The sequence below is a fragment of the Halomonas sp. AOP30-A1-24 genome (assembly GCF_052378165.1).
GTDB classification, from domain to species: Bacteria; Pseudomonadota; Gammaproteobacteria; order Pseudomonadales; family Halomonadaceae; genus Vreelandella; species Vreelandella citrativorans.
On record NZ_JBQSXL010000022.1, the window covers coordinates 1 to 55606 of the forward strand.

Genomic DNA, 55606 nt, shown 5'->3' on the forward strand with positions numbered 1-55606 from the left:
TCAGGATGAGTTGTAGGCGCAAGTGGCTAGACACATCATTGCGATAAATTGTCTGCTGAACTTAAAAGGATAACATATACCTGGTTATCCATGATGCGTCGTTTTCGTCGCCTCCAGCGCCTCAATCATTTTTATCGCGGCGTTGGAAAGTGTCCGATTGGTATGCACCAAATAGCCGAGCGGCCTATAGATGGGCGGTGTATCTATTTTCAGCTCGACCAGCTCACTATTAATCATCCCCTCAGGCAGCAGGCTCCACCCAAGCCCAACACTGCACATCATCTTTAATGTTTCCAAATAGTTGGTAGCCATACTGACCTGTAGAGACAGGCCCGCCTTGGCAAAACGTTGCTCAATCAATGTACGGGTAAATGTTTTGGCGCTAGGTAGAACACATTTATAGTGACAAAGTGCTTCAAGGCTAAGGATAGCGGCTTGAGCTAGCGGGTGGTCGGGCGCGCAAACAAAACATAGCCGGTCATGCCAAAGGTTCACCACGTTTAATTGCTCAACAGGGTGGGGAGCGAGCGTCACCACGGCCATTTCCAGGGTGCCATCTTGCACGCCCTGGTAGGCAAACTCTGAATCCAGAAAATGCAGGTCCAATTCTACTTCTGGATGGCGCTGGGTGTAGTTTTTCAACACAGGTGGCAGGCGGTGTAAGCCAATGTGATGGCTGGTAGCCAGCGTTAATTGGCCACCCACCTGGCCAGAAAGATTCGCGAGTGCTCGGCGGCTATCTTCTACCGCTAACAGAATTCGCTTGGCTTGTGGCAGTAATAAATGGCCTGCCTCGGTAAGCGAAATACGCCTGCCAATACGGTCAAACAGCCGCGTGCCCACCAGCGACTCCAGCGTGGCAATGCGTTTGCTAACCGCTGGCTGAGTGAGATAAAGCTGCTCGGCGGCGCGCGAGAAGCTTTGTGTTTCAGCAACGGCTAAAAACGCTTGTAGGCTCTGGGTATCCAAGTGGTGCTCACTATTGTGTGGTTAGTATTGGTGTATTCCAGTATGGAATCATACCTATAAATAACATGAATTGCTTTTATGGTCGCTACGCGTAACACTGGCTGCATCGTCACATTAAGCAGCACGTAGAGGCTGCGATACCGAACTAGCAGGGCGCTTGCCCAGGAGAGCCATATGTCAGGTCAAACCCTTTACGACAAACTCTGGAACCAGCACTTGGTGAAGCAGCGCGATGACGGCACGGCGCTGATCTACATTGACCGCCAGCTGCTTCACGAAGTGACCTCTCCGCAAGCGTTTGAAGGGTTGCGCTTGGCCAAACGTATGCCGTGGCGCCTGGATGCTAACCTGGCAACACCGGATCACAACGTCCCAACGACGACGAAAGAGCGCGCCGAAGGTAATAGCGGCATTAAAGACCCGGTGTCGTTGATTCAGGTTCAGACGCTTGACGACAACTGCGTTGAGTACGGAATTGAAGAGTTTAAAATTAACGACCCCCGCCAGGGAATCGTGCACGTGGTTGGGCCAGAGCAGGGCGCCACGTTGCCCGGCATGACCGTCGTTTGCGGTGACTCCCATACGGCCACTCACGGTGCTTTTGGCGCGCTGGCGCACGGTATCGGTACGTCTGAAGTTGAGCACGTATTGGCGACGCAATGCCTGTTGGCACAAAAAATGAAGAACATGCAGGTGCGTGTTGAGGGGGAGCTTGGCCTCGGCGTGACCGCCAAAGATGTGGTACTGGCCATTATCGGCAAGATCGGTACGGCAGGTGGTACGGGCTACGCTATCGAATTTGCGGGCAGTGCTATCGGGTCGCTCTCCATGGAAGGCCGTATGACCGTGTGTAATATGGCGATTGAAGCGGGTGCCCGGGTCGGGTTGATTGCTGTGGACGACACGACGATTGATTACTTGGCCAAGCGCCCCTTTGCGCCGACCGCCGAGCAGTGGGAAGCCGCGGTGGCTGACTGGCGTCAACTGGTATCAGATGACGATGCCGCGTTCGACAAAGTGGTGACTCTGAAGGCCGAAGATATCGAGCCGCAGGTCAGTTGGGGAACCAGCCCCGAGATGGTGACAGGTATTTCCGGGCGCGTGCCAGACCCGCAAGCCTCGCAGGATGAAACCGTGCAGCGCAGCCATGCTCGCGCGCTTGAATATATGGGCTTGCACGCTAACCAAAAAATTACCGATATCAAGCTCGATAAAGTGTTTATTGGTTCGTGTACTAACTCACGTATCGAGGATTTGCGTGAGGCTGCCAAAGTGGCTCAAGGCAATAAAGTGGCAGGTTCCATTAAACTTGCCATGGTGGTGCCGGGTTCTGGCCTTGTGAAACGCCAGGCAGAAGAGGAAGGGCTGGATAAAATCTTCATCGACGCTGGTTTCGAGTGGCGCGAGCCGGGCTGCTCCATGTGTCTGGCCATGAATGCTGATAAATTGGGCGCAGGCGAGCACTGCGCATCGACCTCCAACCGCAACTTCGAAGGACGCCAAGGGTACGGTGGTCGTACGCACCTGGTGAGCCCTGCCATGGCGGCAGCGGCTGCGATTGCTGGCCACTTTGTTGATGTACGCAGTTTATCCGCCAACGATGCTACCCACGCCCAGGAGGCTTAACCCATGAAAAAGTTCACTCGTTTTGAAGGCGTGGTTGCCCCGCTTGATCGCGCTAACGTCGATACCGATTTAATTATTCCCAAGCAGTTCTTGAAATCGATCAAGCGGACCGGCTTCGGTGTGAATCTGTTTGATGAGCTGCGTTATTTAGATGAAGGCCAGCCTGGGCAGGATTGCTCCAGTCGCCCGCTGAACCCTGATTTCGTGCTCAACCAGCCGCGTTTTAAGGGGGCTGAGGTGTTGCTGGCTCGGCGCAACTTTGGCTGTGGAAGCTCGCGGGAACACGCGCCGTGGGCACTGGAAGATTTTGGTTTTAAAGTAGTGATTGCGCCAAGCTTTGCAGATATTTTTTACAATAACGCGTTTAAAAACGGCATCTTGCTGATCACGTTAAGCGAAGAAGAAGTGGATCGCTTGTTTACAGGCGTTGATGCTAATGAAGGCTATCAGCTGGATATCGACTTGGAGAACCAGCGGGTCATCACGCCGAGCGGCGAAATTCTTGAGTTTGAAGTGGACGCGTTCCGCAAGCACTGCCTGCTCAATGGACTGGACGATATCGGCATCACGCTACAGGACGAAGATGCGATCCGTGCCTTTGAGCAAAAACACAAAGATGCTCGACCCTGGTTGTTCCGTCAGCCAGCCTGATACAGCCGCATAAGCGTCATTCAGAATAGTTAAAAAGACACACATAGCGCAGTGCAACCCCATTGCACTGCGCTAAGCGGCGGTAAGCCGTGCTGACTCTCTATTAAGGATTTAACATGACCCATAAGGTGCTTCTATTACCCGGCGACGGTATTGGCCCAGAGATTGCTGCTCAAGCTGCGCGTTTGCTAAAAGCGTGCCAGGAAGCGGGTTTGGATATTGACGTTGAAGAAGCGCTGGTCGGCGGCTCGGCTTACGACGTGCATGGCGACCCACTGCCTGCTGAAACGCTTGAAAAAGCCAAGGCGGCCAGTGCGATTCTGCTCGCTGCGGTGGGTGGCCCCAAATGGGACAAAATCGAAGACCTTTCCAAGCGCCCTGAAAAAGGTTTGTTGGGCCTGCGCAAGAACCTGGGACTGTTTGGTAACCTGCGCCCGGCCATGCTTTACCCGCAGCTGGCCAGCGCCTCCAGCCTGAAACCTGAATTGGTGGCAGGCCTGGATATCATGATTGTGCGTGAATTGACCGGCGGCATTTACTTCGGCCAGCCGCGGGGTATTGAGGAGCGTAACGGGGAGCGTGTGGGCTATAATACCTACATTTATTCCGAAAGTGAGATTGAGCGCATCGGCCGCGTCGCGTTTGAAATGGCCCAAAAGCGTGGCAAAAAACTCTGCTCGGTAGATAAGGCTAACGTGCTGGAAGTTACCATTTTGTGGCGTGAAGTGATGGAGCGTTTGGCACCAGAGTACCCGGACGTCGAGCTTTCGCATATGTACGTGGATAACGCCGCGATGCAGCTGGTACGTGCCCCGAAACAGTTTGATGTCGTTGTGACCGGCAATATGTTTGGCGATATTCTGTCTGACGCCGCCGCCATGCTTACCGGCTCCATCGGTATGCTGCCTTCGGCCTCGCTGAACGAAAGCGGCCAAGGCATGTATGAGCCTTGCCACGGAAGCGCGCCGGATATCGCTGGGCAAAACATTGCCAACCCGCTCGCCATGATGCTGTCGGTTGCCATGATGCTGCGCTACTCGCTCAATGAAACGGCCATGGCCGAGCGCATTGAAACCGCGGTGGGTAGCGTTCTGGATAACGGCCTGCGCACGGCGGATATCGCCGCAGAAGGAACGCGTCGTGTTTCGACGGTCGAAATGGGCGATGCGGTACTGGCGGCCTTTGCAAAAAGTTAAATGCGCTATAAAGCGTGCTAACTATTTGATATGAAAAGTGTGATGCCTCGGCCACTCAAAGAGTGGCCGACGTTATTTATAAGTTTTGTGTATAATATATGTCTCATTCTTTGCTGGAGGACTTCGCATGTTGAAAGTCGGTTTCGTAGGATGGCGTGGCATGGTGGGTTCTGTGCTGATGCAGCGCATGCAGGAAGATGGTGATTTTAACGGCATTGAGCCGGTCTTTTTCACCACCTCCCAAGTAGGCCAGCCTGGTCCCGACATCGGCGTAGACGTACCTGCGTTAAAAGACGCGTTTGCTCTTGAAGAATTGAAAGCGTTGGATGTTGTTATTACCTGCCAAGGCGGTGACTACACCAAGCAAGTTTATGGTGACCTGCGTAAAAATGGCTGGCAGGGTTACTGGATTGATGCCGCCAGCACGCTGCGCATGGAGGATGAAGCTACCATCGTGCTTGACCCGGTTAACCGTAAGGTCATTGATGCGCAGCTTGCCAAAGGTGCCAAGACCTTTGTCGGCGGTAACTGCACCGTTAGCCTCATGCTGATGGGCTTGGGCGGCCTGTTTGAAGCCGATATGGTTGAGTGGATGACCTCCATGACCTATCAGGCGGCTTCCGGTTCTGGCGCCAAGCACATGCGCGAACTGCTCAATCAAATGGGTCAACTGCGCGACAGCGTTAGTAGCGAACTGGCTGATCCCTCCAGCGCGATTTTGGAAATTGACCGCAAGGTAACGGCGGCCATGCGCGGTGGCGACTTCCTGACCGATAACTTCGGCGCACCGCTTGCCGGTAGCCTACTGCCGTGGATTGATACCAAGCTTGAGAGCGGCCAGAGCCGTGAAGAGTGGAAAGGCTTTGTTGAGACCAATAAAATTCTGGGTCTTGGTGATAATCCTGTGCCGATTGATGGTCTTTGCGTGCGTATTGGTGCCATGCGTTCTCACAGCCAAGCGTTCACCATCAAGCTGAAACATGATGTGCCGCTGGATGAGATTGAAGAGCGGATCGCTCAGCATAATGAGTGGGTCAAGCTGATCCCCAACGAGAAAGAGGCCACCATTGCAGGTTTAACGCCTGCCGCCGCTACTGGCACATTGGATATTCCGGTGGGGCGTTTGCGTAAGCTGAACATGGGCGGTGAATACCTTTCGGCATTTAGCGTTGGCGACCAACTGCTGTGGGGCGCTGCCGAGCCGCTTAAGCGCATGCTCAAAATTTTGCGCGAACAGTAAAACAACGCAGTACGTCAGCCAAAACCGGGGCGCTTTTAGCGCGCCGGTTTTTTTGTAAGTGTTTTAAATTAAATTAAGTAACCCGCCTCCATGCGTTACCTGCTTATTTGTGTTAATTATAATTTGCGTTCTGTGTTGGCATGTACCGCACTTGCTAGCGCGGTTTCCATAAAAAAACGGATTGGGTAACGTGGCGAAAAAATATTCAAATTATTGCGTTTTCTTGAAAACGATCGCACTGCTGTCGATTGCTGGGGTGCCGTCTTTTGCGCAGGCAATTGAAGCCGGACCTGCCGAGGTGGAATCCTGGCTGGAAGCCCCGCTAAATGCTTCGTTACCGTTGCTTGACTCAAACGCCTACGCGCTAGACGAGCTAAGCGTACAGGTTGCTGATGAACCATCATTTATCGCCTCTGGGCTTGAGTGGATGCCTTTGGCTCGTCAGGTGCATGCCGAGATTCAAGAGCAAGCGGGCAGTCGGCGCATTATCCTGCGCGCATCACAGGCGGTAACAACGCCCTGGTTGGATTTGCTACTGGTCATTGATTCGCCGGAAGGGCAGCAACAGCACGCGGTCACGTTGCTTTTTGACCCGGCTGACTACGCTAATTATCCATTGAACCAGGCAGAAGCTGGCGGCGTCGTGTCAAGCTCAGGCTCGGAAATGACAGAGCCTCTTCCACGTGCCGAGGTAAGGGTGCAAGAGGGTGATACGTTGTGGCGTATTGCCTCGCGTAGTAAACCTGAGCGCGCGAGCGTTCAGCAGATGATGTTGGCACTGGTAGCGGCGAATCCTGAGTTCTTTCCTGAGGGCAATATTAATAGTTTGCGGACGGGCCAGGCACTGCGCTTGCCCGCAGAAGGGCAAGTGCAGCTACGTTCAGTCGATGAGGCGGCTCACGCTGTCCAGGTGATGGTGGCAGGCGAGCAGCGCGCCAATACAGCAGTGCCTCAGAGTCTTCCAGTGGACGTTGAGGTTGAGGCGCCACCTGCGCCTGAGCTGGCTACTGCCCAGATAGAAGCCGAGCTGACTCGTGCTATGGCCCGGTTTACAGAGCAGCTGGAGCAAAGCCAGGCAAGCTTACTGGCGGCTAATGAAGAGCGCGAGCAGCTTCGTCTTGAACTCAGCGAACTGCGTCATAATCTCAGTCAATTCATCGAGAATAACGTGTTGGTAGAAGCGTCTCCTCCGATGCCATTAATGGCTGAGGCGAATGCTGCGGCACAGCCAATCTCTGACGTACACGATGCGCCATCAAGTGGTGTTTTGAGTAGTATTGAGCGTTATCAATGGCCACTCATTGCCCTTGGGCTGGTACTGCTGTTGACGGGATTAATATGGCGCAGAAAGCGGCGCGAGGCTGAAGAGCCGGTTGCTCAAACGCATTTGAGGAGCGCGTCGCTTGCTGAGCCTCAGGTGTTCAAACCATCGCCACCCGTTAGTAGTGACCTGCAAGCCTCTACACGTAAACCCGAGAGAGGCGATGCTTTTGGCGCTAGCTATGCTAAAAGTCAGGCAGCAGGTTTGGCAGGCCATGGCAGCCGACGGTATCCGCAAGAAGATGCGCTGTTATTAAAGGGCATGGACTTTAAGCGGGTTGAAGCGCCCGAGCTGACACCGTCTGAAACGCTGAAAAAAGTAAGCACGGCTCGCCCGATAGGCACAGAGTGGGAAATTGAAGAGGTAGCATTCAAGCCGCCGGGTCGGGATAATGGCTAGGCTTTGTACGAAAACTGCTTGCGCTCGACCATACGGCGTTAAAAATCAGCTCAAAATACTCATTTACCCATGTAAACTCCGTTTTTTCGCTGATTTTTGCCTTGTCTGGCCTTCGCTCAGCAACTTTTCGTATAAACCCTATCCTTTCAAACTTTATGACGTGGCTTGATGACCCAGTTTTACCACTTTGATGAAACCCGGCCGCTGAAAGGCCGTTTGGCAATAGGCATTGAATATGATGGCACGCGTTTTTGCGGCTTTCAGCGTTTAAAGCATGCTGCTTCTGTTCAAGGCGCCGTAGAGGATGCCTTGGCAAAAGTGGCCGGTGCCCCCGTTCAGATACATGCCAGCGGACGTACGGACTCAGGCGTTCACGCCACGCGTCAAATAGCGCACTTTGACCCACCGACTGAGCGGACTGAGAAAGCCTGGATTTTTGGTGCCAACACCAACTTGCCACGCGATGTCGCCGTACGCTGGGTGAAGCCAGTCTCGGATGATTTTCATTCCCGATTGGGAGCGCTTGGCAGGCGTTACCGTTATTTACTGCTCAATCAAATCAGTCGCCCTGTGCTTGAACGCACGAACGTAACGTGGTGCCGCGATCCTCTGGATGCAGATGCCATGCATCGCGCTGCGCAGGCTCTGATTGGCGAACATGACTTTTCAAGTTTCCGTGCTGCAGGCTGCCAATCCAAAACACCATGGCGGCAAATGCATTTTGTCGAGGTGAAGCGGTTTGGTCCGCTGGTGGTCATTGATATTCAGGGCAATGCGTTTTTACATCACATGATTCGCAATATCGCTGGGGCCCTTGTAAGCGTAGGTCGTGGGGCGCAGGACGAAGGTTATATTGAACGATTGCTGGCGCTAAGGAATCGTAAGAAAGGTGATGTAACCGCTCCTGCGTGTGGGCTGCATTTTGTTGATTCAATTTACGACGAGCGGTTTGATTTGCCCATGGAGCCGGTAGGACCTAACCTGCTCGCTTTTACCGGGGAGTGGACAGGCGAACGAGAACTGCCAGACACACCCAGAATAGCGGCGCGGCGTAAACTGACATTTACTAAAACAACGTCTGATCCCGCTCAGGAGGCGCTAGATGAAGACGCTTAGCCCCATGCGTACGCGGGTCAAGTTCTGTGGGCTTACCCGCAGTGATGATATTAAAAAAGCCGTAATGCTGGGGGCAGATGCGCTGGGTTTTGTAATGTGGCCGAAAAGCGCGCGCAGCATTACGCTTGAGCAACTTGAAACGCTCTCGGGTGAAGTACCTGCTTTTGTTACCCGGGTAGGGTTGTTTGTTGATCAATCCGTTGACGTGATTCAGCAGTGCTTACCGTACCTGGACATGATTCAGTTCCACGGTGATGAGTCTCCTGCGTTTTGCGCACAGTTTGGGCGCCCCTGGATTAAAGCGCTGCGAATGCGTGACGATATCGATTTATCTCAGGCAGCTGCTGACTATCATCAGGCACAGGCGCTGCTGCTGGACGCCTACCGGCCGGGCACGCCAGGTGGCACAGGAGAGGTCTTTGATTGGTCGAGAATCCCCGCAAAACTGGCAAAACCTGTTATCCTCGCAGGCGGGTTAACGGTTGATAATATCGCCTCTGCCGTTCACCAAGTGGCGCCTTATGCCGTTGATGTGTCGGGTGGGATTGAAGCAGCGCATGGCCGTAAAGACGTTGAAAAAATGACACTGTTTATTCAGCAAGTCGCGTTAGCCGACGCCCGTTAAACACGCCGCGCAGTCTGTTTTTTTATGACGCTGCGCTCTATGTCCGCTTATTCAATTGTTGCCTGTTCTGGCAATCTTGTGAGGTATCCCTGTGACTGTCTCAGCAACTGGTGGCGCTAATACCGTTCCTGGAACCGTTTCTGACACGGCTTCCAAGACCAGATTCAGCGACCTGACCCGAATGCCGGATGCCCGCGGTCATTTTGGCCCTTATGGCGGCCGGTTTGTATCCGAAACATTGAGCTACGCCCTGGAAGATCTGGAGAAAATTTACGTAAGCCTGCGTGATGACACTGCTTTCCAGGCCGAGTTTGATAATGACCTTGCCCACTACGTAGGGCGCCCGTCGCCGCTTTATCATGCCAAGCGATGGTCCGAGATGCTCGGTGGTGCGCAAATATGGTTAAAGCGCGAAGATTTAAATCATACCGGCGCGCATAAGGTAAACAACACCATCGGCCAGGCACTGCTTGCCAAAAAAACCGGCAAACCACGGGTCATCGCTGAAACCGGTGCCGGGCAGCACGGCGTGGCGACGGCAACGGTTGCCGCGCGCCTGGGTCTTGAGTGCGATGTGTATATGGGCGCTGAAGACGTGCAGCGGCAAAAGTTGAATGTCTATCGTATGCGTTTATTGGGCGCACGAGTGATTCCGGTAGAGTCGGGCACACGCACCCTTAAAGATGCCATGAATGAAGCGCTGCGCGACTGGGTAACGAACGTTGATAACACGTTTTACATTATCGGCACGGTAGCAGGGCCACACCCATACCCTGAGCTTGTGCGCGACTTTAATGCGGTAGTGGGGCGTGAAGCACGCCGCCAATCGCTGGAACAAATCGGCCGCTTGCCGGATGCGTTGGTCGCATGTGTCGGTGGTGGGTCCAACGCGATTGGGCTATTTTATCCGTTTGTTGAAGACGATGCCGTCGCGATGTATGGGGTTGAGGCCGGAGGTGATGGTGTTGAGACGGGCCGCCATGCCGCTCCACTTTCATCGAATGCTCCGCGCGGTGTGCTGCACGGAAACCGTACTTACTTGATGTCTGATGAAGCGGGGCAGGTCGCCGATACACACTCCATTTCAGCCGGGCTTGATTATCCGGGCGTTGGCCCTGAGCACGCGCTTTGGAAAGACGTTGGTCGTGTTAGCTACGTCACCGCTAATGACAGCGCTGTGCTGGAAGCGTTTCGAGAACTGACACAGATGGAGGGTATAATGCCTGCCTTGGAGTCAGCCCACGCGCTGGCGCACGCCAAGGTGCTGGCGCCTACCATGCGCCCTGACCAGCATATCGTCGTTAATCTTTCAGGCCGTGGTGATAAAGATATTATGACCGTAGCCAACATTGACGGTATCGAATTTTAAGGCCCGCTTTAAAGGACAAGCATGAACCGTATCGATCAGCGCTTTTCTGAACTCAAGCAGCAGGGCCGCAAGGCTCTGATACCTTATATTACGGCGGGCGACCCGGCGCCACAGTACACCGTTGGCTTTATGCATGCGCTGGTAGAAGCGGGTGCGGATGTCATTGAACTTGGTGTGCCGTTTTCTGATCCAATGGCGGACGGCCCGGTTATTCAAAAAGCCTGTGAGCGCGCCTTAAAGCAGGGCACCCGCTTGGTCGACTTGCTGGATATGGTGGCTGAATTCCGTCAGGCCGATGCCACAACCCCGGTCGTGTTAATGGGGTATCTAAATCCTATTGAGCGTATTGGCTACGAGGCCTTCGCTGAGCAGGCTGAAAAAGTGGGCGTTGATGGTGTGCTAGTGGTCGATATGCCGCCAGAAGAGGCCGATGAATTGGGTCCGCTGTTAAAAGCGCATAATTTAGCAGCAATTTTCCTTGTGGCGCCTACCACTTCACCTACGCGAGCCGCTACAATATGCGCCCAGGGTGAGGGGTACCTTTACTACGTTTCGCTAAAAGGCGTTACTGGTGCGGCAACCTTAAATGCAAGTGACGTCGCTGAACGCCTGGCACCGCTACGTGAAATGACCGACCTGCCGCTATGTGTTGGTTTCGGTATTCGCGATGGCGTAACGGCTGCTGAAGTGGCTAACGTAGCGGATGGAGTGATTGTCGGTAGTGCGTTAGTAAACCGTATTGCCGAAAATGTAGAAACGCCCGAAATTATCGCTGGTCAGCTTAGAAGCGTGCTAGCAGAGATGCGCACCGCAATGGACGTCTAACGCTGCCCCTCATCGTCTATACTTGAAGTTGATTGACGACACTCATCAAGCTTGGCGCTGCCAGGCATGACGTAAAACGGAAGCCTTTTTGATATGAGCTGGTTAGACAAGATAGTGCCCTCCATGGGGCGTATCCAGCGTAAAGACCGTCGTGCCAGTGTGCCCGACGGCCTCTGGCGTAAATGTCCCAAGTGTGAAGCCGTTCTCTATCTTCCTGAGTTAGAGAAACACCATAGTGTTTGCCCGAAATGTGACCATCACTTACGGCTGACTGCGCGGAAACGCTTGGACTGGTTCCTGGATAAAGAAGGTCGTGAAGAAGTCGCGGCAGAGCTTGAACCTGTTGATCGCCTGAAATTCCGCGACTCTAAAAAGTACAAGGACCGCTTGGCGGCCGCGCAAAAAGATACCGGCGAGAAAGATGCGCTGATTGCTATGCGTGGTACGTTGGACGGTTTGCCGGTCATTGCGGTTGCTTTCGAGTTCACCTTTATGGGCGGGTCGATGGGAGCCGTAGTGGGTGAGAAGTTTGCCCGAGCGGCGACTATCGCGCTTGACGAAGGCATTCCGCTGGTTTGCTTTGCGGCTTCCGGTGGTGCGCGTATGCAGGAAGCGCTTTTCTCACTGATGCAAATGGCCAAAACATCGGCGGCACTTGAGAGACTCAAGCAGGCCGGTGTGCCCTATATCTCGGTGCTTACCGATCCGGTGTTTGGGGGCGTATCCGCTTCGCTCGCCATGCTGGGCGACTTGAATATTGCTGAGCCCAATGCATTGATTGGTTTTGCTGGTCCGCGTGTTATTGAGCAGACCGTCCGCGAAACGCTGCCAGAAGGTTTCCAGCGCAGCGAGTTCCTGTTGGAGCATGGTACGGTCGATATGATTGTACATCGCCAGGAAATGCGTACCCGTGTGGGCGGCGTACTACGCAAGTTGACTCATCAGGAGGCGCTTTCGTTAGCCAGTGAATTGGCGGATGATGAAGCCGTCGCTGAGCCGGTGGTTGATGAAGCACACATCGCCGATACTGACGTAACGGTTGACGAGACAGGTCCGGATTCTATTGACAAGAGCCATGAACCACACCGCAATGCCTAAGTCGTTAGCAGAGTGGCTTCAGCATCTGGAAACCCTGCACCCTGTCGGGATTGATTTAGGTCTGGAGCGTGTGTCACGTGTTGCTGAGCGTATGGGGCTATTTAAACGCCCCATTGCCAATCGCGTTGTCATTGTGGCGGGCACCAATGGTAAAGGCTCGACGGTTGCCATGGTTGACGCGGTGGCTCGCGCACATGGTTGGCATGTGGGTACGTACTCCTCGCCTCATCTATTGCGTTACAACGAGCGGGTGCGTATCAACGGCCAGGAAGTTGGCGACGCGTGCCTGGTCGAGGGGTTTGAACGTGTCGAACAGGCTCGCCTGGAAGCACCGGAAATTAGCCTGACCTATTTTGAAGCAGGTACATTGTGCGCACTCTGGTGTTTGGCACAAGCTGAACTGGATCTTGCGGTACTTGAGGTGGGCTTGGGCGGTCGTTTGGATGCCGTCAATATCATTAATGCGGATGTTGCGGTTGTCACTACGATAGCCCAAGACCATGCGAGCTTTTTGGGAACCGATATTTCGCAAATCGGGCTTGAGAAAGCGGGTATATTTCGCCCGTTGCGGCCAGCGGTATTGGGCAGTGAGTCGCTTCCCGGTAGCGTGGCCGATGCGGCTATTGCCTTGGCGGCGCCGGTTTACCGGTTAGGATTAGCGTTTAACCACAGTGCCGAGGAAAACAGCCATTTACCCTGGTGCTGGAGTGGGTTGACGGCAACGGGGGAGACGCTTTCTCTGGATGCGCTGCCTGATCCTGGTCTGCCTGTCGATAATGCCGCAACTGCGCTACAAGCGCTGGCGCTTACGGGGCTGACGCTAACGCTAAAAGCCACGCAAAATGCATTAGCCAGTGTTAATCTGCCAGGCCGGATGCAGTGGATAGGGCAGTGGTGCCTGGATGTGGGGCATAATCCTCATGCGGCTACCTATGTTGCTCGCCATTTGCCAGTACCGCCTGATACAGGACGGCAGTGGGCAGTGATAGGTATGCTCAATGATAAAGACGTTGATGGTGTTATTGCGGCGTTAGCACCGCGTATTACTGACTGGGTCTGTGTAACGCTTGATGGCGAGCGCGGCCACACGGCCAATGAACTCGCTGAGCGTATTAAAGCCCATGGTGGCTGTGTGCGGCTTTGTGCAGACTCGCCTGAAGCCGGTGTTGATGCCATGGCTGAGATGCTCACTGACAAGGATCGCATTTTGGTAACGGGTTCCTTTTTTACCGTCGCCGCTCTGTTAGCTCGATCACTGCCACAAGCCAGCCGTTCTTAAGGCGTAGTCCCGCTAGAGGGAGATGATATGAAATATGGTAAAACAGAGCGCATTAGCGGTGTTGTGATTCTGCTTGCGCTACTCGCAATCGTTGTCCCTTGGCTGATGAGTGACCCGGCGCCGCGTGAGGAGCGACAGCAACCAACGTTCATTATTGAACAGCCCATAGAAACGGCGCGCCATGATGTAGACGCTCCCCAAATGCCCTCTACCATTAACCCTCAGCCATCTTCAAATGTGGCAAGCAATGATGGGGTTAATGCACCGATAGATGCATCTCCGAGATTACCTGATACTTCTCAAATTGATGCGCCCAGTGGAACGGAAACCGTCGCACAAGCGCCTACGTCATCTTCAAACACTGACGCTCCCCAAAATGACCCCATTGCCGACCTGGTAGCCTCGAATAGCACGTCGACATCCAGCAGCCAAAGCGCTGCAGGTTCTTCAAGTGCTAATTCTTCAAGTACAGGTTCTTCAAGTACAGGCTCTTCTAGTTCAGGTTCATCAGGGGCGGGTTCATCGAGTGCTGGACCAGCGTCTACACAGCAAGGTGGGTGGGCGGTTCAGGTGGGTAGTTTTGGCGATGCCGCGAATGCTCAGCGACTAGGTAGCCAGCTTACAGGCGAAGGATTTAGTGTTTTCCAACGCCAGCGCGACAATAACTTGACCACAGTGCTCGTGGGGCCTTACGCATCATCAGAGGATGGCGAAGCGGCCATGGCCTTAATTAAACAGCGCGCAAACGTGCAAGGTCTGTTAGTGCGAGTAAGAGATTAAACGATGGCGCTAACGTGGATTGATGCTGTATTTCTTGCCGTGCTGGCGCTTTCGATGCTGGCCGGCTTTGTCCGTGGTTTTGTTAGAGAAGCGTTAGGGCTTGGGGCATGGGTGGTTGCGTTAATGGTCGCCCGCGTTTTGGCAGAGCCAGTCGCTGAGTTAATGAGCGGGTTTATCGAAAGTTTTGACGCTCGACTTGTATTGGCCTTTGCACTGGTTATTTTCGCGGTGATCTTGCTTTGCGGCATTGTTATTCGCTTGGTGCATGCGGCCATTGTATGGGTAGGCATGGGGCTTTTGAACCGTTTTGCGGGAGCTGTGTTTGGTATCGCGCGTGGCACGATCATCTTACTGGTGGCCACGGTCGTTATTACGCTCACGCCGCTTGCCGAGCTTCAGGCATGGCAGCAAGCCTTGTTACGGCCCACCTTTATCGAGTTGCGCGATTGGGCGGTTAGTCAGTTGGATCAGTGGGAGCGTGAGCTGCCAGAAGCGCCCGCCTCTTTACGCGATATATCACTGCCTGAGATTCGCCCGCATGGCAGTTTTGCGCCGCAGCCCATGGATAGTCAATAACGCCTAACAGCGTGTTTTGCGCTTGCCTAACCGCTTGACGGGTACCGGTTAAACGCAAACGTATTAAAATGAGTTTTAAGAACGTACGGGCTTGTTTTGGCAAGCCATGGCACTAAAGCGAGGTAACTTGAATGTGCGGTATAGTGGGCCTTCTGGCCAAGCAGGCGGTAAATCAGGGAATCTACGATGCCCTGACCGTACTTCAGCATCGCGGCCAGGACGCTGCCGGTATGATGACCTGGAGCGAGGGACGCTTCTTACTGCGCAAGAGCAATGGGCTAGTGCGCGACGTCTTCCACACTCGCCATATGGCTCGCCTTAAGGGCAACCTGGGCATTGGTCACGTACGTTATCCTACCGCTGGTTCATCCAGCGAAGCGGAATCTCAGCCGTTTTATGTCAACTCGCCTTACGGTATTGCGTTGGCCCATAACGGTAACCTAACCAACTCTGAACAGTTGAAGCAGGAGCTTTTCTCAACCGATTTACGGCATATCAATACCAGCTCCGACTCTGAAGTGTTGCTTAACGTGTTTGCCCATGAGCTGGGTAAGCAAGGCCTGCATCTGGAAGCGGAAGATATTTTTGATGCGGTACGTAGAGTGCACCGGCGCTGCAAAGGCGGCTACGCGGCGGTCGCGATCATTAACGGTTTTGGTATGGTGGCATTTCGTGATCCTCACGGCATTCGTCCAGTGGTGTTTGGTACTCGCCAAACGGACGAAGGGCAGGATGTCATGATTGCGTCTGAGTCGGTCGCGCTAGACGTGGGCGGCTTTGAGCTTGAGCGTGACCTGTCACCCGGCGAAGCGATATTTGTGGATATGCAGGGCCAGTGTCATACGCAAGTATGTGCTGACCGCCCGGAACTGCGCTCGTGTATTTTCGAGCATGTATATCTGGCACGCCCTGACTCCATTCTGGACGGTGCCTACGTCTATGGCACGCGCATGCAAATGGGGCGCAAGCTGGGCGACCGAATCCTGAACGAATGGCCTGATCACGATATTGATGTTGTGATCCCCATTCCGGATACGTCCCGTACCTCCGCGCTGGAAATGGCCCAGCACCTTGGGGTGACGTATCGCGAAGGCTTTATGAAGAACCGCTATATTGGCCGTACGTTTATCATGCCTGGCCAAACGCAGCGTAAGAAATCGGTACGCCAAAAACTCAACGCCATCGACATTGAGTTCAAAGGCAAGAACGTGCTGCTGGTGGATGACTCGATTGTACGTGGTACGACCTGTAAGCAGATTATTCAGATGGCCCGAGATGCGGGTGCGCGTAAGGTTTACTTTGCCTCCGCTGCGCCGCCTGTGCGCTACCCTAATGTGTACGGTATCGACATGCCTGCGGCGGTGGAGTTAATTGCCCATGGCCGCACTGAAGATGAAGTAGGCGAGCTGATTGGCGCTGACCGAATTTTCTACCAGGATCTGGAAGACCTGAAAGATGCCTGTCGTGAAGTAAACCCGGAAATGGAAGCCTTCGACTGCTCGGTCTTTGATGGCAAGTATGTTACGGGGGATATCGATGAAGCGTATCTGGCCGTGCTTGAAGCCAGCCGGAACGACGCCGCGAAAGATCAAAGTGCGGGTGATCATGCGCTGGTCGATATGCACAATCAGGATGATGACCTCGACGACTAACGACAGGTCACTGATGCTTACTGAAAATAAGGGGTACGTCCATGCATAATGACAGCCAACAGGATGAGTGGTCGTTAGAGACGCTGGCGATCCGTGCAGGCCATCATCGCACCTTCGAGCAAGAGCATGCGGAGCCTATTTTTCCGACCTCTAGCTTTGTCTATGAAAGCGCTGCGGAAGCAGCGCGTAAGTTTGGTGGGCAAGAGCCTGGTAACGTTTATTCGCGCTTTACGAACCCCACTGTACATACTTTCGAGCGCCGCTTGGCAGCACTTGAAGGTGGAGAGCGCTGCGTGGCAACGAGCTCGGGTATGTCGGCCATTTTATCGACGGCGCTTGCATTATTGTCTGCCGGTGATGAAATCGTGGCATCGCGTTCGCTCTTTGGCTCGACCGTCAGCCTGTTCGATAAATACCTGGGCAAGTTTGGCATCACCACCCGCTATGTTGAACTCTCTAATGTAGAAGCGTGGGAAGCGGCTATTACGCCCAAAACGCGGCTCCTGTTTGCAGAAACGCCCTCAAACCCGCTTTCCGAGATTGCCGATATCCCGGCGCTTGCTGCCATAGCAAAACGTAATAATGCCCTTTTGGCCATTGATAACTGCTTTTTGACACCTGCGCTGCAGCAGCCTCTTGCGTTGGGTGCCGACCTCGTCATCCACTCCGCGACCAAGTACCTGGACGGTCAAGGGCGGGCCATCGGTGGTGCTGTCGTGGGTAAGCATGATGCACTGGAAGAAGTCTTCGGTGTGGTTCGTACCTGCGGCCCTTGTCTCAGTCCCTTTAATGCCTGGATATTTACCAAAGGGCTAGAAACACTCTCACTACGAATGAAAGCTCATTGTGAAAATGCGCTCACGCTGGCGCGCTGGCTGGAACAACATCCTGCAGTAAGCAACGTGCATTACAGCGGTTTGGAAGCGCATCCGCAGCATATGCTTGCCAAGCAGCAGCAGAAGGGCTTTGGCGCTGTGCTTGGGTTTGAGGTTGTTAATGGGCAGGAGGGCGCTTGGCAGGTGATTGATGCGACTCGTCTATTATCCATCACCGGTAACCTGGGGGATGTAAAAACGACGATCACTCATCCCGCGACGACCACGCATGGACGCTTATCCGATGCGCAAAAAGAGGCAGCGGGCATTGTTCCTGGGTTGATTCGTGTGGCGGTGGGACTGGAAAGCCAGCAGGACATTCAGCGTGATTTAGCGCGTGGCCTCGATGCGCTAGCAGCGGAACAAGGCTGACAATATAAGCTCTGTTTTATCGTTAGGCTTGCTTTATTGGCATAAAAAACCCCACGTGCGTGGGGTTTTTTGCGACAGATCTGCTTTCTAGAAGCTGTCAGTATTGCCTGCCTTACGAGTTAAGGCTGTGCAGGTCATTACCTTTAATTGTCCGGTCTGCTACTGTTTGCTGGCTTTCGTCGAAAGAGGCATCAAGTACCTCATTTTGAGCCTGGCCGCCATTGATCGCAGGTAAGTCCGATGGGGACATGGTGAGGTCTTCCTGGCTGTAATGGGCAGTCGATGTTGGAATCATCACGGTGTTCAGTTTCTCTGAACCACGCTCAGCCAGTGCAGCTGCTGAAAAGGTAGTGGCAGATAAAGCGACGGCAATAGCGGCGACAGTGGTAAATTTTTTCATGATATAAACCTCATTAGTGTGTGGTTGTTCTCCCATGCATGGTGTGCTTTTTGCCAAGTCACTCGAGAACATGACGAGATTGTAAGCCTGCAAACTAGATAATAAAATTGATTAAAAGTACGCGAAATGTTCTAAAAAATTGAATTAATTTCAATAACATTACCGGGAGTGTTTTTTTCTTGTTTTTTTCAATGCTCCTTGCCTCTGTTTTTTAAATTCTCCATACCTATCAGTAGGAACCGCTTACTGGTTGCTGATTGTGCGGTCCATGAAAGCTGTTAGCATGTTAATCAATGGTTTTTACGAATGCTGTATTCTGCTTTTTTCAGCAGTCTTTTAAAGCGCCAGCCGGTATGCTCCTGATATTCATAGCGGTAGCCGCGCAAGAGTCGCTCTTTCGGCGGCTTGAGAAACCGAAGGTCGTTTTGATATTTGATGATAGTGTTCAGCTGAGTGCTTTGGTGGGGGCTCTGCTGTGATTAACGGGCGCTCTCGCACTGTCTTGACTTCGATAAGAGCAGGCCTGCGATAGCCATGAGCGAAATGCCAACACTTGGGCATGTTTGACAGGAAGTCGAGTCAGCATAGCGTTTGTTTGGTAGTAACGAGGAAGAAAATAATGTGGCGGAACACGCAGCGCACTTGGGGTCTCGTGAGTATTCTGTTTCATTGGCTTAGCGCCATAGCAATTATTGGCCTGTTTATATTGGGCTGGTGGATGACGGGGCTTGGCTACTACGATAGCTGGTACAATCAGGGGCCATGGGTGCATCGCTCGATTGGCATGTTACTGTTGATAGCCACGGTTGCACGCATAGCGTGGCGCTTGCTGCAGCCGACGCCGGCAGGTGAAGGCAGCCGCTTCGAAGTCCTGGCAGCCCATCTGGGCCATATCGCGCTCTACATCGTTTTGCTTCTTGTCATGCTTAGCGGTTATATGATTTCTACGGCTAATGGCCGGGGTATTAGCGTTTTCGGTTGGTTTGATGTGCCTGCATTACTGCATGGCCTTCCTAATCAAGCCAGCATCGCCGGTGATATTCATTGGTACAGCGCATTAACATTGGTAGTTTTGGCTGCAGGACATGCGTTAGCCGCATTTAAACATCACTGGGTTGATCGACACGCTACACTGGTGCGTATGGTTAATCCGGCGCACCGATCTGAGCATTTATAAGCGATAAATGCTAATACATAAGTGCTAATTAAAAAGTACGAATTAAAAAAGTCCTTCGAGCTTGGTGAGCGAGCTCGTAAATACTGACTGGAATCGCGTTTTCGAGCATGGAGTAAATAAAAATTCTCTGTGTCTATTAAGGAAAGAGAGGAGATAACCATGATGTTGAAGAAAAGTGTCGTTGCATCTGCTATTGCCGCGGCTGCATTAGTGCCATTAAGCCAGGCTCAGGCAGCTGATTATAACGTTGACACCGAAGGCCAGCACGCTTTCGTACAGTTTAAAATTAACCATCTTGGCATGTCTTATATTCTGGGTAGTTTTGAAGAATTTGATGGCCAGCTCTCTTACGATGAAGATGATGTAGACGCTTCTGCTGTTGAGTTCGAGGTTCAGGTGAATAGCTTGAACTCTAACCACGCTGAGCGTGACCGTCACATTCTGAGCAGTGATTTCCTGAATGCAAGCGAATATCCAACCGCTTCATTTGTCTCGACCGGCTTTGAATCAACAGGCGACAACGAAGGTGTTGTGACGGGTGATTTAACGTTACACGGCGAGACGCAAGAAATTGAAATGCCCGTGACGTTAATCGGTCAAGGTGAGGACCCATGGGGTAATTACCGTGCCGGTTTTGAAGGCAGCACAATGCTTACCCTGGGCGATTTTGGCATCGATATGAGCGACTTCCCCGAGCCCATGCACGAGCTAGAGCTTTATGTGACGTTTGAAGGTATCCGTCAGTAAGTTATCCGTGTTAAAAAGCGCCACCGCCCCAAGGGGCGGTGGCGCTTTTGGTTATAAACATTGCAAATTAAGGAGTTACCGGTTTGAGCACTATATTGAGTCAGCGCAAGTTGGCAATAACTCTATGGCGCCAAACCTGGCCGATGGCCATCGGGGTACTGGCGTTATTGGGTTTTCAACTTGTTGATAGTGCTTTTGTCGCTCGCCTTGGCACTGCTCCTTTGGCAGCGCAATCGTTCACCTTCCCACTCTCTTTCTTAATTATTGGGATCCAAGTGGGTATGGGCATTGCCATTGCAGCGCTTATTTCGCGGGCCTTGGGAGCTGATGAGCATGCGAGAGCAAAGCGCTTAACCAGCCTGGTACTGCTTGCTGGGGGAGCCGTGATTGGTGTGCTGGGTATAGGCTTATGGCTTTTCCATGAGCCTGTTTTTCGTCTGTTAGGCGCAGATAACACGGCACTTTCTTACATCCGTATTTATTGGGGGCCGCAACTTTTTTCAGCATGGCTGGGTGCGGTGCTTTATTTTATCTATAGCGTATTTCGTGCCCACGGCAATACCAAGCTACCGGGTAAAATGATGGTGCTTAGTAGTGTAGCCAACCTGGTGCTCGATCCACTGCTGATCTTTGGTGTTGGCTCCTGGGAGGGCTTGGGGTTGCCAGGGGCTGCCTGGGCAACGTGTATCGCATTCGCTTTGGGGTTAGTGATTACGTGCCAGGCGCTGATACGTAAGCAATGGGTGTCTAACGTTGGACTCTTGGATGAGGCCAAACACTCCTGGCGCCCTTATGTAGGCATTGCCGCTCCCGCGATGGTGAGCCAATTGATGCCACCTCTTGCCAGCATGTTAACCATTGCCGTTGTCGCTGGGCTTGGCGATACCCAAGTAGCAGCGTGGGGGCTGGCAAGCCGCCTGGAAACGCTTTCGCTGATGGTCATACTGGCGATGACCATGTCACTTCCGCCTTGGTTGGGACGCTGTTATGGGGCTGGGGATTGGGGGCAAATTCAGCAGTTAATACGCTTGGCGCTTAAAGTGGCTGTTATATGGCAGCTGGGTCTTGGCGTGATACTTGCCTTGGGTGCGCCTTGGCTCGCGATGGTTCTGGCGGGAACGCCTAATGTGCAAAGCGAGCTGACACTACTGATTCGCTTCTTGCTGCCAAGTTATGCTGCGCTAGGGGTATGTATGTTGGTGGTATCGGCGGGAAATGCGTTGGGCTGGCCGCTGCGCGCCATGCTGCTTTCCAGTGCGCGCCTCTTTGTCTGCTACTTGCCTTGCCTGTGGGTAGGCTCTCTGCTCTTTGGCTGGTGGGGCTTGGCGGTAGGGGCAGCGATAGGAAATTTGTTGTCGGGTTTAACTGCGTGGGTCGTATTGGTACGTATATTATCCCGCCCGCAACGGCAGGCGGGATACAACGCCTCAAGTAATTAGCAAATTAATGGGTAATTAACACATAGCCAATTAATGCTTGTGCGGCGCTTGCTGGAATGAGAAATAGGCAAATAGCAGCGCCATTGCCAAGTAGCCGAGCACAAATTGTGGCGCGGCGTTCAATGCAAGTTGAGGCGCGTGCATTAAACCGACAAATGAAAAGCCTGCTGCAATCAAGGCAAATACGGCAGCGCGCCGAAACTGATGATCAATCACCGACACCGTCATGGCGCCCAACAAAATAGCCATAAACATGGCTCCTTGGCCCATTACCACAATGGCACTGGAAATATCGCTCACCACTTCGCCTGCGCCACGGCTAAAGCGCGTCATTATATAGTTAGCAAAGTAGGGCAGCATGGCGAGTGCGACGGCGGGATAATAGCGCGTATCGTTGGCCTGGAATGCCGTGGCAATCATCGACATGCCCACAAAGACTAATATGGGCGCTACCACGGAGACGGGAATAATGGCTGCCAGGGCGGCAATTAATCCTGTCATGGTGGCCAGCGCATAAACAGCACCGTTCAATAAGCTGTAACCGCGCCCGGCGCCCATCCACTTTGCGCCTACCGTGGCGATATACACGGTAGTAGGAAAAACGCCACCAAACAGTGCGCCGATCATGGTACCTACGCCGTCAACCGCCTGACATTCGCGGACGTCGTATTTGTCGCCAGCTGCCTCCATCGCTTCAACGTTGTTCATGGTCTCAATGGCGTTATAAAGCGTAATAGGAAGAACAACGGTTAGCACAGCGAGCATACCGGTGAATAGTAAACCTAAACCTTCAAACCAGGCCAAATTCGGAAGCAGCGGGTAAAAGCCCAGGTGCGTAAATGCATCGCTGAAGCGCTCACTGCCAGCATTACCAATCAAGTAAGCCATCGCCGTGCCGACGATAATCGCGAACAGCGAGGTAGGCAGTTTAAAGGGCATGCTGACCCGGGCTACCAGGCCAACGATAATAATAGCCAGCACGAGAAGGCCAATAACCGGTACTTCCAGTGTTTTAAACAGCATCTCACCGGCAATAAACGTGAGTGCTACCCCCGCGACAGCCCCCAGCATGGCAGCCCGTGGCAGATGATACTGCACCCATCGGCCAATCAGGCTAATCGCCGCTTCGATAGCGCCGCTAATAAAGCAGGCAGCCACCGCAACCTTCCAGGCTAACTCGGTATCACCGGTCAGTTGCTTGGCGGGTAACAGTACGCCAAATAAAAATACAAACATAACCGGAGTAGAAATGCCGTATGAAAGGGCGGTAACGTCGGTACGGTTCTCTTTCCTGGCTAAGCGTGCAGCGCTCCAAGCGTAATAGAAGTTGCCGACCATAACGGCAACGGCCGCTCCTGGCAGCACCTGACCATAGACGATCGAGGCAGGGAAGCCCATGCCCAGCATGGTAATCGCGATAACGATAAAGTTGGCGATATTATTTTGGAAGAGAGCAAAGAAGGCATCGGTGTCTTCTTTTTTATACCAAGGGTAGTGTGTGCTGGCTGCCGCCATGGAAAGCCTCGTTAATAAAAGAGTTTAACAGTGCAAACCGTTAGGCAGATAGACCCAGATGGGGTTGACTGATCGGTCAGGTTGGCGCTGAACAGGACGCCGCACGGGCGGCCTTGGCTCTGGCGGCAAGCGCGCAATTGTACACAACAATACAACCATTCCCAAGATACAAAAACGCCCAGGCAAAGCCTAGGCGCTGAGTAAAGCATTAGGCAACGCGGTTAGTCGTTAACCGCTGCAATTGCTTTGGCAAGGTAAGGGAGATTTTCATGAGAGAAGCCCGCAACGTTGGCGCGTCCAGAGCGGACCATGTAAATGCCAAACTCATCGCGTAAGCGATCTACCTGGTCAGGCGTTAGCCCGGTGTAGGAGAACATGCCGCGCTGTTCAGCAACACAAGCATATTTCTGATCCAGGCCGTAGGGTTTCAGGGCTTCCACAAAATCACGGCGCAGCGTATTAATACGGTCACGCATTTCGGTGAGCTCTTCACGCCACATCGTGGTCAGTTCGGCATCGTTTAAAATTTCGCTTACGATGGCGCCGCCGTGAGCAGGCGGGTTGGAGTAGTTTTCCCGGGCCACAATGGCCACCTGAGAACGCACATTCTCCATCTGCTCCGCGTCTTTAGCGACCATGATAAGGCAGCCAGTGCGCTCGCAGTAGATACCGAAATTCTTCGAGCAGGAGCTGGTGATAATCACTTCGTCCAGCTGTTCGGCTAGTAGGCGTACGCCGTAGGCATCTTCATCAAGCCCTTCACCAAACCCTTGGTAGGCGAAGTCAACGAGCGGTAGGAGCTTACGTTCACGTAGAACGACCAGTACTTCCTGCCACTGCTCTTGGGATAGATCAAAACCGGTCGGGTTATGGCAGCACGCATGCAGCACCACGACGTCGCCTTCAGGAATTTTTTTCAGCGCGGCCAGCATGCCTGAAAAATCGAGGCGGTTATCAGCATCTACATACGGATATTTATGCAGCGCTATGCCCGCAGACGTAAAAATACCGTGGTGATTGGGCCACGTCGGGTCACTTACCCAAATACCTTTATGGGGTAGCTGAGTCGCAATAAAGTCAGCCGCTAAGCGTAACGCACCGGTACCGCCGGGGGATTGAGTAGCGCTGGCGCGTTTGGCTTCCAGTACGGGGGAGTCGCTACCCAGCACCATGGGCAATACGACATTGCTGTAGGCGGGCGCCCCGTGCGAACCGATATAGGTTTTGGTGGCTTCATTCTTGAGCAGGCGAGCTTCAGCTTCTTTGACAGCGCGCATTACCGGTGTAGTACCCTTTGAATCGCGGTAAACCCCTACGCCCAAATCAACCTTTTGCGGATTGGTATCTTTTTTGAAAGCTTCGATCAGCCCGAGAATGGCATCTCCAGGGACTCGCTCAATATGCTCAAACATTTACTCAGCTACCTCGTCGGTTCTGGCGGCAAGAATGAAATCATTAAGATGCAGGCCATTAATACGATGTGTCCACCACATTACGGTGGTTTTACCCCATTCGGTGATTAACATGGGGTGGTGTCCGGCCTGCTCTGCTATTTCGCCAACACGCTGGGTAAATGTCAGCGCCTTGGCAAAGTCATAAAACGAAAAGCTTCGTGACAGCTTTATGATGCCATCGTGCTCGACAATCCGCCACTCCGGTAATTGCTCAAGATAAGCCTGACACTCGCTTTTATCTAGCGGCGGGGTGTCTTTCGAGCAGGGTTCACAGATGGTTTGTGCAAGCCTGAGCATATACATTCCCTCATAAAATCGGCATAACACTGGTCATGAAAGCAGGCAAACGCAATCACGGCCAATTATCATTGGCATGATTACGCGTAAGCAACAATATAGGTATGAATTTTGTCAGGAGGTCGAATGAGTGGTTTTGTTAGCCTGGTGGGCGCAGGTCCTGGCGATGCAGAGTTATTAACCTTAAAAGCCTACAAGCGCCTCCAGCAAGCAGATGTCGTGCTTTACGACCGCTTGGTTAGTAGCGCTATTTTGGCGCTACTGCCGAGCAATACGCAGCGCTTCTATGTTGGAAAGGTCCGGTCGCAGCATAGCGTTCCTCAACAGGAGATTAATCAACGCTTGGTCGACTGGGCCATTGAGGGCAAAAGCGTCGTAAGGCTTAAAGGCGGTGACCCGTTCATCTTTGGTCGCGGCGGTGAAGAGTTGGAGGCGCTAATCACTCATGGAGTAGCGGTGGAGGTTATTCCCGGTATCACCGCCGCCTCAGGATGCTCCGCTTATGCTGGCATTCCGCTTACCCACCGTGATCATGCACAGGCTGTCCATTTTGTGACGGGGCATTGGGCGGATGATGAGCAGGCAGTGGAGTGGGAAGCGTTAGCAAAACCAAACCAGACACTGGTTTTCTATATGGGGCTAAACAGCGTTGGTGTAATTAGCCAAAAGTTGATGGCGTATGGGATGTCGCGTGATACGCCTCTGGCGTTGATTGAGCAAGGGACGATGGCTGAACAGCAAATCCATACGGGAACATTGGCCTCGCTGCCTGAGGCCTTGACGACAGGCGGTATTCAATCACCGGCGCTTTTAATTATTGGTGGTGTGGTTTCACTGCACACAAAGCTTGCGTGGTTCAAAAATGCGCATCCAAGCGAAGCTCCCGCTCATAATGATCTACAGTAGAAGGTGGGCTTGGCTAATGCATTGAATCTGCTAGTGGACTGGCTAGATGCCATTTGCTGTGTATGCTTGTAATGGACGATATGCGCTAAACGCATCTTTAACGCTGCTGATATCGGTAGCCTGGTAGAGAGAGGGACGCAGAATGTCAGAAGAAAACCATTCGGATCATCAGACGCCTGCGAGCAGGCTGGATGCCAAAACACTATTTAAAGATAACCGAGTCAGGGCTATCGCGGGTATCGCCGCCATTGCCGTTATTTGGGCGATTATGGCGCAGTCCAACGCAGGGACTCATAAAGAGCGTGTTGAAGCGCTTGAAGGGCAACTGGCAAGTGCTGAACAGGACAATCGCCGTTATAGCCGCCGTATCCAGGAAATAGATCAGGCAGAAACCAATTTAGCGGACATGCAGGAAGAGGTGGCGCAGCTTGAAGAGCAGCGCAATGAAGCCAGTTCTGCGTTGGAAAGCGCACAAAATGACGTGGCTACTATTCAGACGCGCCTTGAAGAATTAGAAACTCAACGAGATGAACTTCAAAATGAAGTGGATGCTTTAAACCAGGAGCTGGAAAACGCCCAGGGTGATATGCAGTCACTGCGCGATGAGCGCGATGAAATCACAACGACCCGTGATAATGCTGAAGCGACACTTCAGCAGATAGAAGAAGCCCAGCAGAGCGCTGATGAAGCGCGGCAAGAAGCTGAAACCGCACGCCAACAGGCTGAAGAGCAGCGCCAGCAAGCGGTTGAAGCACTAAGTAGCGCTGAAGATGATTTTGCTGAACTTGAAGAGCAGAGCCGTCAAGCTAATGAAGCGCTCTCTGGCCTTGAGGAACAGGTGGCTTCGGCACAAAGTGAGCTGGATGAGTTGGAAAATACCCGTGACTCCCTCACCTCTGGGCGTGATGAGCTTCAAAGCGAAGTCGATTCATTGGTTGAGCTTCGTGAAGAGGAGTCGCAGAGCCTGGAGCAGGTGCGTGGCGAAATGGAAGACTTGATGGTTGCGGTTGATCTTGGTCGTAATGAAGTTGCTAACATTAATAGCGATATTGAAGCGCGTGAAGAAACCTTATCTCAACTGGAGTCTCAGCTAAGCAACTGGCGGGATGAGCTTTCTTCCCTTGATCAGCGTTTAGGTAGCGCCGATGATGCAGCGAATGACGCTTCATCCGAGGGCGGCGCAACGGATCAGGCACCTGCCAACGAAAGCGATAACAACCAATCACAGAGCCAACAGCAAAGCAATAATTAAGCGTATTCGTCTGAATCAACCAGACGAATTGACAGGCGGATGCTGGTAGCCCCAGCATCCGTTTTTGTTTGTTGGTTTATGAATACGTGGTCACAGAGTATCATTTGGCACAACGTGAATAGTTTTTGCCTGGATTATAGGAGCGCGACTAATGGACGGCGTTAAACATATTGTCGCAGTGGCCTCGGGAAAAGGTGGGGTTGGTAAATCGACTGTCACCGTTAACCTGGCGCTGGCACTGTCTGCTCAGGGTTATCGTGTGGGCGTACTGGATGCGGATATTTATGGTCCAAGCCAGGCGCAAATGCTTGGTGTGAAGGAGGGTGTCCGCCCCGAAGCGACTGACAACAACCAGTTTTTACCGTTGAATGCCCATGGCCTTCAAGCCATGTCGATGGCCTTTTTGGTCAATACGCGTGAAGCGATGGTCTGGCGCGGGCCAATGGTGGTGGGGGCTTTTCAGAAAATGCTCACACAAACACAGTGGGATAATCTTGATTTCCTACTGATTGACATGCCCCCAGGCACCGGCGATATACAGCTGACACTGGCGCAAAAAGTGCCAGTAACGGGGGCGGTTATTGTGACCACCCCGCAAGATATCGCGCTGTTAGATGCGCGTAAAGGTATCGAAATGTTCCGCAAGGTGAATGTTCCGGTGCTTGGTGTGGTTGAAAACATGAGCCTTTACCACTGTGAAAACTGTGGTCATGAGGCCGCAATTTTTGGTACAGGAGGAGGGGATAGCATTGCCGAAGAGTACCAGACAACCGTACTGGGACGGCTGCCATTGACGTTGTCCATTCGAGAGCTGGCAGACTCGGGTACTCCAAGCGTTATCTCAGAGCCTGATAGCTCGGTAAGCCAAGCGTTTGCAGAGATTGCCAGGCAAGTTGCCCAGTCAGTAAATGGCAGCGAAAGCGATGGGCCCACTATTTCTTTTAGCGAGTGATGAAGTAACACATGAGTATCAAATCAGATAAGTGGATTCGTCGCATGGCACAAAGTGATGCCATGATTGAACCGTTTGAAGCAGAGCAGGTTCGCTATGTTAATGATCAGCGAGTGATCTCTTACGGCACATCCAGCTATGGCTACGATGTCCGCTGTGCCGATGAATTTAAAGTGTTTACCAACATTCATTCGGCCATTGTTGATCCTAAAGCGTTTGACGAAAAAAGCTTTGTGGACGTAAAAGGTGATGTTTGCATTATTCCGCCTAACTCGTTTGCGTTAGCTAGAACGGTTGAGTATTTTCGTATTCCGCGCAGCGTGCTGACTATTTGCCTGGGTAAATCAACCTATGCGCGTTGCGGTATTATCGTGAACGTCACGCCGCTTGAGCCGGAATGGGAAGGGCACGTAACGCTTGAGTTCTCTAACACGACCAATTTGCCAGCCAAGATTTATGCTCACGAAGGTGTGGCGCAAATGCTGTTTTTAGAGTCCGACGAGGAGTGCGAAACGTCGTATAAAGATCGAGGCGGGAAATACATGGGACAGCGTGGTGTTACGTTACCGCGCACGTAATAGATACGCCTGTTAAGTAGCCCTAAAAGTAAGGCCTTACGGGAAACCGTAAGGCCTTACTTTCTATTTACTCTGCGCGTTTCTGCGAACAGTAACCGACAGGTCGACCAACTACACGTCGCTGTCTTTATCCAGCTCTTCATCAAGTTCTTCAGCGGCATCGGCATGAGAAAGGCGCATACCATGTTCAGGTAGAAGATGGCCGTCCATTTTAGCGCCTTCCGCGCTGTACTGTAGCCGCCCCTCTAAAAACCACTGTACGGCGATTGGGTAAATCAGGTGCTCGCGGGCGTGGACCTTCTCTTTAAGCGTCTCTGCGTTATCCTCAGGAGTGACCGCTAATTCTGCTTGCAGAACTACGGGGCCGCCATCCAGCTCTTCGGTAACAAAATGCACACTGCAGCCGTGGCTGGTTACTTTGTCGGCCAGCGCCCGCGCATGAGTATTTAACCCTTGGTACTCGGGCAGCAGTGAGGGGTGAATATTCAGCATCCGACCCAAAAAGCGTTGTACAAAGCGCGGCGTTAAAATACGCATAAAGCCAGCCAGCACAATCACGTCGGGTTCATGACGCTCAATCACCTTAATCAGCGCGCCGTCGTAAGCCTCGCGGTTGTCATATTCACGATGAGGCAGGGCGACGGCCTCGATGCCGGCCTCGTGGGCGCGCTTCAAACCATAAGCGTCAGCCACGTTGGAGATCACCGCCACAATCTCGCCACCTAAACGGTCATGCGACTGCGCATCAATCAACGCTTGAAGATTACTGCCACTGCCTGAAATCAGCACAACGACCCGCCGTGGCCCGGTAGGTTCTGGCGTCATGTCGGTAATCGTGTCGCTGGGATATTCGGTACCACTCATGCTGACAGGTTCTCCAGCACCACCGCTTCTTCCTGACGTTGGGTAATATGCCCGATACGATAAACCGTTTCGCCTTGTGCTTGCAGGTGAACCATGGCCTGTTCAGCTTCAGCCGCAGGAATCACCAGTACCATACCGATGCCGCAGTTAAGCACGCGGTGCATTTCGACTTCGTTAACATTGCCTTGGGCCTGAAGCCAATCGAAAACCGCGGGGCGCTGCCACGTATTAATATCAATATGTGCTGCTAGCGTATCAGGCAGTACGCGCGGAATGTTTTCCAGCAGGCCGCCGCCGGTAATATGGGAAAGCGCATGAACCGGAATAGAGGTGCCGCGCATTAGTGAAAGTAATGATTTGACGTAGATACGAGTCGGCGCCAGTAATGCATCACCCAGTGGGGCATTATCTACCTTGGTGTCGAGAGAGGCATTGCTGACGTCAAGGATCTTACGAATCAGGGAGTAGCCATTGGAGTGAGGGCCTGAGGAGGCAAGCCCAAGAAGAACATCGCCTTCTGCCACTTTACTACCATCAAGAATTTCGGATTTTTCCACCACACCAACGCAAAAACCGGCTAGATCATAGTCGCTGCCTTCGTACATGCCCGGCATTTCGGCGGTTTCACCACCCACCAGAGAGCAGCCTGCCAGCTCACACCCCGCACCAATACCCGTGACAACATCTGCCGCGATATCCACATCCAGCTTGCCCGTGGCATAGTAGTCAAGGAATAACAGCGGCTCAGCACCTGCAACAATCAAATCATTAACGCACATGGCCACCAGGTCGATGCCGATAGTGTCATGTTTGCCAAGGTCCATGGCGAGACGTAGCTTGGTGCCTACGCCATCGGTGCCAGACACCAGTACAGGCTGCTTGTAACCTGCTGGCAGCTCGCATAGTGCGCCAAAGCCGCCTAACCCGCCCATTACTTCGGGGCGTGTGGTACGTTTGGCAACGTGTTTAATGCGGTCAACTAGGGCATTTCCGGCATCAATATCGACACCTGCATCTTTATAGCTGAGTGAAGGAGTAGCCGGAGAAGTGGAAGTCTCGGTCATGACAGTTCCTGTGAAGCCTATAGCAGTACGGGGTAGTGCTGGCGAAATGGCCAGTGCTGGGCAATAACTGCAGAAGATTGTAACACCCAGCGGCGTGGGTCGCATCGCCGGTATACATGTTGGGTCAGTGTTCCTCCAACTTTTGTTATTATTAAGCGTACAAAGCGCTATTGATGGATCCAGGAAGGAGAGTCATGTAATGCGAAATTCATGGTTAGGGGTTGGCCTGCTCGCGATTTTCATTGGGCTGGTGTATGTACTTAATTCGGTGTTGATGCCCTTTATTGCCAGCATGGTATTAGCCTATTTAGCTGACCCGCTGACTAACTACTTTCAGCGGCTGGGAATGAAACGACCTTTCGCCGTGAGCCTGGTATTTCTGGTGCTGCTTATTGTATTAACGGCGAGTCTATTGATTTTTATTCCGCTGGTGATTCAACAAATCAAGCAGCTAGGGGAAGTGATGCCTGACATGTTCATGTGGATTGAGAATGTGCTGGCGCCACAGGTTCAGGAGTGGACGGGCTACGATTTGCGTGCCGAGTTAATCAATGTGCGTGAAGTATTGGTGGAAAACTGGCGTGATGCGGGAGGGTATTTGGCTCAAGCGCTAGGCCAAATTGGCCGCTCAGGTATGGCCTTTATGACATGGATTACTTATATCGCTTTGATTCCTGTCGTGACGTTTTATTTACTCCTCGACTGGAAGCGGATGCTGCGCAATCTTGCAAGCCTGGTGCCAAGGCAATGGGCTGATGATACGTTTCGCTTAGCACGGCGTTGCGATGAAGTGCTGTCCTCTTTTTTACGCGGCCAGCTTTTGGTGATGTTGTGCCTGGGCGTTATTTACGCGACCGGTCTTACTGTGATGGGGCTTAATTTTGGTTTGTTGATAGGGTTTGTGGCCGGTCTGGTAAGTTTCGTACCCTTTTTGGGGTTTATTGTTGGCATTGCCGTCGCCTTAATTGTTGCATTATTTCAATTCGGTACGTGGTGGGCGGTGCTCGGTGTGATCGTGGTATTTAGTATCGGTCAAGCTGCAGAAAGTGTCATACTGCAGCCCAAACTATTGGGCGATAAAATTGGTTTGCATCCTGTCGCCGTTATTTTTGCTGTACTGGCGGGTGGAAATTTATTTGGGTTTACCGGTGTGCTGTTAGCGTTACCCGTTGCAGCTGTTTTTATGGTGCTGCTTAGAGAGCTTAATGATCGTTATAAACACAGCACCTTTTATAATGCAGAACAAGGCTCGCTAACGCCTTTACATCACCATAATGAGCTGGGGCGTCACGACGAAAGGGAGTCACCATGAGCCGAGTGCCGGCACAGCTGCCGTTAGGAGTAGGGTTGCGCGATGATGCAACCTTCAATAACTATTACGCTTCAGGCGCGAATGCTCCACTGGTTGAACATCTGACACAACAATTTCAGCCGAATGCAGAGCCGTTTATCTATTTATGGGGTGCGCAAGGCAGCGGCAAAAGCCACCTGCTTCAGGCCGCCTGCCATGCGGCTTCCGATGCGGATATGCGGGCCTTGTATTTACCGTTAGCTGACCTGGGGCATTTTCCGCCCCTGATGCTTGAAGATATAGAGCGATTGGATTTAGTCGCGATTGATGATCTTGAGTATGTCGTTGGCCGAAAACGGTGGGAAGAAGCCCTGTTTCATGCGTTTAATCGCTTGCGCGATGCTGGCAAACAGCTTGTTATCGCCTCTAACACACCTCCGCGCCAGCTTGAGGTTGTGCTTCCGGATCTTGCTTCACGCCTTACCTGGGGAGTGACGTTTCATTTACACCCTTTGGATGACGAAAGCCGTTTGGCCGCGCTTAGGCTGCGCGCCAATGTCAGGGGAATGCAGCTACCCGATGACGTAGGGCGCTATATTTTGCACCGCGGACCTCGCGAATTAGGCGATTTATGTAAGGCGATTGAAACTCTGGATCAGGCTTCCTTGTCGGCTAAGCGTAAACTGACAATCCCGTTTGTTAAGTCTGCACTTGGCTGGTAAGCAAAAGCCCGCTGAGTGGATCAGCGGGCATCTAATGATTAAGTGTTCAGAACTTAAAAAAAATCAGGTCGTTTGACGCATCTTGCCAGCAGCAGCTTGTGCTTGTTTCACGTTTTCTTCGGTTAGTTTTTGGCTTTTCTTGAAATAATCTTGCTGAAGCGAAACCACTTTATCGGCATCGCCTTTCACACGTTCCGCTAGCTGCTTAACAACCTGCTGTTGGCCTTCCATATAATTACGCAATCCTTGCGGATCTTTAACGCTGGTTAGCTGGCGCAATTGATTAATACCCGTCTCAGCATAAGCCTGGTTTGCTTCCACCTGAGCGTTCAGCATCTTTTCGGCATAATCAATCGTTAGCGCAGCATAAGCGCGTGCAGGGGCCATAAAGACGTTATCAAACTGCTGGTTCATTTCATTTGTGTTGAATGCATTCATTATGAAACTCCTGCCTGAACAATAAAAATGTCATTAGTTTAGCGTTTCTGCAGTGCAGCATAGCAGTCGTTTTTGTGCGCTGCAATATAAAGAGGCAGGCTTAATGTGAGCATGATGGGACATGATGGTTTACCTGGCCGGTTGGAGCGTCTAGTTTGAATAACGGCAGCGGTTGAGAAGGGATTTGCCCACGTGATCGCTTGTAGATAAGGTTGATTACCACTCAAAGGAGAGAATCATATGGATACTCGTATCGAGCGCGATAGCATGGGTGAGCTTGAAGTGCCTTCTTCCGCGCTTTATGGCGCTCAAACGCAGCGGGCCATTAATAATTTTCCGGTGTCTCACACCCCTATGCCCCCCGCGTTTATCCATTCCGTAGCGCGGATAAAGCTGGCTGCAGCGCGGGCTAACCAGCAGTTGGGCCTGTTGGATGATGCTAGAGCCAAGGCTATTCAAAACGCAGCACAGGCTGTGATTAACGGGCAGCACGACGACCAGTTCCCGATCGACATTTTTCAAACGGGCTCGGGCACTTCTACCAATATGAACGTGAATGAAGTATTGGCTACGCTGGCAAGCCGTGAAGGTGTCGATGTGACGCCTAATGATCACGTGAATATGGGGCAATCAAGCAATGACGTTATCCCAACCGCCATACATGTGTCAGCAGCGATTGCGGTTAGTGAGTCTCTCAAGCCAGCACTTGAGCATTTAAAGACCTGTATTGATCAGCGTGCCGAGGAGCTAAAAGATGTTGTCAAAACGGGACGCACCCATTTAATGGATGCGATGCCGTTACGTATGGACCAGGAACTCGGGGCCTGGTCGAGTCAATTAGGGCAGGCTATTGAGCGATTCGACAGCGCGATGAGCAGGCTATGCCGCTTGGCGCAGGGTGGGACAGCGGTTGGTACGGGTATTAATGCACCTGAGGGATTCGCTGAGCAGGTAGCCAAAGAGCTAAGCGAGCAAACCGGGCTTAATTTTGCACCCAACGATAGTTTTTTTGCCAGTCTTTCATCTCAGGATGCCGCCGTTGAACTATCCGGGCAGTTAAAAGGCCTCGCGTGCGTCATTATGAAGATTGCCAACGACTTACGCTGGATGAACTCAGGCCCCTTGGCTGGGCTCGGCGAAATTGAGCTTGAGGCGCTTCAGCCGGGTAGTTCCATCATGCCGGGCAAAGTTAACCCTGTGATTCCTGAGTCGGCAGCGCAGGCGTCAGCCCAGGTGATTGGGTTGGATTCGGCCATTACCGTGGCAGGTCAGAGTGGTAATTTTCAGTTGAACGTCATGCTGCCACTGGTGGCAACGAATTTGCTCACGGCGATTACGCTAATGAGTAATACGTCACGGCTACTGGCGGATAGAGCAATTGCAACGTTCAAGGTGCGAGAAGATAACTTGCAAGGCCCCTTGGCTCGAAATCCGATTCTGGTGACCGCGCTTAATGGCGTGATTGGCTATAATGCCGCGGCGGCAGTGGCTAAAAAAGCCTACCAGGCAGGTAGGCCTATCATTGATGTTGCTGAGGAAGAGACGGATCTGGATCGTAAAACGCTGGAACGCCTTTTGGATCCAGGCGTATTGACCCAGGGAGGCGTTCCGGAGTAACCCGTCGATCAGGTTGGTTGCTTCTCGGTTTTGCCTTTTTGAATCGTTTCGCTGGCTTGTTGATGCTCTTTGCTGTCTGCTTCGGGTCGCTCCTGCTCATTTTGGCGAGAGGGCTGATAGCATAGGGTGGCGAGAATAGGAAAGTGGTCAGACCCAAAGGCATCAAGGCGCTGCATGTTGACCAGGGTGAAGTGGTTGGTTACAAAAATGTGATCAAGAGGCCAGCGTAATAAGGGGTTCTTGGCGTGGAAGGTGCTAAACATGCCCCGTCCGCGCCTGGGGTCAAGCATGCCGCTAACCCTGCAAAATAGTCGAGTGGTACGTGACCAGGCGACGTCATTCAGATCGCCGGCGACCAGGGTAGGCTGGGGCGTTTGGTGCACCTCTTGGCCCACCCATAAAAGTTCGGCATCACGCCATAACGACTTTTCGCTTTCTGATGGCGCAGGTGGGCGAGGGTGGACGGCATATAGGCGAATATAATCGCCGCTTTCAAGCTGTACCTGAGTATGAATGGAAGGGATATCCTCCTGAATTAGCCACTTAACAGAGGTCTCTTTCAGCGGCAAGAGCGAATAAAGATGCATGCCGTACAAGTTATCTAAAGGCACTTTAACGTTATATTTCCAGCGTTCTGCTAACTCGGCGTCGAGCTTATCCTGCCACCACTGATCGGACTCAAGGGTTAAAATGATATCCGGCTGGTGTTGCTGGATCATCCCTAATAATCCTTCCGTGTGCCGATTTGGCGTCAGCACATTGGCAATTAAAAGCGTAATGTGCTGTTTGCTGGAAGACTGCTTGGATGCGTTTTTAACGTCCACTGGCCATAGCCGGGTCCAAGGCAAGATATATTGGCTTTGTAAAGCGACGGTGATGAGAACGATAACCCAAATCGCGGTACGCCAATTGCCAAGTGATAGAAAGACGAGAGCGGATACCCCACAAAGCAGCGACAGAGTTGCTATTTGTACGCGAGGGAATTCAAAGCAGCGGATCCACCACCAGCGAAGAGGGATGCGTGCAATCAGTGTTGCAAGCAGTGGTATTAACGCTATGCACGCAAGGAGGGGGGCAAGGAGAGGGGCGAGCATTATTGGTTTCCTGCTTTAGAAAGAGGAGTGGGCGGTTTAAAACGCTGAAAATTTAAATACCCACTTACGTAGCGATTTTATAGCGAGATAGGGCGTGAGTGGGTTGTTCAGAAAGAAAAAATTAGCTTGCAATGCAGTGATAAATAAGTAGAATACGCATCCGTTGCACGACAGGACCATAGCTCAGTTGGTTAGAGCGCCACGTTGACATCGTGGAGGTCGGCGGTTCAAATCCGCCTGGTCCTACCATCATCGCAACCTTTTCTATTTAGGACCATAGCTCAGTTGGTTAGAGCGCCACGTTGACATCGTGGAGGTCGGCGGTTCAAATCCGCCTGGTCCTACCAAATTGTTAGCCCCGTGCTTTTTTAAGCGCGGGGTTTTTTTGTTTAGCGTCGCTTTCATGCCGTGCACGTTTATTGCGCGCAGCATTGCTATTCAGGCACAGCTTACCTTGTCGGGTGTAACGCCCAGTGATCAGGCTGTGTCTTTTGGCGTGAGGTGGTACCTGGTGAGATGGTACCTGTCACGATAACGTCATGCTTCATAAAGTACAATATGTGTATAGCTATTGGCGTGGCGCTATGCGGGAATTCGCGCTGTGATGAACAACTCTCTCCATGAACATGATTCAAGGATGAAGATATGTATCTTAACTTATTGCCCCGTTGGGCCTCAGTTTTTGGTGGCTTAAAGTTAGGCCGTAAATCTGCAAATAAACCGCCGCTAGTGAGCGGTAATAGTGAGAGTGTGGAGCTTGATGAGTATTTTCATACGGCTCAAGAGCTAGGGTTGAGCCGCTATAAGGCAGAAGAAATATTCAACCAAACGCTAAGAAAAGCGCGCCGCCGCTCTGAACTATCCATGAGCGACGTTATTTTTCGCGCTTACTGTACCATTCATCTACATGCTTACCACTAGCGGGTCGGTAGATCTGTTTGGCGCTGAAAAGTCGCTATTAGCGCTTCGATTCCTGCCTGATCGTCTGCGGTAAAGCGCGCAGGTAGTGGGCTGTCCAGGTCTAGAACGCCCCAGAGAAAGCCTTCTATCACGATGGGAATGACCAGCTCGGAGCGTGAGTCGGCATCGCAGGCAATATGGTCTGCGACGGCGTGTACATCATCGACCCGCTGTGTCTGCTGCTGGCGCGCTGCGGCTCCGCATACGCCTTTGCTAAAAGGGATGGGGTGGCAGGCGGGCTTGCCCTGAAAAGGCCCTAGCCCCAGGATCTCGGGTTGACGCTGAAGATAAAATCCCACCCAGTTTAGATCAGGTACTTCCTGCTGAATGAACGCGCACATTTGAGCGCTGTTGGTAAGCCAGTCGCGTGTATCAAGCAGGGCTTCGAGCTGGCGGTTGAGTAGTGCGTAATTAATGGTTGGCATCATTATCTCGTCATAAACGCATCAGGCCGACACTAAGGTCGGCCTGATGAGGTGCTTGCTGAAGGGGTTATTCAGTCCAGCCCGGCACGGCAGCACCTTTAAACAGCTCTTCAGCTTTAGCTGCTACTTCGTCGCGCTGATAGGCATCCACTAGTTGGCGAATATCTTCACGCTCTTCGTCACCGCCGCGTACGGCAATAAGGTTCACGTAGGGAGACTCAGGCCCTTCTTTGATCAGGGCATCGTCAAGCTTCAAGCCAGCTGGCTGGGCGAACGTGTTGTTGATAAACGCCATGTCGACATCGCGCAATACACGGGGCAACTGGGCAGCTTCAATTTCACGGAAGCGGAAGTTGCGCGGATTCTCGGCGATATCGATCGGCGTCGCTTCCAGATACTCCGGGTCGTTCAGTGTGATCAGGCCTTCGTTATGCATCAAAATCAGCGCACGACCTTCATTGGAAGGGTCGTTGGGCAGTGCAATCTGCGCGCCGTCGGGCAGGTCTTCAATGCTATCGAATTTTTCTGAATAAGCACCGATCGGATAAACAAAGGTATAGCCTGCAACGGCAAGGTCATAGCCGCGATCGCTAACCATGGCATTCAAGTAAGGGGCGTGCTGGTAGGCGTTGGCATCAAGGCTACCGTCGGCCAGCGCAACGTTGGGCGTTACGTAGTCGGTAAATTCGATAATTTCGACATTAAGGTCGTACTCTTCTTTGGCAATCCGCGCCGCCACTTCCATGACTTCAGTTTCGGGGCCTGCAACGGTACCCATTTTCAGCGTGCGGGTTTCTGCGTTTGCAACGTTAACGGCCAGTGCCAAGGCTGTCAGGCTACCAATTATTAGTTTTTGCATGATAAGTCTCCTAATACGTTGTATCGTCATTTTTTAATAATATTGGAATAAGAAAAATAATCCTAATGTTTTTTTGTTATAAGTGAGCATGGCCAATTGCGACCACTATTTACGATCACTTTTGCGCACCAGATAGTCGCCCAGGCTTTGAAAGCCTTGCACCATGACCACCAAAATAATCACGGTAATCAGCATAATAGTGGGGTTAAAACGGTTGTACCCATAACGGATGCCCAGGTCCCCCAGGCCGCCACCACCTACCGCACCCGCCATAGCGGAGTAACTGACTAGCGTTACCAGCGTAATGGTTAAGCCTGTAATGATGCCGCCTCGCGCCTCTGGTACAAGTACCTTGCGAATAATCTGCCACGGGGTTGCGCCCATGGACTGAGCAGATTCCACCAGGCCTGGCGACACCTCATTGAGTGCGCCCTCTATCAGGCGCGCCACAAAAGGGATGGCCGCAATGGTTAGGGGAACTGATGCGGCGTTGATGCCTATCGAGGTGCCTACCAGCATGCGTGTGAACGGGATGATGGCTACCATCAAAATAATGAAAGGAATCGAGCGGCCAATATTAGTAATAATGCTCAATACCTGATTAAGCACTGGCTGGGCCAGAATTTGCCTTGGCCGTGTCGCGTACAACAATACGCCTAATGGTAGGCCGAGCAGTGTCGAAATGACGCCAGAGATGGCCACCATATACAGCGTATCCAGCGTGGCCTGTAAAATAAGGTCAAACATTGCGCTGGACATAACCAAGTACCTCGACTTCTAACTGGTGAGACTGAAGATAATCCATTGCCTGTTGCGTCTGCTCTGTCGTGCCAAGCAGTTCTGCAATCATAAGCCCTAAAGTGCGATCCTGAATGGACTCGACTTTGGCCTGTAAAATGCTGACATCCACATTGCACTCGCGGGCCAGGCGGGAGATAAGCGGCGTTGAGACGGCATCGCCAGAAAACGTTAGACGTACGACGGGGTGAGTGGTCTCTCCTGGCGTATCGCTTAAGCGTTCGATCAGCTCTTTAGGGGGGCTAAGCTGGAGAAAATCGTTCAAAAATTCGCGGCCAAGCTGAGTGCTGGGGGCCGTGAAAAAGTCGCCGACTTCTGCGTCTTCCACTAGTGTGCCGTTGGAAATAAGGCTTACGCGGTGGCAAATTGACTTAACCACTTCCATTTCATGGGTAATCAACAAGATAGTGATACCCAACTGGTGATTAATATCACGCAGCAACTCAAGAATAGAGCCGGTAGTTTGTGGATCTAATGCCGATGTTGCTTCATCACACAGCAGTACATTGGGTTGGCTGGCCAGAGCGCGGGCGATAGCAACACGCTGCTTTTGGCCACCCGAGAGCTGCGCGGGATACTGTTTGGCTTTGTCCGCCAGCCCGACCATTTCCAGTAGCGGGAGTACGCGGTGTTGAATGGCGCTACGTTTTTCACCCATTAGTTCAAGCGGCAGAGCAACGTTATCAAACACGTTCCGCGTAGTAAGCAAGTTGAAGTGCTGGAAAATCATGCCAATGCGGTGACGTGCCTGGTTTAGGGCGCCGCCGTTTAAGCGAGTCATCTCTTGGCCATCCACGGTCACGCTGCCACTGGTTGGCCGCTCAAGTAAGTTAACGCAACGGATTAGCGTGGATTTCCCAGCGCCGGATAGGCCGATAACGCCGTGAATAGCGCCTCTAGGTACGTGCAAATTAACATCTTTCAAGGCGTGAACGGCGTTATTGCCGCTGCCATAAGTTTTACTGACGTTGCTAAGTTCAATCATAGCGTCTGCCTTAATAGGAGGCCAAAGACGGAGTGCAAGGGAGCAAGCGTAGGGCGAGGAATAAAAAAAAGGCCACCCTTTCGGGTGGCCATCAACGCTGGACACACCCTTTTAGCTGCACTTCACCAAACCTGTGGCTTGGTGGGCGCCCGCAATATGGGTACAAATCGGCGCCATTACATGGGCCGAAAGTCTAAGCAGCCCCTTCCTCTTTGTCAATTGAAACCGGCTGCTTTACGCGTGTGGCCGCTTGATTAGGCGCAGTCGTGCGTTTTTAAACGTTTTTAGGCGTACTGCACTTTGCTTTGCGTCCATCAAGGCATTTGATTAGCGTCACGCATGCTGCTCATCATACTTTCCCGGGTGCGGTGTGCGCATTGTTAACTTCTCACGGATAAACTTGCGCCGGGTTGATTTCGTGTTTGAATAGGCGCTTTCACAGCGACGTAGTAAGGGTGGATTATGTTTACCGGCATCGTACAGGGCACCGCAAGTATAGTAGAGGTGCATGAACTTGACGCGTTTCGAACCCATGTAGTGGCATTGCCACCCGAAATGCGTGAAGGGTTGGAAATTGGTGCGTCAGTGGCCCATAACGGCGTGTGTTTAACGGTTACCGCTATTGATGGCGATAACGTTAGTTTTGATTTGATGCGCGAAACCCTGCGCTTGACTAATCTTGGTGCACTTGAACCGGGTGGGCGCGTCAATATAGAGCGTGCTGCACGGTTTGGCGACGAGATTGGGGGGCATTCGATGTCCGGCCATATTATCTGTATGGCCAGCGTCGTCGCGATAGAAGAAGCTCCCAATAACCGTCGGCTTTGGTTTTCTCTACCCGACACGATTGGCCGCTTTGTGTTTGAAAAGGGGTATATCGGTGTTGATGGCATCAGTTTGACGGTCGGAGATGTACGGCGCGCGGCAGATGATGGCGGCATTGAGTTCAGTGTGAATCTGATACCCGAAACGCTCTCACGCACCATGCTCAAAGAGCGTCTGCCTGGCGATAAGGTCAATATTGAAATTGATCCGCAAACGCAGGTGATTGTCGAAACGGTCGAGCGCGTGCTGGCTAAACGATTATAAGAAAGCAGCGGGTGGTTGGCTGACCTGTTGGTTCGCTGATGGCCTGAAGATTGCTAGCGTTAGTGTCAGTGGAGGTGGCTCCGCTTAAACCGGCTGTGCGTTAGGTACTCGCATCGCGCGGGAGCTTTCGGTAATATGTGCGGCTTTTCTCGCTCCAAGGGGACGCATACTGCGTTTGCGCGAAGGATAAAACATACATGAAACTTCTGGATAAGTATTTCAAGCTCACTGAGCTAAATACGAATGTGAAAACAGAGGTGGTCGCCGGGATCACAACGTTCCTGACGATGGCTTATATCATTTTCGTAAACCCTAGCATCCTGTCGGAAGCGGGTATGGACTACGGTGCCGTCTTTGTCGCGACGTGCGTGGCGGCAGCGATTGGCTGCTTCGTGATGGGCATTTGGGCTAATTACCCCATTGCGCAAGCACCGGGGATGGGGCTTAACGCCTTCTTCACTTACGGCGTGGTGCTAGGTATGGGATATACCTGGGAAGCCGCGCTTGGTGCGGTCTTCTTCTCGGGTTTGATATTCTTCGTATTGAGTGTTTTTAAAGTCCGTGAGTGGATTATCAACTCGATACCACTCTCGCTACGCTTAGGGATTGCGGCAGGGATAGGGCTTTTTCTGGCCATGATTGCGCTTAAAAACGCAGGTATTGTGGTGGCTAATCCGGCGACTCTGGTCGCGATGGGAGATCTTTCACAGCCAGCGGCTCTTTATTCATTGCTGGGCTTTTTTGTGATTACGGCGTTGGCGTACCTGCGGGTCAAGGGCGCGGTATTAATTGGTATCCTGGGCATTACTCTCATTTCGATGCTGTTGGGCCATAATGCATACAACGGTGTGATGTCGATGCCGCCCTCTATCGCGCCTACCTTTATGGCGATGGATCTGGTGGGCGCCCTTGATGTGGCGATGCTCAGCGTTATTTTTGCGTTCCTGTTTGTTGACCTGTTCGATACATCCGGCACGCTGGTAGGGGTTGCTCATCGGGGTAATCTACTCGACAAGGATGGCAAACTGCCTCGTATCGGGCGCGCCATGATGGCCGATAGCACAGCATCCATGGCAGGCGCGGCACTCGGTACCTCAACCACCACGAGCTATATCGAATCAACGGCGGGTATTGCATCGGGTGGGCGAACAGGCCTAACAGCCGTCGTGGTCGGTGTACTGTTTTTAATCAGTCTTTTCTTTGCGCCGTTAGCAGGCTCTATCCCGGCTTATGCCACTGCCGGTGCGCTGCTGTACGTTGCGGTACTCATGGCGGGCAGTTTATCCCATGCGAACTGGGAAGACCCAACCGATGCTGCTCCGGTATTAATTGCAGCATTGGCAATGCCGCTGACGTTTTCAATTGCTGACGGTATTGCCTTGGGCTTTATTAGCTTTGTAGGAATTAAAACGCTTTCAGGCCGGTTTAGCGACCTGAATCCTGCTGTCGTGATTCTGGCCTTGCTGTTTGCAGCGAAGTTTCTATTCCTGGGTTAATTACCCAGGCTATTTATTATTAATCTATGAGAGACGCGATGAGCATCTACGGTGACTACATTAAGTCGGTTATTCGCACCGTTCCTGATTGGCCTGAGCAGGGGGTGAACTTTCGTGATATCACTCCGTTATTACAAAACAGTGCGGCGTTTCGCAAACTAATTGATAGTTTCGTGCATCGCTATCAGGAAATGAACCTGGATGCCATCGCCGCGATTGATGCGCGTGGTTTCATTATCGGTGCACCGCTCGCCTATGAGCTAGGTTGTAGCTTTGTACCGGTGCGCAAAAAAGGCAAACTGCCTTTTAAAACGATCAGTGAAACCTACAAGCTGGAATACGGTCATTCGGAAGTAGAACTACATTCTGACGCTTTTCAGGAAGGTGACCGGATCCTGCTGATGGATGACCTGATTGCTACCGGTGGCACCATGTTGGCCGCCGCCAACCTTATTCAGCGTTCTGGCGGACATGTTGTAGAAACCGCCACTATTATTGACCTACCCGAGTTGGGCGGTTCTCAGAAAATTCGCGATGCTGGCTTCAGCGTATTCGCGGTATGTTCTTTCAACGAAGACGAGTAACGCCTCTCATGAGCAGCGAACGCTATCACCAACACTTCATTATTTCCTGGGACCAGCTGCACCGAGATGTGCGTCAGCTTTGCCACCAAATGATGGAGCGGGACTTCAAGGGTATTGTGGCGATTACCCGTGGCGGGTTAATCCCAGCGGCACTTATTGCACGTGAGCTTAACGTGCGCCTGATTGATACGATCTGTATTAAAAGCTATGACCATATGGATCAGGGCGGTCTGAATATCATGAAGGGCGTTGACCATGATGGCGAAGGTTGGCTGTTGGTCGATGATCTGGTGGATACCGGTAAAACCGCGCGTGCGGTACGTGAAATGATGCCTAAAGCGCATTTTGTCACTATCTATGCCAAGCCAGAAGGGCGCCCTTTAGTTGACCAATATCTCACTGAAGTGGCTCAGCAGTGCTGGATTCAATTCCCTTGGGATATGGGAGTTGCCTATGTTGAGCCTCTCGTTGATCAAGTTAAAAGGACTTATGACTAATCCATTAACGAACGACTGGGGCCGGTGGCTCGGTGATGAATTTCAAGCCGACTATATGAAGGCGTTGAAACAGTTCTTGGCTCAGGAAAAAGCGGCTAAAAAGGTTATTTACCCTCACTCTTCTGATTGGTTTCGTGCGTTTGAACTGACGCCATTGGAAGAGGTGAAAGTCGTTATTCTAGGTCAGGACCCGTACCACGGCCCCCGTCAAGCGCATGGGTTAAGCTTTTCTGTTCAGCCGGGGGTGAAAATCCCCCCATCGCTTGCCAATATTTATAAAGAACTGGCAAACGATGTGGGCGTTAAACCGGTGCCGCATGGCAGCCTGGTTAGCTGGGCCAAACAAGGCGTTTTGCTGTTAAACACGGCGTTAACCGTTGAGCAAGGCAATGCCGCGTCGCACCGCGGCAAAGGTTGGGAGCCGTTTACCGATCGAGCAATCGAAACGGTAAGTCAGCATGCTCCGCCGTGCGTGTTTTTGTTATGGGGTAGTCATGCGCGCCAGAAAAAAGCGCTGATTGATCAGCGGCGCCATTTAGTGCTGGAGTCGCCCCATCCTTCGCCGCTGTCTGCCCATCGGGGCTTTTTTGGCAATCACCAGTTTTCTCAAGCGAACCAGTTCCTGGTGGGGCAAGGACGTTCGCCCGTTGAATGGCAACTGCCCGAAAGCGCTTAACCTGATGGACAGATGCAGGTAGAATGCGCGCAATTTTGTATGCCTGAAGATGCGGCCTGAGTCGTTATCCTGATATCACACTGCAGTGAGGAAGCCCCATGAGTGTCTACGCCATTAACCATCCGCTTGTTCAACATAAGCTGGGACTGATGCGCGAAGTTGATTTGAGCACCAAGAGCTTTCGTGAACTGGCAGGTGAAGTGGCCAAGCTCTTGACTTACGAGGCCACGAAAGGCCTGGAGCTTGAGGATCACGAAATTCAAGGTTGGAACGGCGAGCCTATCGCTACACGCCGACTTAAAGGTAAAAAAGTAACGGTTGTGCCCATTCTGCGGGCTGGTTTAGGCATGCTGGAAGGCGTTACGGATTTGATTCCCAGCGCGCGCGTCAGCGTTGTCGGCCTTTATCGCGATGAAGAAACGCTGCAGCCTGTGCCGTATTTTGCGAAATTCGCTAACGATATTGAAGAGCGTATGGCGCTGGTGATTGACCCGATGTTGGCAACCGGTGGTTCCATGATCGCCACACTGGACATGCTGCGTGAGCGGGGCTGTGAGCATATGAAGATCATTGTTCTTGTCGCTGCTCCCGAAGGCATCAAGCGTGTGCAGGATGCTTACCCAGACGTGGAAATTTATACGGCCTCGGTAGACGATCGACTCGATGAGAATAGTTATATCGTGCCGGGATTGGGAGATGCCGGCGATAAGATATTTGGAACGCGTTAAGCGTTTTGCCTAACGGTGCCCCTTACGCTTCGCGTTGGGGGCATTTTTTTGCCTTTTCGATATAAATTGATTCCTGGGAGTTGAGTGATGAGTAATGCTGGCAGCCGGTCCGAGTCTTGGCCGAAGGTACTGCTGACCGGAGCACAAATGCTGTTTGTCGCATTTGGCGCGTTGGTACTGGTTCCACTGTTAACGGGCCTGGATCCAAGTGTTGCACTTTTTACTGCCGGTGCGGGAACGCTAATATTTCATGCGGTTACTAAGCAGTCGGTGCCGGTGTTTTTGGCGTCCTCGTTTGCGTTTATCGCGCCTATCCAAGGGTCTATTGCCAGTTTCGGTGTTTCCGCGACGCTTGGCGGTTTAATGGTAGCCGGTCTTGTGTATGTCATTATTTCCCAGATCATACGCGTACGCGGTATCGGTTGGCTAAATCGTTTGTTACCGGCGGTGGTGGTTGGCCCGGTCATCATGGTGATTGGCCTGGCGTTAGCGCCGGTGGCCGTTAGCATGGCAACCGGGGAAACCAGCGACAATATCAGCTATGGTCAAGCGATCTTTTTATCCATGGCCAGCCTGCTGGTGACGCTGGTATTAGCGGTATTTGGGCGTGGCCTGCTGCGTTTGATTCCCATTATGGGGGGGATCGTTACCGGTTATGCACTCTCCCTGGTGATGGGGGTTGTCGATTTTACACCGGTACATGAAGCGGCCTGGCTTGGAATACCCAATTTTACGGCGCCTAGCTTTCATTGGGCGGCTATTTTATTCATGATTCCTGTGGCCATTGCGCCTGCGGTTGAGCATATCGGAGATATGGTGGCGATTGGTTCGGTAACGCGTAAAAATTATCTCGAAAAACCGGGCCTGCACCGTACATTGCTGGGCGATGGTTTGGCGACTATGGCGGCGGCACTGTTTGGCGGCCCACCCAACACGACGTATTCCGAAGTAACCGGTGCCGTAACGCTGACGCGGGCGTTTAACCCTGTTTATATGATTGTCGCGGCGATTATCGCCATTCTGCTGGCCTTTATTTCCAAGCTGGGTGCACTGTTGCAAACGATTCCAGGTCCGGTAATGGGCGGCATTATGACGCTGCTGTTTGGCTCGATTGCTGTCGTCGGAATGAATACGCTAGTACGTGCGGGTCAGTCGCTAACCGCGCCACGCAATCTGGTGGTGGTGTCGTTGATTTTAGTGTTTGGTATTGGCGGCATGCAATTTGGGGGAGGCCAATTTACCCTGCAGGGCGTAAGCTTGGCGGCTCTCGTAGGTATCGTACTGAATTGGCTATTGCCTCGTGAGCGCGAAGGGGAGTAACAGCTCCCTTGTCCTTATCAGGATTCATTGCCAGGGAAGGAGACATGTATATGGTAAGTAATGTAGCCACTGCATTTCCCGTACTCGGCGTTGTCGCTTGGAGTGGAACGGGAAAAACGACGCTACTAACGCAGTTGCTGCCACGGTTGCGCCAGGCAGGGCTAAAGGTAGCTGTCATAAAGCATGCCCATCACAGTTTTGAAGTGGATAAACCCGGTAAAGATAGCTATGAGCTGCGTAGCGCCGGGGCGGCACCGATGCTGGTCGCCTCACGGGAACGCTTTGCGCTAATGCAGGAAACGCCGGGTCAGGATGAGCCAGACCTGGCAGCGTTGCTGGCGATGATGGCTTACCATGAGCCAGACCTTGTGATCGTCGAAGGATTCAAAGCATGGCCCATTCCCAAGCTCGTACTGTATCGTAAGGGAATTGGAGAGCCGTCTATTCTTCATGATGCGACGATTCAGGCGGTGGCACTTGATGATCAACCACCGGTTGAGCTTGACCCCCGGATTACCCCGCTAAACCTTAATGATATCGATGCAATTACTCACTGGGTGCGTACGTGGGCTAGCACTCAACCCAATGGCACATTTTTAAAACATAGGTGATAAACATGCAGCTAACCCACCTCAATACGCGTGGTGAAGCTAATATGGTCGATGTGGGTGATAAGCACGAAACACGTCGTGAGGCCGTCGCCTCGGGGCGGATTTTAATGCAGCCAGAAACGCTGAAGCTGCTAAGTGATGGCGAGTTACCCAAGGGCGATGTCATTGCAACGGCCCGTATTGCCGGTATTCAGGCCGCGAAGCGTACCCATGAATTAATCCCTTTATGTCATTCTTTGGCGCTTTCCAAAGTCTCCATTGAATTTGATATCGACCCTGCGCAGGGCTGTGTCCACGTGACGGCACTGTGTCGATTAAATGGGCGCACAGGTGTTGAGATGGAGGCGCTTACCGCGGTGTCGGTCGCGTGTTTAACGCTCTACGATATGTGTAAAGCCGTCGATAAGGATATGTGTATCGACGCTGTTCAGCTTGAAAGCAAACGCGGCGGCGTACGTGGCGATTATCAGCGCAGTGCTCGCCCGCAAGCCCCCATTGTGACGGGAGAAGGGACGGCAGGTGAAGTGACATTAGGCGAACGCTGCGCCTCGCCCTGTGTTCGGGTGAAGTTTTTAGCCGAGCTGCGTGAACGTGTCGGTGTGAGTGATACGGTGCTTGATCTGGACCAGGTGCCGAGCCGTGATATTGCGGGTTTGAAGGCTGCGCTGAGCCAGCGTGATACGCGATTTAGCGTGCTCACCGACCAACGGACGCTGTGTGCGATTAACCAGGTGATGGCTAACGATAGCGCACGGATTACTGACGAGGATGAAGTCGCCTTTTTTCCACCCGTGACAGGGGGCTAAACGATGAATATCCAGGTCCGAGTCCAGTCAGCGCCTTTTTCATTAGGCGATGGCTATGCGTCGACGCTCGCTCAGCGAACCGATATTGGCGCGGTTGTCAGTTTTACAGGGTTGGTTCGGGACTTTAACGAGTCGCCTGATGTCACCGGGCTTACCCTGGAACATTACCCCGGCATGACAGAGCGTACGTTGGAGCAGATAGGCGAACAGGCGTGGCAGCGCTGGGCGCTCCAAGCGGTTTATATTGTTCATCGGGTGGGTTACCTGGCGCCGGGGGATCCCATCGTTAGGGTGCTGGTGGCGAGCGCTCACCGGCGCGAAGCATTTGAAGCGTGTGACTTTATTATGGATTTTTTAAAAACCCAAGCGCCGTTCTGGAAAAAGGAGCATTCCACCAAGGGTGAGTATTGGGTGAAAGAGCGCGCTGCCGATTGGCAAGATGCCGAGCGCTGGTCATAAGGCTATTACAGTACCCGCCTGGCGAGTACGCTGCGTTCTACAGGATTCGGTTACGCCTCGTTGCGTTTATAGAGGCGCTTCCGCGGCCATTATTTGTAAGTGGACCTCGGGCATGTGCTGCATGTGGTCCGCCAACCAATGAATCAAGCGTGGCTGTAGCGCAAGGCGCAAATCAGCCAGCGTATCCGCTTTAATCTCCTCCAACTGATTGTCCAGCCATTCGCTAAAGCTATCTTCGTCGAGCGGGCTGGCGCTGCTGCTATCCAGCATCAAGCGACCGATGCGCCACCATCCGGTATCGCTGGCCGCGACAGGCAGGGCGAGAAATAAACTGCCTCGGCGCGTCGTGGTTTTGGTGGCCTCCAGGCCCGGATGCGGTACAACGCTATTTTGATTAACGATACAGGGCGGTTGAGGATGGCGGGCTTCGCAGCGCAGCCCCAAGTGGTCCATAACGATCATGTCGCCATTAACGGGTGCTAAAGGTGCGCTGATGCCCAAGGAGTCTGCAATCGCTTGGTGGGCCTGCTGGTGGCGCGCTTCGCCGTGCACGGGGATCAAATATTTGGGCCTGATCCACTGGTAGAATGTGATGAGTTCTTCTTGCGCAGGGTGGCCTGTGGCGTGAAGCTCTGGATGATTAACCTCATCAAAGATCGTGACCCCAAGTTGGACCAAGCGTTTTTTGAGCTGCTCAATGGGGCGCTCATTGCCGGGGATAGCTTTGGCAGAAAAAATGACGTTATCGCCAGGCTCAAGGTCAATAAACGGATGGCGCCCTTGGGCGAGTCGTTGCAGTGCTGCACGAGGCTCACCCTGGCTACCTGTGGCGATAATCACCACTTCATCGGGGGGCAAGTAGCCCAAATCATGAGGGGGTACAAGCGCTGGGAAGTCATCCATGTAGCCAAGCCCACGTGCAATGCTCACCATGCGCTCCATGGATCGCCCCATCAAACTGACCCGACGGCCGCATTGATGAGCCGCCCGGCCAATGGCCAGTACGCGTGCCAGGTTGCTTGCAAAACAGGAGACCACGACGCGGCCTTTGCATTCCTTCAGGCTTTTAGCCAGCGCTTTAGCCACATCGCCTTCACTGCTGGAGTGGCCAAGCAGAGGGGCATTGGTTGAATCACCTACTACTAAATCAATCGGGGCGAGTGCTCGAAAGTGCGCCGCGTTAATGGGCGTGCCAATCAGCGGCTCTGGGTCCAGCTTCCAATCCCCTGTGTGCATTATGCGGTAGTCGCCCATCACGATGACCAGCGCGCAGCTTTCAGGGATCGAATGAGTAACCGGCAAATAGCGCACCGAAAAGGGCGCCGTTTCCATTGCTTCGCCCGGCTCGATGATCTTAATCGCGGCGCTACTTAGCTGGTGTTCAGCGAATTTCGCGCGTAAGAGGCCTGCCGCAAGTGGGGTGGCATAGATAGGGCAGTTCCACTTGGGCCATAACCAGGCAACCGCGCCAATGTGATCTTCATGTCCATGCGTTATAAATAACGCTTGGGGCGTTATGTTCAGTGCCTCTGCGGTGCCCAGGTTAGGTACCTGAAGGGGCGAGTTAGGCAAATCCTGGCGAATCATCATGCCGCAGTCGACCGCGATCCAGTGATCGTCGTATCCATACAGCGTTAGATTCATGCCAATTTCACCACACCCACCCAGCGGCAGTAGGCGCAGGGGAGGGCGGCGGCGAGGGCGAAGTTGAACGCGTGGTGGATGCATCGGTTATGAAAAGCCTAAAAAGTAATGTCTTAACTATACGGGAAGGCAGGGGCGGCTAACAATGACCCCCGACATTAGATAACGGTGCTTCGTTAACGGGGTTCCGGTACACTAGTCGGCCGTTATTTACGACGTTGCTATTTAGCCGCTATTTGCTGCGCCGTTACGCTAAGTCACTCGTATTTCGTAGTTCGTCAAGAGTACTTCACATGTCTCATTATTATCGTTTAGTCGTTTCCTGCCCCGATCAGGTGGGTATTGTTGCCCGTGTGTCTGGTTTTATTGCTCAACAAGGCGGCTCTATCACTGAAGCCAGTCAGCATTCTGACTTGCAAACGGGCCGCTTTTTTATGCGTTATGAGATATTGGCCGATTCGCTTGGCATGTCCGTTGAAACATTACGCAGCGCCTTTGAGCCAATTGCTCAAGAGTTTTCCATGCAGTGGGCGCTGATGGATACCCAAAAGCGTCGGCGAGTCATACTCATGGTCTCTCGTGAGTCTCACTGCCTGGTGGATTTGCTTTACCGTTGGCAGGCAGGTGAGCTGGATTGTGACATAGCCGGTGTGATTTCTAATCACGAAGACATGCGCTCAATCGCTGAGTGGTACGGTATTCCTTACCACCATGTGCCGGTGGACCCGAATAATAAGGAAGCGTCGTTTGCTCAGGTGCAGGAGCTTATCGATAACGCGCGAGCGGACTGTATTGTATTGGCGCGCTATATGCAGATTCTGCCCCCGTCGTTGTGTGAGCGCTATGCTGGGCAGGTGATTAATATTCACCACAGCTTCTTGCCTTCATTTGCCGGTGCCAAACCGTATCATCAGGCCTATGAGCGCGGTGTAAAACTGATTGGCGCGACGTGTCACTACGTGACGGAGGAGTTGGATGCAGGGCCGATTATTGAGCAGGATATTCATCGCGTGAGTCATTGCCATACGCCAACCGACCTGATTCGCTTTGGACGCGATGTAGAAAAAGCCGTACTGGCGCGAGGCCTGCGCTGGCATCTGGAGGACCGCGTTTTGATCCACGGCAATAAGACGGTGGTCTTTAGCTAAGCGTTTAAAAACTGTTGAAGCTGAATCAGTAACAAAACAAGGGGGTGGTCATGAAAATGACCACCCCCTTGATGCGTTTTAAAATCCGATTTTACGCAAACGGATTATTAGCCTAGCGCTTGGCCATTACCGCCACGGATGACGCCTACACCTACGCCTTCAATATCCAGGGATTGGGTTCGCAGGTCGATTTCAATCGGTGCAAAATCAGCGTTTTCCGCAATCAACATTACCTGATGCCCTTGGCGTTGAAAGCGTTTTACGGTTACTTCATCTTCCAGCCGCGCAACGACGATTTGCCCGTCACGTACACGATCAGTGCGGTGCACCGCTAGTAAATCGCCTTCCAGGATACCCACATCCTTCATGGATAAACCGCGTACCCGCAGGAGATAGTCGGCTTTAGGGGTGAAATATTCCGCGGGTAGCGGGCAGTAACGGTCAATATGCTCCGCTGCAAGGATCGGGCTGCCAGCGGCAACTTCACCAATAACCGGCAAGCCCATCGGCGGAAGATCATTGCTGTTGGCCGCAACGGTGGCGGGTAATTCGCTAACGTCCTGCGCTTCCTGATTGGGGAGGCGAATTCCCCGCGACGTATTGCGAATAATCCGGATCACGCCTTTACGCTCAAGAGCACGTAAATGCTCTTCAGCGGCATTGGGGGATTTAAAGCCCAAGGCCTTGGCAATTTCGGCGCGGGTGGGAGGGTAGCCGAATTCACCCATGGTTTTTACTATAAAATCAAAAACATGTTGCTGACGTGCTGTGAGTGGCCGCGACATACCAAACTCCATAAACAATAAAAGACAGTCGGTATCTGTCTGCTTGATCAGTATGTGTTTAAGTATACAGTATGTTGCTCTATCCAGTACATGGTTAAAAAAGCAGCTTGTTAAAACACTGACTGTCACCGGTAAGACGTTTGAATTAACGCTAATGCGCAGGGTAACCAAATAAAAAATCGGCTAATAAGGGTGATTGAGCCTGATTAAGATATGACTTACTATTCTGTCATGTTTTAAACACTCGTTTCTCCGGAGGCCATAATGGCACAATCTGACACGGTGTCGCGCATCCTGGATACCGCTGAGGTGCTGTTTGCAGAGCGTGGCTTTGCTGAAACGTCACTGCGTAACATCACCAGTAAAGCGCGGGTAAACCTGGCGGCCGTTAATTATCATTTTGGTTCCAAGAAAGCCCTCATCCAAGCCGTATTCTCACGCTATCTAGACCCGTTTACTCAGCGTTTTCATGGTGCGCTCGATGAGCTTGAAGCCCGCTATGCTGATAGCCCCATCCCCCTGGAAGAGCTGCTTGAAACAATGGCCACCACGGTGCTGGCGGTGCCTGCTGAACGCAATAGTTTGAAAGTCTTTATGCGCTTATTGGGGTTAGCCTATAGTCAAGCGCAAGGGCATTTACGGCGCCATATTCAAGAGCAATATGGGGATGTGTTTACCCGTTTTACCGGGCTTGTGCGTAAGGCGACCCCTGATTTACCCGATGCCGAGCGTTTTTGGCGGCTGCACTTTATGTTGGGTACGGTCATATTCACCTTGTCGGGGCTGGATGCGCTACGTGATATCGCCTCCAAGGACTATCAGGAGCAGGTGACTGTGCGTGATTTAGTGCGGCGCCTGCGTCCTGTGGTCGTTGCCGCCATGAATGCTCCACTGCCGCAAGAGGTTGAAGGAGGACAGCATGCGAACGCCCCTGTTATCTGAGTTGCCACCTGAAAAAGACGGCTGGATCGAAATTGATACCAGCGCACAAATCCTGCGCTGGTGGCAGGGTCAAACACCAGGCTTTGAGTGCGCTATCTCTACTGGACGCGCTGGCGTTGGCCAGCAAGATGGAAGCGGTCAAACGCCGCATGGCTGGCACTATGTTCGCGCGGCAATTGGCCACGAACAGCCAGTCAATGCCGTACTTAGAGGCAGGCGTTTTACCGGTGAAATTTTCTCAAGTGACTTGGCCGACGCTCATCCGACACGTGACTGGATTTTGACGCGAATTTTATGGCTTTGTGGATTAGAGCGAGGATTTAACCGCGCAGGTTCCGTCGACTCTCAGCGCCGCTATATTTATGTACACGGAACGCCGCCCGATCAACCGATGGGCAAACCTGCTTCACATGGCTGTGTTCGTATGCGCAACGAGGACCTGCTTTATATCTTTGAGCGCGCCGTGCCCGGAACTCCTGTTTGGCTACATGGCAGCCGTCCGTAGAGGCCTTATGCAGAGGCTTTTTTGACTCTGTGCGTTGATCGTCTAAAATCATCGGCCCTTTTATTGGATCCCTGCTAATGACTCAACCTATTGGCCCGGTCATGCTCGACCTGGAAGGGCCTGAATTATCCAATGCTGAAAAGCGCTTGCTGCTTGAACCCGCTGTCGGTGGCGTGATTTTGTTTGCCCGTAATGTGGAAGACGCCTACCAGGTGCGCAAGCTGTGTAGCGATATAAGGCGCATACGGGGCGATCTTTTATTGGCGGTTGACCAAGAGGGTGGCCGCGTACAGCGTATCAAAAAAGGGCTTACCCGCTTACCAGCCATGGCACGGATTGGCGAGCGTTATGCCCAAGACCCTGAAGAAGGCCGCTCTCTCGCCATAGACGCAGGTTGGTTGCTTGGCATGGAAATGGCCGCATGTGGGCTGGATTTAAGCTTTGCACCAGTGCTTGATGTGGATAGCGGGATTTCTAGCGTCATTGGCGACCGTAGTTTCAGTGGTGACCCTGAGCACGTTGCTCAATTAGGCGCCGCTTTTGTTGAGGGCTTGCATCAGGCGGGCATGGCCGCTGTGGGTAAGCACTTCCCTGGCCACGGCGGCGTAGCCGCGGATTCCCATGTCGCACTGCCCATTGATGAGCGTTCAATGGAGGCAATTAAACAACGCGACCTTGTCCCCTTTGCACAGCTAGCTTCCCAGCTGGATGGCATCATGCCCGCGCATGTCATTTATCGAGCGTTTGATACACGCCCGGCGGGCTTTTCGCCCAGTTGGTTGGGTATGCTGCGTGAATCGCTGGGCTTTAAAGGCTGTATTTTTTCAGATGATTTAAGTATGGCAGGTGCTCACGAAGCGGGTGAGCCACGCGAGCGTGCCGCTGCTGCACTCGCCGCTGGCTGCGATATGTTGCTGGTGTGTAACGACCGTACCGCTGCGCTTGAGGTTGTTGAAGCCAGCCAAGGCATCGCCAATAAGCGTCCCGCGAAACTCCGCTATGGCCGTGCACGACCTGATTTGGATGCGCTGACCGCGCTGGGGCGTTGGCGACGTACGCATGCCAGGCTAGAAGCGCTGGCGGACTGCCCTAACCCCACCTGATTTTTCTTTTCGCAATATTGCTACATTTTTTGGGAGTTACCCCGTGTCCAAATTGGATAAAGAAGCGCTTGAGTCATTGGACTCAATGCGCCAGCTAATGGAAACAGCAGACTGCCTGATCTCTCAGGAAGAAGTCGAGCGGGCGCTGGATCGCATGGCGGAAGCAATTACTGAAGACCTGGGTGACAAACTGCCGGTTTTTTATTGTGTGATGAACGGTGGCTTGATTACGACCGGGCATCTGCTGACCCGATTGGGGTTTCCGCTGGAAGTGGACTATTTGCATGCCACGCGTTATCGCAACGAGTTGCGCGGTGGCGAGCTTTTCTGGCGTGTATCGCCTGAAATCCCCATGGCCGGGCGCCACGTCGTCATCGTGGATGACATTTTGGATGAAGGTTCGACGCTCGCCGCGATTCTTGCTTACTGTAAAGAAGCTCAGGCAGCCAGCGTTACGACTGCCGTCCTGGTGGATAAGCAACATAACCGAAAAGCGGTGCCGGGCCTGAAAGCTGATTACTGCAGCCTGGAGGTCGCGGACCGCTATGTGTTCGGTTTTGGTATGGACTACAAAGGTTACTGGCGTAACGCCCCGGGTATCTTCGCCCCCAAAGGCATGTAATTTTTAGCTTTGTTATTTAATGCTGGTTTAGCGGGGGGAGAAGCGCCTCGCTAAGCCTGTCTCGGCAATCATTCGTGTCGAAATTTCTTCTACTGAAAAGCGCGTCGCATCAATAAACGGAATATGCATAATGCGGTAAAGCGCTTCGGCCTGTTCGACTTCCTGCAAACACTGATCCATTGAGCTATAGCGACTGTTCGGCCGACGCTCATTGCGTATGGCGGATAACCTGCGAGCATCAATAGTCAACCCAAACAACTTGCGCTGGTGCGGTGCTAACACCTTGGGCAGCTTGAGCGTGCCGTCTTCGTCAAGGTCGTCCTCGGTAAGCGGATAGTTGGCCGCTCGAATGCCAAACTGAAGCGCTAAATAAAGCGATGTGGGTGTTTTGCCACAGCGCGATACGCCCACTAAAATAATATCGGCTTTGTCGTATTGATGCGTACGGGCGCCATCGTCGTTATCAAGTGCGAAGTGTACCGAATGAATCCGGTCCATATAGACATCGTCACTGCCAATCGAGTGAGTTCTTCCCACGCTGTAAGAAGAGTGGGTGCCTAATTCCTGCTCCAAGGGTTTCAAAAAGGTAGAAAAGATATCCACCTTGAAGCCTGGCGCTTTGCGAATCACATCGCGTATCTGCTGGTCAACGATGGTATCGATAATGATTGGTTGTTGCCCATCTCGAGCGGCAGTGGATTCAATAATCCGGGCAAGCGCTTCCGCTTTTTCAAGCGTATCGATATAAGGCTTGGTCAGCATGTTGATCTCAATATCGCTGAATTGAG

Annotated in this window: 57 protein-coding genes and 2 tRNA genes (1 of these 59 cut by a window edge); 43 read left to right on the top strand and 16 right to left on the bottom strand. The window is 52.5% G+C overall.

Annotated elements, in window-relative coordinates; genetic code table 11:
* Nucleotides 1-84: 84 nt before the first annotated feature.
* Entirely contained in the window at nt 85-969 is an 885-nt protein-coding gene (locus ACT3TJ_RS12810; protein ID WP_193056812.1) for a LysR family transcriptional regulator, read from the bottom strand.
* A gap of 174 nt (nt 970-1143) precedes the next feature.
* Here ACT3TJ_RS12810 and leuC point away from each other — a divergent pair, with 174 nt between their 5' ends.
* The 15 genes from leuC (at nt 1144) to ACT3TJ_RS12885 (ending at nt 17969) form a co-directional block, all read left to right on the top strand.
* The gene (gene leuC / locus ACT3TJ_RS12815; RefSeq protein WP_441679939.1) at nt 1144-2595 is read left to right on the top strand and encodes a 3-isopropylmalate dehydratase large subunit; all 1452 of its coding nucleotides are present in this window, start codon (nt 1144-1146) and stop codon (nt 2593-2595) included.
* 3 nt (nt 2596-2598) lie between these two features.
* Nucleotides 2599-3246, top strand: coding sequence for a 3-isopropylmalate dehydratase small subunit (gene leuD, locus ACT3TJ_RS12820; protein ID WP_172118398.1), 648 nt, complete (start codon nt 2599-2601; stop codon nt 3244-3246).
* Between the two features lie 116 nt (nt 3247-3362).
* Nucleotides 3363-4442 (top strand): 3-isopropylmalate dehydrogenase, encoded by a 1080-nt coding sequence (gene leuB / locus ACT3TJ_RS12825; protein ID WP_172118399.1) that lies wholly within the window; start codon nt 3363-3365, stop codon nt 4440-4442.
* 127 nt (nt 4443-4569) lie between these two features.
* Entirely contained in the window at nt 4570-5682 is a 1113-nt protein-coding gene (gene asd / locus ACT3TJ_RS12830; RefSeq protein ID WP_172118400.1) for an aspartate-semialdehyde dehydrogenase, read from the top strand.
* 223 nt (nt 5683-5905) lie between these two features.
* The gene (locus tag ACT3TJ_RS12835; RefSeq protein WP_442353375.1) at nt 5906-7402 is read left to right on the top strand and encodes a type IV pilus assembly protein FimV; all 1497 of its coding nucleotides are present in this window, start codon (nt 5906-5908) and stop codon (nt 7400-7402) included.
* Between the two features lie 168 nt (nt 7403-7570).
* Nucleotides 7571-8518, top strand: a complete 948-nt coding sequence (gene truA, locus ACT3TJ_RS12840) for a tRNA pseudouridine(38-40) synthase TruA (RefSeq protein ID WP_442353264.1) — start codon at nt 7571-7573, stop codon at nt 8516-8518.
* A complete protein-coding gene (locus tag ACT3TJ_RS12845; protein ID WP_442353263.1) occupies nt 8505-9143 on the top strand; it encodes a phosphoribosylanthranilate isomerase in 639 nt (212 codons plus the stop codon). Before truA ends, ACT3TJ_RS12845 begins: the two co-directional genes overlap by 14 nt.
* Before the next feature lie 181 nt (nt 9144-9324).
* On the top strand, nt 9325-10512 hold the full coding sequence (trpB, locus tag ACT3TJ_RS12850; protein ID WP_442353265.1) for a tryptophan synthase subunit beta: 1188 nt from the start codon (nt 9325-9327) through the stop codon (nt 10510-10512).
* 21 nt (nt 10513-10533) lie between these two features.
* Nucleotides 10534-11337, top strand: a complete 804-nt coding sequence (trpA, locus tag ACT3TJ_RS12855) for a tryptophan synthase subunit alpha (protein ID WP_442353262.1) — start codon at nt 10534-10536, stop codon at nt 11335-11337.
* Nucleotides 11338-11430: 93 nt separating this feature from the next.
* Complete coding sequence (gene accD, locus ACT3TJ_RS12860) at nt 11431-12435, top strand: acetyl-CoA carboxylase, carboxyltransferase subunit beta (RefSeq protein WP_444665794.1); 1005 nt, start codon at nt 11431-11433, stop codon at nt 12433-12435.
* Complete coding sequence (gene folC / locus ACT3TJ_RS12865) at nt 12413-13714, top strand: bifunctional tetrahydrofolate synthase/dihydrofolate synthase (protein ID WP_444665796.1); 1302 nt, start codon at nt 12413-12415, stop codon at nt 13712-13714. Before accD ends, folC begins: the two co-directional genes overlap by 23 nt.
* A 27-nt stretch (nt 13715-13741) precedes the next feature.
* On the top strand, nt 13742-14494 hold the full coding sequence (locus ACT3TJ_RS12870; protein ID WP_172118407.1) for an SPOR domain-containing protein: 753 nt from the start codon (nt 13742-13744) through the stop codon (nt 14492-14494).
* 3 nt (nt 14495-14497) lie between these two features.
* On the top strand, nt 14498-15070 hold the full coding sequence (locus tag ACT3TJ_RS12875) for a CvpA family protein (protein ID WP_444665798.1): 573 nt from the start codon (nt 14498-14500) through the stop codon (nt 15068-15070).
* Nucleotides 15071-15201: 131 nt separating this feature from the next.
* Nucleotides 15202-16722 (top strand): amidophosphoribosyltransferase, encoded by a 1521-nt coding sequence (gene purF, locus ACT3TJ_RS12880; protein ID WP_172118409.1) that lies wholly within the window; start codon nt 15202-15204, stop codon nt 16720-16722.
* Between the two features lie 41 nt (nt 16723-16763).
* A complete protein-coding gene (locus tag ACT3TJ_RS12885) occupies nt 16764-17969 on the top strand; it encodes an O-succinylhomoserine sulfhydrylase (RefSeq protein ID WP_444621880.1) in 1206 nt (401 codons plus the stop codon).
* 112 nt (nt 17970-18081) lie between these two features.
* On the opposite strand, the gene ACT3TJ_RS12890 is transcribed toward ACT3TJ_RS12885, so the two are convergent.
* Entirely contained in the window at nt 18082-18369 is a 288-nt protein-coding gene (locus tag ACT3TJ_RS12890; protein ID WP_444627855.1) for a hypothetical protein, read from the bottom strand.
* Nucleotides 18370-18988: 619 nt separating this feature from the next.
* On the opposite strand from ACT3TJ_RS12890, the gene ACT3TJ_RS12895 reads away from it, so the two are divergent.
* From ACT3TJ_RS12895 to ACT3TJ_RS12905, 3 genes are all read left to right on the top strand, one after another.
* Nucleotides 18989-19546, top strand: coding sequence for a cytochrome b (locus tag ACT3TJ_RS12895; RefSeq protein ID WP_444665800.1), 558 nt, complete (start codon nt 18989-18991; stop codon nt 19544-19546).
* 162 nt (nt 19547-19708) lie between these two features.
* Nucleotides 19709-20293: a YceI family protein gene (locus tag ACT3TJ_RS12900; RefSeq protein ID WP_444630982.1), complete on the top strand. Its 585-nt coding sequence runs from the start codon at nt 19709-19711 to the stop codon at nt 20291-20293.
* 143 nt (nt 20294-20436) lie between these two features.
* Entirely contained in the window at nt 20437-21732 is a 1296-nt protein-coding gene (locus ACT3TJ_RS12905; RefSeq protein ID WP_444665834.1) for an MATE family efflux transporter, read from the top strand.
* A gap of 30 nt (nt 21733-21762) precedes the next feature.
* On the opposite strand, the gene ACT3TJ_RS12910 is transcribed toward ACT3TJ_RS12905, so the two are convergent.
* The 3 genes from ACT3TJ_RS12910 to ACT3TJ_RS12920 all read right to left on the bottom strand — a co-directional run bounded on the left by ACT3TJ_RS12910 (nt 21763) and on the right by ACT3TJ_RS12920 (nt 24998).
* Complete coding sequence (locus ACT3TJ_RS12910; RefSeq protein ID WP_444665802.1) at nt 21763-23247, bottom strand: NCS2 family permease; 1485 nt, start codon at nt 23245-23247, stop codon at nt 21763-21765.
* A gap of 221 nt (nt 23248-23468) precedes the next feature.
* Nucleotides 23469-24659: an amino acid aminotransferase gene (locus tag ACT3TJ_RS12915; protein ID WP_172118415.1), complete on the bottom strand. Its 1191-nt coding sequence runs from the start codon at nt 24657-24659 to the stop codon at nt 23469-23471.
* Complete coding sequence (locus tag ACT3TJ_RS12920) at nt 24660-24998, bottom strand: 4a-hydroxytetrahydrobiopterin dehydratase (RefSeq protein ID WP_172118416.1); 339 nt, start codon at nt 24996-24998, stop codon at nt 24660-24662. It abuts the gene before it with no gap.
* A gap of 126 nt (nt 24999-25124) precedes the next feature.
* On the opposite strand from ACT3TJ_RS12920, the gene cobA reads away from it, so the two are divergent.
* From cobA to dcd, 4 genes are all read left to right on the top strand, one after another.
* Complete coding sequence (gene cobA, locus ACT3TJ_RS12925) at nt 25125-25904, top strand: uroporphyrinogen-III C-methyltransferase (protein WP_444665804.1); 780 nt, start codon at nt 25125-25127, stop codon at nt 25902-25904.
* Between the two features lie 142 nt (nt 25905-26046).
* Nucleotides 26047-27156, top strand: coding sequence for a kinesin (locus ACT3TJ_RS12930; RefSeq protein ID WP_444665806.1), 1110 nt, complete (start codon nt 26047-26049; stop codon nt 27154-27156).
* Nucleotides 27157-27307: 151 nt separating this feature from the next.
* A complete protein-coding gene (gene apbC / locus ACT3TJ_RS12935) occupies nt 27308-28108 on the top strand; it encodes an iron-sulfur cluster carrier protein ApbC (RefSeq protein WP_444665808.1) in 801 nt (266 codons plus the stop codon).
* Between the two features lie 11 nt (nt 28109-28119).
* Entirely contained in the window at nt 28120-28686 is a 567-nt protein-coding gene (dcd, locus tag ACT3TJ_RS12940) for a dCTP deaminase (protein ID WP_172118420.1), read from the top strand.
* Between the two features lie 111 nt (nt 28687-28797).
* Here dcd and purN read toward each other — a convergent pair whose 3' ends face one another.
* Both purN and purM read right to left on the bottom strand, forming a co-directional pair.
* Nucleotides 28798-29550 carry a phosphoribosylglycinamide formyltransferase gene (gene purN, locus ACT3TJ_RS12945; RefSeq protein ID WP_444665810.1) on the bottom strand — a complete coding sequence of 251 codons (753 nt, stop codon included), beginning with the start codon at nt 29548-29550 and terminating at the stop codon, nt 28798-28800.
* Complete coding sequence (purM, locus tag ACT3TJ_RS12950; protein ID WP_444665812.1) at nt 29547-30614, bottom strand: phosphoribosylformylglycinamidine cyclo-ligase; 1068 nt, start codon at nt 30612-30614, stop codon at nt 29547-29549. Before purM ends, purN begins: the two co-directional genes overlap by 4 nt.
* 199 nt (nt 30615-30813) lie before the next feature.
* Here purM and ACT3TJ_RS12955 point away from each other — a divergent pair, with 199 nt between their 5' ends.
* Complete coding sequence (locus tag ACT3TJ_RS12955) at nt 30814-31926, top strand: AI-2E family transporter (protein WP_441679131.1); 1113 nt, start codon at nt 30814-30816, stop codon at nt 31924-31926.
* A complete protein-coding gene (gene hda, locus ACT3TJ_RS12960; RefSeq protein WP_172118424.1) occupies nt 31923-32627 on the top strand; it encodes a DnaA regulatory inactivator Hda in 705 nt (234 codons plus the stop codon). Before ACT3TJ_RS12955 ends, hda begins: the two co-directional genes overlap by 4 nt.
* 63 nt (nt 32628-32690) lie before the next feature.
* Here the strand turns inward: hda and ACT3TJ_RS12965 are convergent, their stop codons facing one another.
* Complete coding sequence (locus ACT3TJ_RS12965; RefSeq protein WP_087107407.1) at nt 32691-33065, bottom strand: phasin family protein; 375 nt, start codon at nt 33063-33065, stop codon at nt 32691-32693.
* Nucleotides 33066-33305: 240 nt separating this feature from the next.
* On the opposite strand from ACT3TJ_RS12965, the gene ACT3TJ_RS12970 reads away from it, so the two are divergent.
* A complete protein-coding gene (locus ACT3TJ_RS12970) occupies nt 33306-34682 on the top strand; it encodes a class II fumarate hydratase (protein ID WP_444665814.1) in 1377 nt (458 codons plus the stop codon).
* A gap of 8 nt (nt 34683-34690) precedes the next feature.
* On the opposite strand, the gene ACT3TJ_RS12975 is transcribed toward ACT3TJ_RS12970, so the two are convergent.
* Complete coding sequence (locus ACT3TJ_RS12975; protein WP_444665816.1) at nt 34691-35776, bottom strand: endonuclease/exonuclease/phosphatase family protein; 1086 nt, start codon at nt 35774-35776, stop codon at nt 34691-34693.
* 172 nt (nt 35777-35948) lie between these two features.
* On the opposite strand from ACT3TJ_RS12975, the gene ACT3TJ_RS12980 reads away from it, so the two are divergent.
* From ACT3TJ_RS12980 to ACT3TJ_RS12990, 3 genes are all read left to right on the top strand, one after another.
* Nucleotides 35949-36025 (top strand) — tRNA-Val (locus ACT3TJ_RS12980).
* A gap of 21 nt (nt 36026-36046) precedes the next feature.
* Nucleotides 36047-36123, top strand: a tRNA-Val gene (locus ACT3TJ_RS12985).
* A gap of 298 nt (nt 36124-36421) precedes the next feature.
* Nucleotides 36422-36697 (top strand): hypothetical protein, encoded by a 276-nt coding sequence (locus ACT3TJ_RS12990; protein WP_444665817.1) that lies wholly within the window; start codon nt 36422-36424, stop codon nt 36695-36697.
* Here the strand turns inward: ACT3TJ_RS12990 and ACT3TJ_RS12995 are convergent.
* The 4 genes from ACT3TJ_RS12995 to ACT3TJ_RS13010 form a co-directional block, all read right to left on the bottom strand.
* Entirely contained in the window at nt 36694-37161 is a 468-nt protein-coding gene (locus tag ACT3TJ_RS12995) for a GAF domain-containing protein (protein WP_444628744.1), read from the bottom strand. The genes ACT3TJ_RS12990 and ACT3TJ_RS12995 overlap by 4 nt on opposite strands.
* A gap of 67 nt (nt 37162-37228) precedes the next feature.
* The gene (locus tag ACT3TJ_RS13000) at nt 37229-38020 is read right to left on the bottom strand and encodes a MetQ/NlpA family ABC transporter substrate-binding protein (protein WP_172118430.1); all 792 of its coding nucleotides are present in this window, start codon (nt 38018-38020) and stop codon (nt 37229-37231) included.
* Between the two features lie 105 nt (nt 38021-38125).
* Nucleotides 38126-38779 (bottom strand): methionine ABC transporter permease, encoded by a 654-nt coding sequence (locus ACT3TJ_RS13005; RefSeq protein WP_087107396.1) that lies wholly within the window; start codon nt 38777-38779, stop codon nt 38126-38128.
* Nucleotides 38760-39803, bottom strand: coding sequence for a methionine ABC transporter ATP-binding protein (locus tag ACT3TJ_RS13010; RefSeq protein WP_444621887.1), 1044 nt, complete (start codon nt 39801-39803; stop codon nt 38760-38762). Before ACT3TJ_RS13010 ends, ACT3TJ_RS13005 begins: the two co-directional genes overlap by 20 nt.
* A 462-nt stretch (nt 39804-40265) precedes the next feature.
* Between ACT3TJ_RS13010 and ACT3TJ_RS13015 the strand changes: the two genes are divergently transcribed.
* The 10 genes from ACT3TJ_RS13015 to moaE all read left to right on the top strand — a co-directional run bounded on the left by ACT3TJ_RS13015 (nt 40266) and on the right by moaE (nt 48069).
* Nucleotides 40266-40892 (top strand): riboflavin synthase subunit alpha, encoded by a 627-nt coding sequence (locus ACT3TJ_RS13015; RefSeq protein ID WP_444665819.1) that lies wholly within the window; start codon nt 40266-40268, stop codon nt 40890-40892.
* Between the two features lie 197 nt (nt 40893-41089).
* Nucleotides 41090-42388, top strand: coding sequence for an NCS2 family permease (locus ACT3TJ_RS13020; RefSeq protein WP_172118433.1), 1299 nt, complete (start codon nt 41090-41092; stop codon nt 42386-42388).
* 38 nt (nt 42389-42426) lie between these two features.
* Nucleotides 42427-42972: an adenine phosphoribosyltransferase gene (locus ACT3TJ_RS13025; protein WP_172118434.1), complete on the top strand. Its 546-nt coding sequence runs from the start codon at nt 42427-42429 to the stop codon at nt 42970-42972.
* A gap of 8 nt (nt 42973-42980) precedes the next feature.
* Entirely contained in the window at nt 42981-43469 is a 489-nt protein-coding gene (gene gpt, locus ACT3TJ_RS13030) for a xanthine phosphoribosyltransferase (protein ID WP_087107385.1), read from the top strand.
* A complete protein-coding gene (gene ung / locus ACT3TJ_RS13035) occupies nt 43462-44145 on the top strand; it encodes a uracil-DNA glycosylase (RefSeq protein WP_193054653.1) in 684 nt (227 codons plus the stop codon). The genes gpt and ung overlap by 8 nt, the downstream gene beginning before the upstream one ends.
* A 98-nt stretch (nt 44146-44243) precedes the next feature.
* The gene (gene upp, locus ACT3TJ_RS13040) at nt 44244-44873 is read left to right on the top strand and encodes a uracil phosphoribosyltransferase (RefSeq protein ID WP_087107382.1); all 630 of its coding nucleotides are present in this window, start codon (nt 44244-44246) and stop codon (nt 44871-44873) included.
* An 87-nt stretch (nt 44874-44960) separates the two neighbouring features.
* On the top strand, nt 44961-46193 hold the full coding sequence (locus ACT3TJ_RS13045) for a uracil-xanthine permease family protein (protein ID WP_444628748.1): 1233 nt from the start codon (nt 44961-44963) through the stop codon (nt 46191-46193).
* Nucleotides 46194-46243: 50 nt separating this feature from the next.
* On the top strand, nt 46244-46804 hold the full coding sequence (gene mobB / locus ACT3TJ_RS13050; protein ID WP_172118438.1) for a molybdopterin-guanine dinucleotide biosynthesis protein B: 561 nt from the start codon (nt 46244-46246) through the stop codon (nt 46802-46804).
* Between the two features lie 5 nt (nt 46805-46809).
* Nucleotides 46810-47610 carry a cyclic pyranopterin monophosphate synthase MoaC gene (gene moaC / locus ACT3TJ_RS13055; RefSeq protein ID WP_172118439.1) on the top strand — a complete coding sequence of 267 codons (801 nt, stop codon included), beginning with the start codon at nt 46810-46812 and terminating at the stop codon, nt 47608-47610.
* A gap of 3 nt (nt 47611-47613) precedes the next feature.
* Nucleotides 47614-48069, top strand: a complete 456-nt coding sequence (moaE, locus tag ACT3TJ_RS13060) for a molybdopterin synthase catalytic subunit MoaE (protein ID WP_441679139.1) — start codon at nt 47614-47616, stop codon at nt 48067-48069.
* Between the two features lie 66 nt (nt 48070-48135).
* Here the strand turns inward: moaE and ACT3TJ_RS13065 are convergent, their stop codons facing one another.
* Nucleotides 48136-49713, bottom strand: a complete 1578-nt coding sequence (locus ACT3TJ_RS13065) for a ribonuclease J (RefSeq protein WP_444621908.1) — start codon at nt 49711-49713, stop codon at nt 48136-48138.
* Nucleotides 49714-50006: 293 nt separating this feature from the next.
* Between ACT3TJ_RS13065 and purU the strand changes: the two genes are divergently transcribed.
* On the top strand, nt 50007-50861 hold the full coding sequence (purU, locus tag ACT3TJ_RS13070) for a formyltetrahydrofolate deformylase (RefSeq protein WP_444621891.1): 855 nt from the start codon (nt 50007-50009) through the stop codon (nt 50859-50861).
* Nucleotides 50862-50968: 107 nt separating this feature from the next.
* Here the strand turns inward: purU and lexA are convergent, their stop codons facing one another.
* Entirely contained in the window at nt 50969-51646 is a 678-nt protein-coding gene (gene lexA, locus ACT3TJ_RS13075; RefSeq protein ID WP_172118442.1) for a transcriptional repressor LexA, read from the bottom strand.
* Between the two features lie 264 nt (nt 51647-51910).
* Here lexA and ACT3TJ_RS13080 point away from each other — a divergent pair, with 264 nt between their 5' ends.
* The 4 genes from ACT3TJ_RS13080 (at nt 51911) to ACT3TJ_RS13095 (ending at nt 54818) form a co-directional block, all read left to right on the top strand.
* Nucleotides 51911-52588, top strand: coding sequence for a TetR/AcrR family transcriptional regulator (locus tag ACT3TJ_RS13080; protein ID WP_444621892.1), 678 nt, complete (start codon nt 51911-51913; stop codon nt 52586-52588).
* Complete coding sequence (locus ACT3TJ_RS13085) at nt 52566-53093, top strand: L,D-transpeptidase family protein (protein ID WP_444621893.1); 528 nt, start codon at nt 52566-52568, stop codon at nt 53091-53093. Before ACT3TJ_RS13080 ends, ACT3TJ_RS13085 begins: the two co-directional genes overlap by 23 nt.
* Nucleotides 53094-53170: 77 nt before the next feature.
* Nucleotides 53171-54196 (top strand): beta-N-acetylhexosaminidase, encoded by a 1026-nt coding sequence (nagZ, locus tag ACT3TJ_RS13090; protein ID WP_444621894.1) that lies wholly within the window; start codon nt 53171-53173, stop codon nt 54194-54196.
* Between the two features lie 43 nt (nt 54197-54239).
* The gene (locus ACT3TJ_RS13095; protein ID WP_087107361.1) at nt 54240-54818 is read left to right on the top strand and encodes a hypoxanthine-guanine phosphoribosyltransferase; all 579 of its coding nucleotides are present in this window, start codon (nt 54240-54242) and stop codon (nt 54816-54818) included.
* 27 nt (nt 54819-54845) lie between these two features.
* Here ACT3TJ_RS13095 and ppsR read toward each other — a convergent pair whose 3' ends face one another.
* A protein-coding gene (ppsR, locus tag ACT3TJ_RS13100; protein ID WP_087107359.1) for a posphoenolpyruvate synthetase regulatory kinase/phosphorylase PpsR crosses the window boundary here: on the bottom strand, nt 54846-55606 show its 3' portion. It continues 73 nt past the right edge of the window; only the last 761 of its 834 coding nucleotides appear in the window; the start codon falls outside the window, past its right edge — the gene reads right to left on this strand; it ends in the stop codon at nt 54846-54848.

Excerpts from the sequence above, each read along its gene's own strand:
- leuC (WP_441679939.1), top strand. The coding sequence starts at position 1,144 with ATGTCAGGTCAAACCCTTTACGACAAACTCTGGAACCAGCACTTGGTG.
- leuD (WP_172118398.1), top strand. The coding sequence starts at position 2,599 with ATGAAAAAGTTCACTCGTTTTGAAGGCGTGGTTGCCCCGCTTGATCGC.
- leuB (WP_172118399.1), top strand. The coding sequence starts at position 3,363 with ATGACCCATAAGGTGCTTCTATTACCCGGCGACGGTATTGGCCCAGAG.
- asd (WP_172118400.1), top strand. The coding sequence starts at position 4,570 with ATGTTGAAAGTCGGTTTCGTAGGATGGCGTGGCATGGTGGGTTCTGTG.
- truA (WP_442353264.1), top strand. The coding sequence starts at position 7,571 with ATGACCCAGTTTTACCACTTTGATGAAACCCGGCCGCTGAAAGGCCGT.
- ACT3TJ_RS12845 (WP_442353263.1), top strand. The coding sequence starts at position 8,505 with ATGAAGACGCTTAGCCCCATGCGTACGCGGGTCAAGTTCTGTGGGCTT.
- trpB (WP_442353265.1), top strand. The coding sequence starts at position 9,325 with ATGCCGGATGCCCGCGGTCATTTTGGCCCTTATGGCGGCCGGTTTGTA.
- trpA (WP_442353262.1), top strand. The coding sequence starts at position 10,534 with ATGAACCGTATCGATCAGCGCTTTTCTGAACTCAAGCAGCAGGGCCGC.
- accD (WP_444665794.1), top strand. The coding sequence starts at position 11,431 with ATGAGCTGGTTAGACAAGATAGTGCCCTCCATGGGGCGTATCCAGCGT.
- folC (WP_444665796.1), top strand. The coding sequence starts at position 12,413 with ATGAACCACACCGCAATGCCTAAGTCGTTAGCAGAGTGGCTTCAGCAT.
- ACT3TJ_RS12870 (WP_172118407.1), top strand. The coding sequence starts at position 13,742 with ATGAAATATGGTAAAACAGAGCGCATTAGCGGTGTTGTGATTCTGCTT.
- ACT3TJ_RS12875 (WP_444665798.1), top strand. The coding sequence starts at position 14,498 with ATGGCGCTAACGTGGATTGATGCTGTATTTCTTGCCGTGCTGGCGCTT.
- purF (WP_172118409.1), top strand. The coding sequence starts at position 15,202 with ATGTGCGGTATAGTGGGCCTTCTGGCCAAGCAGGCGGTAAATCAGGGA.
- ACT3TJ_RS12885 (WP_444621880.1), top strand. The coding sequence starts at position 16,764 with ATGCATAATGACAGCCAACAGGATGAGTGGTCGTTAGAGACGCTGGCG.
- ACT3TJ_RS12890 (WP_444627855.1), bottom strand. The coding sequence starts at position 18,369 with ATGAAAAAATTTACCACTGTCGCCGCTATTGCCGTCGCTTTATCTGCC.
- ACT3TJ_RS12895 (WP_444665800.1), top strand. The coding sequence starts at position 18,989 with ATGTGGCGGAACACGCAGCGCACTTGGGGTCTCGTGAGTATTCTGTTT.
- ACT3TJ_RS12900 (WP_444630982.1), top strand. The coding sequence starts at position 19,709 with ATGTTGAAGAAAAGTGTCGTTGCATCTGCTATTGCCGCGGCTGCATTA.
- ACT3TJ_RS12905 (WP_444665834.1), top strand. The coding sequence starts at position 20,437 with ATGGCCATCGGGGTACTGGCGTTATTGGGTTTTCAACTTGTTGATAGT.
- ACT3TJ_RS12910 (WP_444665802.1), bottom strand. The coding sequence starts at position 23,247 with ATGGCGGCAGCCAGCACACACTACCCTTGGTATAAAAAAGAAGACACC.
- ACT3TJ_RS12915 (WP_172118415.1), bottom strand. The coding sequence starts at position 24,659 with ATGTTTGAGCATATTGAGCGAGTCCCTGGAGATGCCATTCTCGGGCTG.
- ACT3TJ_RS12920 (WP_172118416.1), bottom strand. The coding sequence starts at position 24,998 with ATGCTCAGGCTTGCACAAACCATCTGTGAACCCTGCTCGAAAGACACC.
- cobA (WP_444665804.1), top strand. The coding sequence starts at position 25,125 with ATGAGTGGTTTTGTTAGCCTGGTGGGCGCAGGTCCTGGCGATGCAGAG.
- ACT3TJ_RS12930 (WP_444665806.1), top strand. The coding sequence starts at position 26,047 with ATGTCAGAAGAAAACCATTCGGATCATCAGACGCCTGCGAGCAGGCTG.
- apbC (WP_444665808.1), top strand. The coding sequence starts at position 27,308 with ATGGACGGCGTTAAACATATTGTCGCAGTGGCCTCGGGAAAAGGTGGG.
- dcd (WP_172118420.1), top strand. The coding sequence starts at position 28,120 with ATGAGTATCAAATCAGATAAGTGGATTCGTCGCATGGCACAAAGTGAT.
- purN (WP_444665810.1), bottom strand. The coding sequence starts at position 29,550 with ATGAGTGGTACCGAATATCCCAGCGACACGATTACCGACATGACGCCA.
- purM (WP_444665812.1), bottom strand. The coding sequence starts at position 30,614 with ATGACCGAGACTTCCACTTCTCCGGCTACTCCTTCACTCAGCTATAAA.
- ACT3TJ_RS12955 (WP_441679131.1), top strand. The coding sequence starts at position 30,814 with ATGCGAAATTCATGGTTAGGGGTTGGCCTGCTCGCGATTTTCATTGGG.
- hda (WP_172118424.1), top strand. The coding sequence starts at position 31,923 with ATGAGCCGAGTGCCGGCACAGCTGCCGTTAGGAGTAGGGTTGCGCGAT.
- ACT3TJ_RS12965 (WP_087107407.1), bottom strand. The coding sequence starts at position 33,065 with ATGAATGCATTCAACACAAATGAAATGAACCAGCAGTTTGATAACGTC.
- ACT3TJ_RS12970 (WP_444665814.1), top strand. The coding sequence starts at position 33,306 with ATGGATACTCGTATCGAGCGCGATAGCATGGGTGAGCTTGAAGTGCCT.
- ACT3TJ_RS12975 (WP_444665816.1), bottom strand. The coding sequence starts at position 35,776 with ATGCTCGCCCCTCTCCTTGCCCCCCTCCTTGCGTGCATAGCGTTAATA.
- ACT3TJ_RS12990 (WP_444665817.1), top strand. The coding sequence starts at position 36,422 with ATGTATCTTAACTTATTGCCCCGTTGGGCCTCAGTTTTTGGTGGCTTA.
- ACT3TJ_RS12995 (WP_444628744.1), bottom strand. The coding sequence starts at position 37,161 with ATGCCAACCATTAATTACGCACTACTCAACCGCCAGCTCGAAGCCCTG.
- ACT3TJ_RS13000 (WP_172118430.1), bottom strand. The coding sequence starts at position 38,020 with ATGCAAAAACTAATAATTGGTAGCCTGACAGCCTTGGCACTGGCCGTT.
- ACT3TJ_RS13005 (WP_087107396.1), bottom strand. The coding sequence starts at position 38,779 with ATGTCCAGCGCAATGTTTGACCTTATTTTACAGGCCACGCTGGATACG.
- ACT3TJ_RS13010 (WP_444621887.1), bottom strand. The coding sequence starts at position 39,803 with ATGATTGAACTTAGCAACGTCAGTAAAACTTATGGCAGCGGCAATAAC.
- ACT3TJ_RS13015 (WP_444665819.1), top strand. The coding sequence starts at position 40,266 with ATGTTTACCGGCATCGTACAGGGCACCGCAAGTATAGTAGAGGTGCAT.
- ACT3TJ_RS13020 (WP_172118433.1), top strand. The coding sequence starts at position 41,090 with ATGAAACTTCTGGATAAGTATTTCAAGCTCACTGAGCTAAATACGAAT.
- ACT3TJ_RS13025 (WP_172118434.1), top strand. The coding sequence starts at position 42,427 with ATGAGCATCTACGGTGACTACATTAAGTCGGTTATTCGCACCGTTCCT.
- gpt (WP_087107385.1), top strand. The coding sequence starts at position 42,981 with ATGAGCAGCGAACGCTATCACCAACACTTCATTATTTCCTGGGACCAG.
- ung (WP_193054653.1), top strand. The coding sequence starts at position 43,462 with ATGACTAATCCATTAACGAACGACTGGGGCCGGTGGCTCGGTGATGAA.
- upp (WP_087107382.1), top strand. The coding sequence starts at position 44,244 with ATGAGTGTCTACGCCATTAACCATCCGCTTGTTCAACATAAGCTGGGA.
- ACT3TJ_RS13045 (WP_444628748.1), top strand. The coding sequence starts at position 44,961 with ATGAGTAATGCTGGCAGCCGGTCCGAGTCTTGGCCGAAGGTACTGCTG.
- mobB (WP_172118438.1), top strand. The coding sequence starts at position 46,244 with ATGGTAAGTAATGTAGCCACTGCATTTCCCGTACTCGGCGTTGTCGCT.
- moaC (WP_172118439.1), top strand. The coding sequence starts at position 46,810 with ATGCAGCTAACCCACCTCAATACGCGTGGTGAAGCTAATATGGTCGAT.
- moaE (WP_441679139.1), top strand. The coding sequence starts at position 47,614 with ATGAATATCCAGGTCCGAGTCCAGTCAGCGCCTTTTTCATTAGGCGAT.
- ACT3TJ_RS13065 (WP_444621908.1), bottom strand. The coding sequence starts at position 49,713 with ATGAATCTAACGCTGTATGGATACGACGATCACTGGATCGCGGTCGAC.
- purU (WP_444621891.1), top strand. The coding sequence starts at position 50,007 with ATGTCTCATTATTATCGTTTAGTCGTTTCCTGCCCCGATCAGGTGGGT.
- lexA (WP_172118442.1), bottom strand. The coding sequence starts at position 51,646 with ATGTCGCGGCCACTCACAGCACGTCAGCAACATGTTTTTGATTTTATA.
- ACT3TJ_RS13080 (WP_444621892.1), top strand. The coding sequence starts at position 51,911 with ATGGCACAATCTGACACGGTGTCGCGCATCCTGGATACCGCTGAGGTG.
- ACT3TJ_RS13085 (WP_444621893.1), top strand. The coding sequence starts at position 52,566 with ATGCGAACGCCCCTGTTATCTGAGTTGCCACCTGAAAAAGACGGCTGG.
- nagZ (WP_444621894.1), top strand. The coding sequence starts at position 53,171 with ATGACTCAACCTATTGGCCCGGTCATGCTCGACCTGGAAGGGCCTGAA.